At 38.7% G+C, this 45,080-nt stretch carries 35 protein-coding genes; 8 read left to right on the forward strand and 27 right to left on the reverse strand.

The window, feature by feature from the left end:
- Window positions 1-749, forward strand: a 749-nt coding sequence (locus tag ACDX78_RS19880; RefSeq protein ID WP_486030116.1) for a MucBP domain-containing protein, incomplete at its 5' end; no start/stop codon positions are given.
- 836 nt (window positions 750-1,585) lie between these two features.
- Here ACDX78_RS19880 and ACDX78_RS19885 read toward each other — a convergent pair.
- From ACDX78_RS19885 to ACDX78_RS19900, 4 genes are all read right to left on the reverse strand, one after another.
- Complete coding sequence (locus ACDX78_RS19885; protein WP_486030118.1) at window positions 1,586-2,170, reverse strand: class D sortase; 585 nt, start codon at window positions 2,168-2,170, stop codon at window positions 1,586-1,588.
- A 25-nt stretch (window positions 2,171-2,195) separates the two neighbouring features.
- Window positions 2,196-7,727: a SpaA isopeptide-forming pilin-related protein gene (locus ACDX78_RS19890; RefSeq protein ID WP_486030120.1), complete on the reverse strand. Its 5,532-nt coding sequence runs from the start codon at window positions 7,725-7,727 to the stop codon at window positions 2,196-2,198.
- Between the two features lie 1,014 nt (window positions 7,728-8,741).
- Window positions 8,742-13,076, reverse strand: a complete 4,335-nt coding sequence (locus ACDX78_RS19895; RefSeq protein WP_486030122.1) for a S8 family serine peptidase — start codon at window positions 13,074-13,076, stop codon at window positions 8,742-8,744.
- Window positions 13,077-13,531: 455 nt separating this feature from the next.
- Window positions 13,532-13,837: a hypothetical protein gene (locus ACDX78_RS19900; protein WP_486030124.1), complete on the reverse strand. Its 306-nt coding sequence runs from the start codon at window positions 13,835-13,837 to the stop codon at window positions 13,532-13,534.
- Window positions 13,838-13,943: 106 nt separating this feature from the next.
- On the opposite strand from ACDX78_RS19900, the gene ACDX78_RS19905 reads away from it, so the two are divergent.
- Together ACDX78_RS19905 and ACDX78_RS19910 are read left to right on the forward strand one after the other, a co-directional pair.
- On the forward strand, window positions 13,944-14,564 hold the full coding sequence (locus ACDX78_RS19905) for a DUF3298 and DUF4163 domain-containing protein (RefSeq protein ID WP_486030125.1): 621 nt from the start codon (window positions 13,944-13,946) through the stop codon (window positions 14,562-14,564).
- Between the two features lie 81 nt (window positions 14,565-14,645).
- Window positions 14,646-15,230, forward strand: coding sequence for a YybS family protein (locus tag ACDX78_RS19910; protein ID WP_486030127.1), 585 nt, complete (start codon window positions 14,646-14,648; stop codon window positions 15,228-15,230).
- A gap of 7 nt (window positions 15,231-15,237) precedes the next feature.
- On the opposite strand, the gene ACDX78_RS19915 is transcribed toward ACDX78_RS19910, so the two are convergent.
- From ACDX78_RS19915 to ACDX78_RS19980, 14 genes are all read right to left on the reverse strand, one after another.
- Complete coding sequence (locus tag ACDX78_RS19915; RefSeq protein WP_486030129.1) at window positions 15,238-16,647, reverse strand: PQQ-dependent sugar dehydrogenase; 1,410 nt, start codon at window positions 16,645-16,647, stop codon at window positions 15,238-15,240.
- A gap of 801 nt (window positions 16,648-17,448) precedes the next feature.
- Window positions 17,449-18,411, reverse strand: coding sequence for an ATP-grasp domain-containing protein (locus tag ACDX78_RS19920; RefSeq protein ID WP_486030131.1), 963 nt, complete (start codon window positions 18,409-18,411; stop codon window positions 17,449-17,451).
- Between the two features lie 41 nt (window positions 18,412-18,452).
- The gene (locus ACDX78_RS19925) at window positions 18,453-19,622 is read right to left on the reverse strand and encodes a M20 family metallopeptidase (protein WP_486030132.1); all 1,170 of its coding nucleotides are present in this window, start codon (window positions 19,620-19,622) and stop codon (window positions 18,453-18,455) included.
- Entirely contained in the window at window positions 19,610-20,602 is a 993-nt protein-coding gene (locus tag ACDX78_RS19930) for an ABC transporter ATP-binding protein (protein WP_486030134.1), read from the reverse strand. The genes ACDX78_RS19925 and ACDX78_RS19930 overlap by 13 nt, the downstream gene beginning before the upstream one ends.
- The gene (locus ACDX78_RS19935) at window positions 20,583-21,602 is read right to left on the reverse strand and encodes an ABC transporter ATP-binding protein (RefSeq protein ID WP_486030136.1); all 1,020 of its coding nucleotides are present in this window, start codon (window positions 21,600-21,602) and stop codon (window positions 20,583-20,585) included. The genes ACDX78_RS19930 and ACDX78_RS19935 overlap by 20 nt, the downstream gene beginning before the upstream one ends.
- 1 nt (window position 21,603) lies before the next feature.
- On the reverse strand, window positions 21,604-22,521 hold the full coding sequence (locus tag ACDX78_RS19940) for an ABC transporter permease (RefSeq protein WP_486030138.1): 918 nt from the start codon (window positions 22,519-22,521) through the stop codon (window positions 21,604-21,606).
- 10 nt (window positions 22,522-22,531) lie between these two features.
- Window positions 22,532-23,485, reverse strand: a complete 954-nt coding sequence (locus ACDX78_RS19945; protein WP_486030140.1) for an ABC transporter permease — start codon at window positions 23,483-23,485, stop codon at window positions 22,532-22,534.
- 27 nt (window positions 23,486-23,512) lie between these two features.
- A complete protein-coding gene (locus ACDX78_RS19950) occupies window positions 23,513-25,093 on the reverse strand; it encodes an ABC transporter substrate-binding protein (RefSeq protein ID WP_486030141.1) in 1,581 nt (526 codons plus the stop codon).
- A gap of 295 nt (window positions 25,094-25,388) precedes the next feature.
- Window positions 25,389-26,111: an amino acid ABC transporter ATP-binding protein gene (locus tag ACDX78_RS19955; protein ID WP_486030173.1), complete on the reverse strand. Its 723-nt coding sequence runs from the start codon at window positions 26,109-26,111 to the stop codon at window positions 25,389-25,391.
- Window positions 26,112-26,113: 2 nt separating this feature from the next.
- Window positions 26,114-26,767: an amino acid ABC transporter permease gene (locus tag ACDX78_RS19960; RefSeq protein WP_486030143.1), complete on the reverse strand. Its 654-nt coding sequence runs from the start codon at window positions 26,765-26,767 to the stop codon at window positions 26,114-26,116.
- A gap of 77 nt (window positions 26,768-26,844) precedes the next feature.
- Window positions 26,845-27,300 (reverse strand): type 2 periplasmic-binding domain-containing protein, encoded by a 456-nt coding sequence (locus ACDX78_RS19965; RefSeq protein ID WP_486030145.1) that lies wholly within the window; start codon window positions 27,298-27,300, stop codon window positions 26,845-26,847.
- 202 nt (window positions 27,301-27,502) lie between these two features.
- Window positions 27,503-27,970, reverse strand: a complete 468-nt coding sequence (locus tag ACDX78_RS19970; RefSeq protein ID WP_486030146.1) for a hypothetical protein — start codon at window positions 27,968-27,970, stop codon at window positions 27,503-27,505.
- Between the two features lie 257 nt (window positions 27,971-28,227).
- Complete coding sequence (locus ACDX78_RS19975) at window positions 28,228-28,443, reverse strand: hypothetical protein (protein ID WP_486030148.1); 216 nt, start codon at window positions 28,441-28,443, stop codon at window positions 28,228-28,230.
- Between the two features lie 59 nt (window positions 28,444-28,502).
- On the reverse strand, window positions 28,503-28,649 hold the full coding sequence (locus tag ACDX78_RS19980) for a hypothetical protein (RefSeq protein WP_486030150.1): 147 nt from the start codon (window positions 28,647-28,649) through the stop codon (window positions 28,503-28,505).
- Between the two features lie 287 nt (window positions 28,650-28,936).
- On the opposite strand from ACDX78_RS19980, the gene ACDX78_RS19985 reads away from it, so the two are divergent.
- A complete protein-coding gene (locus ACDX78_RS19985; RefSeq protein ID WP_486030152.1) occupies window positions 28,937-29,560 on the forward strand; it encodes a CGNR zinc finger domain-containing protein in 624 nt (207 codons plus the stop codon).
- A gap of 286 nt (window positions 29,561-29,846) precedes the next feature.
- Here the strand turns inward: ACDX78_RS19985 and ACDX78_RS19990 are convergent, their stop codons facing one another.
- Window positions 29,847-30,077: a multicopper oxidase domain-containing protein gene (locus ACDX78_RS19990; protein WP_486030175.1), complete on the reverse strand. Its 231-nt coding sequence runs from the start codon at window positions 30,075-30,077 to the stop codon at window positions 29,847-29,849.
- 67 nt (window positions 30,078-30,144) lie between these two features.
- Between ACDX78_RS19990 and ACDX78_RS19995 the strand changes: the two genes are divergently transcribed.
- Window positions 30,145-30,300 carry a hypothetical protein gene (locus ACDX78_RS19995; protein ID WP_486030153.1) on the forward strand — a complete coding sequence of 52 codons (156 nt, stop codon included), beginning with the start codon at window positions 30,145-30,147 and terminating at the stop codon, window positions 30,298-30,300.
- 30 nt (window positions 30,301-30,330) lie between these two features.
- Here the strand turns inward: ACDX78_RS19995 and ACDX78_RS20000 are convergent, their stop codons facing one another.
- The 3 genes from ACDX78_RS20000 to ACDX78_RS20010 form a co-directional block, all read right to left on the reverse strand.
- A complete protein-coding gene (locus tag ACDX78_RS20000; protein ID WP_486030155.1) occupies window positions 30,331-30,813 on the reverse strand; it encodes a nucleoside deaminase in 483 nt (160 codons plus the stop codon).
- Between the two features lie 147 nt (window positions 30,814-30,960).
- A complete protein-coding gene (locus ACDX78_RS20005; protein WP_486030157.1) occupies window positions 30,961-31,275 on the reverse strand; it encodes a hypothetical protein in 315 nt (104 codons plus the stop codon).
- A gap of 366 nt (window positions 31,276-31,641) precedes the next feature.
- Complete coding sequence (locus ACDX78_RS20010) at window positions 31,642-33,531, reverse strand: OmpA family protein (protein WP_486030159.1); 1,890 nt, start codon at window positions 33,529-33,531, stop codon at window positions 31,642-31,644.
- Window positions 33,532-34,573: 1,042 nt separating this feature from the next.
- Here ACDX78_RS20010 and ACDX78_RS20015 point away from each other — a divergent pair.
- The gene (locus ACDX78_RS20015; RefSeq protein WP_486030161.1) at window positions 34,574-35,602 is read left to right on the forward strand and encodes a hypothetical protein; all 1,029 of its coding nucleotides are present in this window, start codon (window positions 34,574-34,576) and stop codon (window positions 35,600-35,602) included.
- A gap of 63 nt (window positions 35,603-35,665) precedes the next feature.
- On the opposite strand, the gene ACDX78_RS20020 is transcribed toward ACDX78_RS20015, so the two are convergent.
- Both ACDX78_RS20020 and ACDX78_RS20025 read right to left on the reverse strand, forming a co-directional pair.
- Window positions 35,666-35,875 carry a hypothetical protein gene (locus ACDX78_RS20020; protein WP_486030163.1) on the reverse strand — a complete coding sequence of 70 codons (210 nt, stop codon included), beginning with the start codon at window positions 35,873-35,875 and terminating at the stop codon, window positions 35,666-35,668.
- A complete protein-coding gene (locus ACDX78_RS20025) occupies window positions 35,872-36,555 on the reverse strand; it encodes an AbiTii domain-containing protein (protein ID WP_486030165.1) in 684 nt (227 codons plus the stop codon). Before ACDX78_RS20025 ends, ACDX78_RS20020 begins: the two co-directional genes overlap by 4 nt.
- Window positions 36,556-36,782: 227 nt before the next feature.
- Between ACDX78_RS20025 and ACDX78_RS20030 the strand changes: the two genes are divergently transcribed.
- Complete coding sequence (locus ACDX78_RS20030; RefSeq protein WP_486030167.1) at window positions 36,783-36,935, forward strand: hypothetical protein; 153 nt, start codon at window positions 36,783-36,785, stop codon at window positions 36,933-36,935.
- A 108-nt stretch (window positions 36,936-37,043) separates the two neighbouring features.
- On the opposite strand, the gene ACDX78_RS20035 is transcribed toward ACDX78_RS20030, so the two are convergent.
- From ACDX78_RS20035 to ACDX78_RS20045, 3 genes are read right to left on the reverse strand one after another with little or no spacing between them, the layout of a single operon-like run.
- Window positions 37,044-38,927: a UvrD-helicase domain-containing protein gene (locus ACDX78_RS20035; protein ID WP_486030176.1), complete on the reverse strand. Its 1,884-nt coding sequence runs from the start codon at window positions 38,925-38,927 to the stop codon at window positions 37,044-37,046.
- Entirely contained in the window at window positions 38,908-40,941 is a 2,034-nt protein-coding gene (locus ACDX78_RS20040; protein WP_486030168.1) for an ATP-dependent nuclease, read from the reverse strand. Before ACDX78_RS20040 ends, ACDX78_RS20035 begins: the two co-directional genes overlap by 20 nt.
- A 40-nt stretch (window positions 40,942-40,981) precedes the next feature.
- Window positions 40,982-43,177 carry a hypothetical protein gene (locus tag ACDX78_RS20045; RefSeq protein WP_486030170.1) on the reverse strand — a complete coding sequence of 732 codons (2,196 nt, stop codon included), beginning with the start codon at window positions 43,175-43,177 and terminating at the stop codon, window positions 40,982-40,984.
- Window positions 43,178-43,724: 547 nt separating this feature from the next.
- Between ACDX78_RS20045 and ACDX78_RS20050 the strand changes: the two genes are divergently transcribed.
- Entirely contained in the window at window positions 43,725-44,726 is a 1,002-nt protein-coding gene (locus ACDX78_RS20050) for a replication-relaxation family protein (RefSeq protein ID WP_486030171.1), read from the forward strand.
- Window positions 44,727-45,080 lie beyond the last annotated feature (354 nt).

Raw genomic sequence — 45,080 nt, forward strand, 5'->3', positions numbered from 1 at the left:
CAGAACAGCTTACTGGAAACATTGGGGATCCTTATGAAGCTCAACCGAAAGATATTGACGGATATGAGCTAGTAGAAGTACCAAGCAATGAAACTGGTGAATTTGGTGAAGAACCACAAACCGTAACGTATGTATATACACCAGTTGTGGAGCCTACACCGGGGGCACCTGTAGATGTAGAATATGTAGATGAAAATGGAAATCCTATTGCAGACCCAGAACAGCTTACTGGAAACATTGGAGATCCATATGAAGCTCAACCGAAAGATATTGACGGATATGAGCTAGTAGAAGTACCAAGCAATGAAACTGGTGAATTTGGTGAAGACCCACAAACCGTAACTTATGTATATACACCAGTTGTGGAGCCGACACCAGGGGCACCAGTAGATGTAGAATATGTAGATGAAAATGGAAATCCTATTGAAGACCCAGAGCAGCTTACTGGAAACATTGGAGATCCATATGAAGCTCAACCGAAAGAAATTGATGGCTACAAATTAGTAGAAGTACCAGGTAATGAAACAGGTGAGTTCGGCGAAGAAGGTCAAACCGTAACGTATGTGTATGAAAAAATGGATACTGGTTCAGAAATAGTTAATCCAGGTACAGGAAATAGTGGAACAGATGCGGGACAAACACTTCCAGATACTTCAACTAACTTATATAACTTACTAGTAGTTGGTCTACTACTAATTGCTTTTGGAACTACTGTAAGTCTTGTTCAACGAAGACGAAAAATCTCATAATAGCGTTTAATTAAAAACATTTCTTCCTTTTCACATTAATAAGAGAGTATCAGTCAATATTAGGTCTGATACTCTCTTACTTTCATTACATTAATGACCGAGAAGATAATAACATTTTTAAAGTATATATTAGATCGTCTACCAAGAGTGCTGGTTGTTAACAGCATCTATTCAGAAATAAGGGGGAGCAAAGAAAATGGAAAAAACAAGTAAACAACTTCAAAGAGTTTCTTAGCCCCCAATACAAAAAAATAATGGCTGGGGCATCTGGTGGCGAATGTTGCGACCACATACCCTATCTGCTTCTTCACGGTCTTTGATTTTTTTCCATACAAAAAACCCTCCTTTTTGTTCTTTCATAAGTACAATCGAAAGAAAAGGAGGATGGATAGGAGTTTAGGTTGGATTACTTTTGATTTTAGGAACATGATTAAAGACAAGGAAAACGTTCTGAACAGGAAGTCAGCATAGCAATTCTTAATAAGTCTCCATCATGCTACTAATTAATATTTCCTGGGTTAAGAACTCTATTTCCATAGAACAACTAGTATAAATAGTCTTAAACACCATTTTTGGAAGAAAGTCCTTAAATAGATGCCAGTTCTACCCTGTTAAGAAAAAGGGTGGATTTTTAAAACTTAGAATCATGATAAGTTGAATTCCAATGTGGTAACCACCTGCCAAAAGTTTGAAAGCTGCCCAGGCTTAGCCAGTACTAATCCTGTAACTCCTGAGGTAGGGTGTCATAAACCTTCAGTGAATCCACAGTAACAATTAACTAGCTTTGGCTGTTCACCCAATGAGTCTCCTTAGATTTAATATTCAGTCGTTACATCTTAGAGGTTCTTATCTTTTAATTTACCTTTGACAGCAATCCGCTGCTGACCGTCTCTAGTACATGTTATTAATGTTATTTCTGTTAATGATGTGTGATCCTCAAGTATTTCTACATTCGTTGCTTCAATAATTTCAATAGAAGTTACTTCGTAAATATACTGCTCGCCTTCTGCATGAAGTATGACCTCAGCACCCTCTGGGACATCCGGGAGCTTCCGAAAATGCCGGTCTCCCCTATAGCCTCTGTGACCTGCAATTGTAAAGTTTCCTTCCCCTGGTTCTTGTCCACCCTTTATCTGTGTAAGACCCAGTTCTAAATTTTCCTCAGTTGTTTCTCCCAGAACAGGTTGCTTTAAATTAATGGAAGGAATCTCCAAGTGAAATACATCTTTTAACTCTTGTTTTGATAATGGCAAATCCTCATCAGAAGCTAGGTCTGCCATTTGCTCATCTTCAATTAACTTTAAAGCTTGCTCCAGTGCAGCAACTTCTTTGTTCTGTTCCCATTCATAATACAAAGGAATCAGGACGAGAATAAGCCCAATGAGAAGCAGGGACGTTCCTATCCATTTTCGTATACCCATTGGACTCATCCTCCCGATTCATTGTTTACTCCGCTCTTCTTCTCCAAAGAATAACCGTTGCACCTGCCCCCATGAAAAGTATACCAAGCATCATAAGATACAGGTACATTTCTTCACCGGTTTGCGGCAGTCGATCTTGTGATCCTGTATGAGGATCTGAAGGTTCACTTGGTGTTCCAGGTTTACTCAGTTCCTCCGGTAAACTTGGTTCTTCGGGATCTTCAGGTGTGAATGTTGGTTTCTCCATCTCTTCCTCTTGGTTATATGCTGTCAAACTCATTAACCCTGTCTGTCCTACTTCAATGACAAATTCAAGAGGAGTTTCATCCAAAATATAACCGGATGGTGCCTGGATTTCAACAAACTGGTAAGTTCCAGGACTGAGTCCTTCAACAAGGATCCTTCCATTTTCATCGGTAACCAATTCGGTTGCCACTACATTTCCTTCGTCATCAAGCAGATCAAAGAACGCACCTTCCAACCGTAGCGATTCATCGCTTTCATCCACTTTAATGAGCTCAACAGCACCCGGGGTGCGCTTATTTTCTTTCGTTAGTTCAATACGCTCCTGCTGGCCTAGTTCAATCTCAAATGGCAATGGCGTCTCGTCAAGTTCGTGCCCAAACGGTGCACTCGTTTCTACAAATTGATAGTTTCCAGGTGCCAATCCATCTACCACCAGCAAGCCGTCTTCATCTGTTGTTAAGCCGGATTGAAGTTCATTCCCCTCTGCATCTTGAAGCACAAATTCCGCGCCTTCCAAAGGTTCGTCTTCTTCACCAACTTTCAAGAGCTCCACACCGCCAGGAGTGCGCTCATTTTCTTTCGTTACTTTCACACGTTCCTGCTGGTCAAATTCAATTTCAAACGGAACAGGTGTCTCATCCAGGTCGTGGCCAAATGGTGCACTTGTTTCCACAAACTGATAGCTGCCTGGCAATAAGTCTTCTAAAATGAGAATACCGTCTTCACCGGTCGTTAATCCGGACTGAAGTTCGTTGCCTTCATCATCCTCAAGGGAAAACACAGCACCTTCCAGTGGTTCTCCTTCTTCACCTACCTTCAGCAATTCCACAGAACCCGGCGTTAAGTTGTTTGTAAAGGTCAATTCTGTGCTGGTTGTTTGTCCCATCCCAATTTCAAACGGGATAGGTGTCGGATCCAGCTCATATCCCGGGATGGTCTCTGTCTCCACCAGCTGATAAATTCCCGGAGGTAAATCTGAGATAGTGAGCAGCCCGTCTTCATCTGTTGTCAAGCCTGCTTCAAGTGCTTCCCCATCCGGATCTTGAAGTTCAAACTCAACACCCTCCAATAGGTTGCCATCTTCACCTTGTTTTGTTAGCTCTAAAGTACCTGGGATTAACGTATTTGCCTTCGTTACTTCCACACGATCCTGCTGGCCTAGTTCAATCTCAAACAAAAGTGGGGTCGGGTCCAGTTCATAGCCAAACGGCGCACTCGTTTCTACAAATTGATAGTTTCCAGGTGCCAATCCATCTACCATCAACAAGCCGTCTTCATCTGTTGTTAAGCCGGATTGAAGTTCATTCCCCTCTGCATCTTGAAGCACAAATTCCGCGCCTTCCAAAGGTTCGTCTTCTTCACCAACTTTCAAAAGCTCCACACCGCCTGGGGTGCGCTCATTTTCTTTCGTTACTTCCACACGATCCTGCTGGCCTAGTTCAATCTCAAATGGCAATGGCGTCTCGTCAAGTTCGTGCCCAAACGGTGCACTCGTTTCTACAAATTGATAGTTTCCAGGTGCCAATCCATCTACCACCAGCAAGCCGTCTTCATCTGTTGTTAAGCCGGATTGAAGTTCATTCCCCTCTGCATCTTGAAGCACAAATTCCGCGCCTTTCAAAGGTTCGTCTTCTTCACCAACTTTCAAGAGCTCCACACCGCCTGGGGTGCGCTCATTTTCTTTCGTTAATTCAACACGCTCTTGTTGAGCAAATTCAATCTCAAATGGAACAGGTGTCTCATCCAGTTCGTGGCCAAATGGCGCACTTGTTTCCACAAATTGATATTGACCCGGAAACAGATTTTCAATGACCAATCGGCCATCTTCATCCGTCGTTAAACCGCTAAAGAGTTCGTTGCCTTCATCATCCTCAAGGGAAAACACAGCACCTTCCAGTGGTTCTCCTTCTTCACCAACTTTAATAAGTTCTACCTCATTGTCCAGGCTCATGTAAACACCAACCCGTAACGGTTCAACCGGCTGACCTTGATCCGTAGCCACCGCAAACGAGTTCCATGCAGCCCGGCTTGCAGGATTTATATTTTCATCCAGTAACTCCTCCGATACATTTTCTGCGTCAGGGGCCACTAGGGAAAATGAAATGGTGATCTCTTCACCTTGAATCCATTCTGCCTCTTCCGTCAATACTATTTTAAAGGCGTGAATATCTTCCCAATTCTCCACTTCCTCCACCGTCAACCAGTTCGGTTCCTCAGCACCTTCTGGATTAGTGAGCGGCTCGGTCGTTTCTGGATATTCGGTATGCCTGGTCAAATCATCTCGCATTGGATTCATGGCAGTACTGTAGGTAACCTCCACCTGATCTTCCCACTCTTCAGGTACTTCAATTGCCCCGGTTAACAGCGGGGTGAACTGACTGCCGCGCTCAACATTATCAGTAATACCTAAGTCCCCAACCGATGGCAGCACATCCACAAAGGTCATCGTAGAAATGTCTTTACCGGTTGTATTCGTCATTTTTAATTGGTAATCAATAGCTCCACCCGGGATCGTTTCACCAAACCGGGAAAATGAGTCATCCAATTCCCCGCGAACGAGCTTTTCGGTTTGAATATCATAATTACCCCTGGTCGTGTAGCGATTACCAGATTTCAAACGTGGTTCATCGGTTACTCCGTTTTGATTTAAATCCTCTTCATCAGTCTGTAAAATCGTATCGGTAATTGCATCGCCGCCCGTACTTGGTACTTCCAGCTCCTCATCACCGGAAAATCCGTACACATCAAATAGAAGTGGGCTTGGCACAGTATCAGCGATCGTGACATCCAGTTCCGCAGCAACACTGTTTCCGACTCTCAGTACACGATCGTCCCATAAGATTTTTACCAACTGACGACCGCTGCCATTATAATTGTCACTAAGCACTTCATATTCACCGCCAATAGCGGAGTCTGCCTCGTCGGTTGACCGACCGTTCCCATCGGTAAATACAGGATTCGGATCACCCTGAAGAGTCACACCTGGTGGTAACAGCACTACTGTTTCCAACGGCCCTTGCATCGCGAGCGGTGAACTTTCGGTATTGTTTAAAGTCACATTCATACGGTTATCACCACTCACCAAAATACCGTCCCTGTGATCCTGCAATTCAACGTCTACAGTGGCAACCGGCGGCTGATCATCTGGACGTTCCACAATCTCAGCGTGACGCGGACCTGCCAGCGGGTCGTTATTGTACTGGTTAGCAAACGTTTCACCTGTACCGTTTACACCATACACGTCAAAAACATTTTCAACGGTACCAGTATAGCCAGGAGTTACTTCAAAGCTAAACGATGGAATACCAACATTAAGCATACCTGCCGGTGCATAACTAAAATCAAAGCCAATATCACTTACCTCATCGTCTGCTTCCAATCCAAGGTCTACCCTGGTGTAGGTCCTGTCAGTTGCGGCATTTTCGATTAACACAACCTCTTCTCCATTAACCGTAGCCTGAATATTGAAAACAGGATCTTCTGGTAAAGGAACACCACTCGGATAATTGGCATTCGGTCGATATATAAAACCTCCTGGTGTCTCCAATTCCATAAATATTAAATTTGGGTCGATTGTCAGAGCGGTCGTATATTGTTCAAAATCGCCATGTTGACCCTCCGGTAGCGGTGCAATACCGTGGGCAAAAGTCAACCATGCGTCATCATATACACTTGGTTGTGGATTTCTATTACTAGCATTTCCTCTATTACCTTGTCCATCAGATGGCCCAAAGTAATTAGGTACATACCATGTACCTACGATAGGACCATCTAATTCACCAGGATCATAAATACTGACCACATCGCTTCCAGTTACTTGACGAGTGTCACCGTTAATATAAGTGGTATCTAAAGTGGCCGTATTTTCCTGTGTGGTGTCCACCGTACCGTCTGCTGTAGTTAACCATACTTGCAGCGTGGTTGTGAACAGTTGGTCCTCCGCCTCTTCCTGTTCTTCTAAAGTCGGTGCATCGAAAGTCCAAACCAGCTCATCTTCAGACGCAGTCGGTTCCTCCCCATTCTCCATAGAATGGTAGGTCAGGCCAGAAGGGAGTATATCTGTAACTGTGATATTTGAATCCTCCTGCAGATACATCTGTCCAAGATTGTTTTTTGGCACCTCAACCATAATTTCCCATAACGTCCGATCGCCTTCATATGTAGGTCCACGATCTTCAGCGTTATTTTCCATGTAGCTTTTCGTCACGTTTGCCGAACTGGATGCTTCAATTACCACTGCAGCCTCATCGGTTAGTGGCGCTTGTTCATTTGCTGTAAACATTGCCTCAGCCGTCAATGCCGCACCGTCAGGGGAGATACCATTCAGTGTCTGAACCGAAAATGTTGTCCTATACGTTTGGCCAGACGCAAGCTCGTTAAACGTATAGGACAACTGGTGGTTGTCTACGTCATAAATTGGCACCTCGCCGGCTATAGCTAAATCATCCAAGTCTTGCTCAAAAATGCTAAAGTCAGTAATCGGCAAGTCAATCAGAATTTCCGCATCAGTATATGTAGTTTGTGACCCAGTGACTTTCACTTCCAAGTTATAGATTGCTGCCTGCCCAGATGTTACCATCTCGTGATGCGGAGAAATATCAATATCGATGTTCAAATCGCCGACTAATGGCTGAATAAGTCCATTGCTTTCATAGGATTCATTGGAGTTTCCTCCATCTACATTTTTTTCGTCGGATTCAACATTTTGTTCATCCTCTATACTTTCTTCTTGATCTATACTTTCTTCTTGATCTATGCTTTCTTCACTCTCCGTATTCTCTTTTTTCTCTGTATTTTGTTTACTATCAGTAATTTCATCTTTCTCTGTATCTTCTTCATTTAAATCAGTAGGCGATTCTGATTCTTCAACGGCTTCTTCAGAAATATGAATGGTGTATTCCTGAATCTCGGTATTCTCTCCATCTAAATTGCCTTGGAGATGCAGAACATATTCCCCGGCGCCTATATTTGTCAAGTACAAAATGGTCTCAGACTGTAATACACCGTCGTTACCTTCAATAACGACCTTGTGTTCCCCAGCCGCATATTCTATGTTCTTTTTTTCATCCAGTTCGGATATGGTTTGTTCTTCATTCCAATCTACGTCTTCGGGTAAGTATAATGCAACGCTCTCCATGGATTCATGAAGCGAAACGACTTGAAGACGCACTTCATCTTCAGCATTGCTTGGTTCCGCATTAATTTCAAAGTGATCTTCGGGACCCATCACTTCCATAGCCATTGCTGCATGGCTGAACTGCGGACTAATAATTAATAAAATCATAAACACATAAAAAACTTTTCGCATCATTTTATATCTTCCCCTTTCTCTTTCTTATTTTCAGTAGCCTCAATAACTCCTTTCTTTACAAAATGTTGTCGATATTACATTTATGTAACTGTATTCGACAAATATATTTTTACTTAATTACAAATTTATCATCAATTTAACTTTAAATCTATAGAAAAGGTAAAATAATGCAAAACAACCAATATTTCTGCATATTATTTCATTCAAAACTCCAGGTAACGCAAAGTATTTTTGATCCTTCTTCTAATCTAAATAAGTTCGACTAGATTAAAAATATTTTATTATTCATCGTTTCAATCTATTATACTACTGGATAACTGATCCAGCATCAGCCAATTTATGAACACATAATTCATTCCTCGTCTTGCTCCAATGCAGTTTACTATACCCCTGCATCTCCTGTTGTTGTTCCTCCTCTTACGCTATAAGATGTTTTTCTTTATACATTAAAAATACCACAGCGAAGAAACCGTGGTAGGGGATAAAATTATATGATTTTTTATAACATGTTAAAAAAATCAAACCTTTAGGCTAGTATCCCAGGATTGATGAAAACCCAGTGATTGGCCTTTTTTTCTGTAATTGATTTCTGTAAAATACTGATACCCTTGAAGGGATTGAATATGCGGCAACCTCATATCTGACATTTCGTTATAACAAAATACAAATGTCATTTAATAAGGATTAAAAAACACCTGCCCTCTTCCACCGAACCCCTTTATAACTAATGAAGTCCGATGATAACGAATGATGAATTTAAAACTTTACAACTGAAGTCATATTGTGTGCAGGTGTATTAAAAATGTTTAAGTTCGTTTACATAGCTTCTTACTTAAACCAATTCAATGATTTCAAGCAAATCAAACCTCCCTCATATGACGAGCAATGATACCATTTACACATTATCACCCGAAATCGTGTTTTTCACCATATCGACGACAATGAAAAACAATAAACAACCTCTCGTCCATGATGGAGCAAGAGGTTGTCTGTATCTGTTATCAATACATTTGTTTATTTTGGCCAGTTAAAAAACATGGAAGACAGTTCATCCTGGTTTTCTTCCTCTACATTAATAAATAATTTACCATTAGCCTGCTCCATTGCTTCATTTCCGTCTGAGTCAACGGCCCTCACTTCAATTTGTGCACCGGATACCATCATGCCTGCTGGTGCAGTCCAGTAACCGACATAATGACCATCAGTCGTTTCCATCATAGGTAATTCAATAGGACTGAAGGATTGCGCAATACCGCCAGTCAGCGGCAGGTAAATTCGGAATGATGACCGCAGACCCGGTTCACTGTCAAATGTTATTTGCACGCTTTCGCCGGTTTCAAGATACTGTTCTTCTGCCGGGGTAACATTATCAATCACCAGCTCTCCCTCATCCTCTGTTTCAACAAAAACTGTCACACTTTCCCCTGTCGTATTCTCTGCCGTATCATATGCAGTCACTTCAATTGTTTGCTCGCCGGTTTCCAGTGGTACTTCCGCGGTATATTTTCCACCTTCGTCTATATCAGCCTCTGTTCCTTCAACCTCAATCCTGTCAAGATGCTGATCATACGCTGTACCTTCTACCACTACAGATTTCTCAGCAATCTTTTCGCCATCCTCGGGACTATCAATACTGAGCTCAGGCGCCACGGTATCCAATACAACGGATACCAAATCGGATGCTGCCACAGGATCGTCATCAACCAGGGTAATGGCTTGCAGTGCGTTTTCTCCTTCTTCCAATGCAGCATCGATAGAAAACTCTCCACTTTCATCTGCGTTGCCTGTGCCCACTGTATTGCCATTGCTCTCAATATGAACGGTTGTATTCGGCGTTCCTGTTCCTTCCACAACAATCTCTTCCTCGTTCGTCACCAATCCAGCCTCGGGAACAGTAATTTCAGGATCTGCATATGCAGGTCCCTCTTCACCGTAATCCACATTTGCCCGGATCATATAGTTGCCCGTGCCTCCATCATCTTTTAACCATTGACCGCCTACATATTGCCAGCTCCGGTCGGCATAATTATTGGACTCACCATCCGTTACAAAACCGGGAATATACGGATAATCATTTGCCTGCAGATAGACAATATAAAAATCATCCTCCACAACAATACCCAAGTGGGACAAATCTACCTCCGTCCAGTTGTTTAAATCACGCACTGCTGTAGCCTCTATTGGACCTGCCAGTCTATTCCCCGGTGCCCCGTCTTCGCCATCAGCATCATAAACAGCCAGCATAATTTCGTTGCCGCCAGGATTCGGAATATGGTCTGCCCAAAACTGCAACTTCGCTCCGGTCAGCATGGCAGAAGATTCTCCATCCTCTAGAGACATCCTGACAGCAAATCCATTTCCTGCTTTGGAAAATGCCAAGTTCCGGCCATAGGACCCACTATCATAACTGATTTCCGAATCTCCTGTTTCATAATAAGGGTCCAGGGTGATGTCCAGCGGCATATCTTGCCCTTCTTCTACTGTAATCTCCTGCGTTTTACCGTAATAACCATCAACATATACTTTTAACGTATATGTTCCTTCTATCGCTTCAAGCTGATATGTTCCATCTTCATTTGATGTGGTTCGCTCACTATTTTCGTCTTCCAGCAAGAAGATTGTTGCACCTTCCAACTCATTGCCTGCAGTACTTTCAATGGTTCCGGAAATCGTTTGTCTTGGCAATGGAGTCAGATGAACTTCTGGCGAAATGATTTCTTTTCCTGAAAGAGAAACATTCACTGTCTCTGGTTCAAAACCATATGCATCAATGTCCAGCGTATACTCACCCGGCTCGTGATGGATGGCAAAGCCCCCATCCCTTAAATCCGTTTCTGTTTCCCAGCCGGTCTCCTCTACCGTAATCGTTGACTCTACGGGCACAGCACCTTCATTAAATGTTTCATTTTCTGCATTCCTGCCGGCATCCGACATAGAATCGAGTTGTAGTAGAGAATCAACTGAACTTTCATCCATATTCAATTCCGCATGTTTATCGTACACCGTATTGGTAACATCTGTTTTCATGCTATCACTGACGATCTGTACATCATCAATATACCAGCCGTCATTTTGATTGTCTCCAGTCTCCAGATTAAATGCGATATACACTTTTTCGCCTGCATAATCCGATAAATCCAAACCAACTTCATGCCAGCGCGTATTTTCCTGTCTGGCTTGATACAGAGGATCCCATGTATCACCATCTGTTGAAACATAAACCGTTCCAGTATCCTGACCAAGCAGCGTTAATGTATACCAATTCTTAAACCGGAGAACGGTATCTTCCTCAACAAACACAGGTGGCATCATCAAGGTCATGTCTGCATTACTATCATAAAGGCCTTTCAAATTGGTCCCTACCGCCTTTTCACCCGAAGCTGCACTGTCCGGCCCATGTGCCGGAGCACCCCATTCCCAGCTGTTGTTTCTGCCAAAGGAATACCAGCCATCGGGATAGCCTTCAAAATTCTCAGCATACCCTTCACTTACACCTTCTTCAATCTGGACATTATAGACATCAGTTTGTGTTTCATTTCCATTAAAATCGGTAATCGTCCAAGTATACGCCAGGGAATCACCTGTTATTTCTTCTGCTGGAACGACGGATTCATATGTTCCATCCAAATGGTCTCCCTCTATGTTCCCTGCTGTAAATGTTTTTTCCGTGCCGTTATCCAGCATAAGTGTTAACGTTACATCATTTACACTTACATTGTCACTTGCCTTGATCAAAAATTCCTCATCTTTATTTTTATACAGATATTCCCGTGCATCATGTTCATAAGAAGGGGCTTCCTCATCTGTTCCAGGACCTGTTACCTGCCCATTTATCGTGCCAATGCCATTTTGTACTGCTTCCACCGCTGCTGCTGCATCAAGCATTCCGAATCCATACCCGTTATTTGGATATTCCGGATACGCTTCATCAGTCTTCTCACCAGCTGTTTGTTTCAATACATCTTCTATCTGTTCAATGGTCAAATCCGAATCTGCTTCCAGCATAAGCGATGCAGTAGCTGCAACATGCGGAGCAGCCATGGATGTCCCATTGTTTTCGCTATAGGAATCACCTATATATGCTGAGCGAATTCCCACACCCGGAGCAACCAAATCCGGCTTAAGAACACCCGTCTCAGACGGTCCTCTCAAGGAGAATTCCGCCAGCATATCCTCTTCATCCGTTGCGCCAACTGCAATGGATTCTTTATAATTACCAGGTGCCGAAGCCGAACCAGGACCAGCATCCTCAAATAATCCAGTATTTCCAACAGAGAATACGGGAACTATTCCGGCTGCGCGCCAAGCTTTTACCATCGGCCGAAACCAGTCATTGTTAACTGTTCTGCCTCCCCACGAATTATTCACAATATCGGGAGCCATTTCAGGATGAGGAACACCATTGTCATCTGTTGGAGCAATCACCCATTCCGCTGCTTGCAAAATGTGATCATCATACCCAGTGTCCCCAAAAAATGCACGGACTGCAATCCATTCAGCACCTGGTGCAACACCAACCTGATTATCCCCGTTCTCTTCCTGGCCAACCATGGTTCCCATCGTATGCGTGCCATGTCCATCAGAGTCCATCGGTGATCCAATTCCCAATACAGGATCATACCAGTTGAACTCATGCGTAGGGTTTTCGGGATCGTCCGGATTGAAACCGCGGTACTGTCTTTTTAATGCCGGATGCTCCCATAACACGCCGCTGTCGATGTTGGCAATAACCACTCCTTCGCCGGTTACTCCGTTATCCCATGCCTCCGGGGCACCAACGCGGTCAATATTCCATTCCGCATCATTGTTGTCAAGCGGACTTTTCTCAAGTTTAGGCATTTTTTGTTCTCTATTCAAAACAACCGACTTTACTTCCGGCAGATTCGCAATTTCCTGTGCTGCTTCTTTTGTGCCGGTCACCTCCAAAGCATTCACGATGAAAAAACTTTTGTATTTCTTGATATCGCTATGGTTGTCCAAATAGGATATAATGCCTTTTTGCGTTGTTTCGGCTTTATCCTGTAGTTCAGATACAACTGCCTGTTGTATTTGCGCCTCTGCTTCTTCTGATGAAAGCGACTGTTTTTGAGCACGCAAGTTTGCTTGCTGTGCAACTGCTTTCGTATCGGTCTGTTCATTAAGCGTTACGATAAACGAGACGTGCGCTTCCTCTTCAAAAGCTTCCAGCAATGCTGCATCCATTTCCGGGTCAGACTCCTGCTGCCCGTTTTTACCTGTTGTTGAAGCACCGGCAATTGTACTTGCCGGAACAAGTAATGACAGGCACATTAAAAAAACAAGAAAAACGGATAAATTCTTTACCAATCTTTTTTTATGTCTATGTTTCACTTGTAATTTTCTCCCTTCTGATAAATTTCGCCGTTAATGCCTGCTCATAATTCTGACTTCCTTTCCCGCATTAAATTTTGTAAGCGTTAATCAACGTGTACATTAACAGGAAGTAATGATGAATTCCATCGAATCATGTCGAAATTATCTTTATTTTTATAAAATAATAGAATGGTACTATAAAAATCTTCTTTCTGATGGAACCAAATTACTACATTCCTTTGAACTATAGGAGAAAAGCAGGGTGCGCATGATATACAAAAATATTATGTAATTGGCTTATTTTACCCATTCCTTTTATTGCTGCCACTGTATGAAGTGAATGATTGGAAAACACTAGTTCAGCAAACCTGCCGACGACGTCGTAAAAATATTTATTTACCGAATCTTAATAATACAGGGGAGTAAACAAAATGAAACGCAGTTTAGAAGAACGACTTAAAGAAGAGACACTCTCAGTTTTGAGCGTGTGCTTTGAATGTCACCGCTCCTCCCATAAAACAAGCATAAGAGGAAGAAGTAAAAAAAGTTATTGTTTTTTCAAAGTGTCCTTCACATGGGGCCCACTTTACATAGTGAGAGAGAGTATCGATTTTTTTAATACCAGTGTATACTTTGACCAATATTTCGATTGTCTGATCATCGGTTTCCAGTGTTATTTCTCTGGAGTATTGTCCATTTTCATCTAATTCTACTTCCATTCCTTCCACTTCAGCGCTGTGGAGATGATGATCACATACTGTCCCTTCAATCGCATACATTTTTATGTAAATGTTTCACCAACCCTTGAGTGCTCAATAGGGCTCTAACGTTATTCACAACTCCCACCAACCCAACATAAAATGAACTTAAAAAAGGATGAGAAAAATGCCTATATCCCTACCCGTAGAAATACAAACACTCCAGATTGGAGATGGCGCAAATAAAACGGTATATTACCCCCAAGTTTCCCTGAAAGATAATCAAAACCTACAGCATACAATCAACCAGGACATTATCCTGAAAACCCAGCAGTTAATTGACCTGCAAACAGACGATGCACCGTCAAGACTTGTAGAAATGCTTGGGTATTACGAGGTTAAAAACAACCAGCGAGATGTGCTTAGCTTTACGTTTTCCAACTACGCCTATCATTACCATGCTGCCCACGGCATGACCTATATCAATTCTTTAACATACGATCTGCAAAAACAAAAAGCTTGTACACTAGCGGATTTATTTAAACCAAACAGCAATTATGTGGAAAGGCTCTCTCAATTAATCCAGGAACAAATAAATCAGCGCGACATCCCAGTAATTAGTGAGTTTACGGAGATCGAGCCGAATCAGGACTACTACATTGCAGATAGGACACTTGTCATTTATTTTCAGCTATATGAACTGGCCCCGTATGCCTTTGGTTTTCCAATGTTCCCTATTTCCGTTTATGCTATTCAGGATATCATTGATGAAGAAGGTCCACTTGGCAGGCTCGCAGCGAATAATTGAGGATTCGATCTATCCATATGAAGTTCCACCTCCAATTCAAATCAATATAATAATAATGATCCTTATATTGGAGGTGGCGAGTTGTATTTTTTTAAACCTATTTCTGATAATGTTCGTTTCTTTCAACCCATTTTTAGCAGCTATAAATACACAATGAAGCTCATGTTAGTAGCTATGTTTGCCTGTTTTGCTTCCATTCTTCAAGCTGCTGGTGGTTTTTTACCGGGAATAGGATTTTTTATAAGCCCATTTGCCACTGCGCCTATTCTATTAGGTGCCATGTTATCTCTTTCCTTTGGCGGAATGGCTTATCTGCTGACAATAATGCTGTTATTTATTTTGGAGCCAACGGAACTTATTATATTTCCTTTTACAACAGGGTTGTTGGGACTTGGTATCGGAGCTTCATTTCACTTTTTCAGAAAGAGAATAAGTGTTGTTGCTGCCGGATCGGTTCTTTTGACCTTAGGAATTATGAGTGTCCTGTTTATTTTACGATTTCCCATTTTAGGTCCCGTCTCCGCTGACTCCTTTTCATTGCTGGCAACGGCAAGTATTTTATTATTTACTTTCCTTTATAGCTGGTTGTGGCTTGAAATTGCTTTACACATTTTTAATAGAATAAAAGGGATTATGCAAGGGGGTTTAGACAACCAAGATCGATGAGGTGTATTCATGGTATGATTTCATAAACGGCACCTTGATGAAAATCAGTCACATTCATGGAGCCATGAACGCCTAAATATAATTTAGTCTGATTCAGATTCGTTCCCAAACTAACATAATAGGTCGACTGAGCTCCAAAATCATAATCGACTTGGATTTCACTAAAATCATTCTGTCTCCCGTCCGCTCTCACGAAAGTATATGCCAAAGCACCTCTCTCAGGTTGAGATCCTGTCTTGAAAAAGTCAGTAAACACAACACTCCCAGTTAACCCCGGGATGTCGTTCCCCATATAAGCCTGAACGCCGGTAAGTGCATTACCTGCAAACTTATCGGATCTCACGTCATCATGATAATAACTCGTTAATGGCCGAAGACGAATATCTGAAAGTGCTACTGCTTCATTATAAAAAGCAATGGTTTTCTCATTTTTTGTAGCATTATTCGCACAGTCTCTTAAAATCGGCGTAGGAAAATCACCTTCCCATGCTCGCCATCCAAAGTTGATCAATCCCTCTTGGTTACCTTTACAATTCATCGAAGCAGCTTGGGTAAGCTTTGTAACCGGAACTCGCTCATAATTTACGAAGGCATAAATCGACTCTACTAATTCCTGCCCAACATTTCCCGCATATTTCATATACTGATGATTAAACCTTTGAAATGAAACACCTGGCATATTGCGAACCCCTTTAGCGATAACTGTGAGGATTTCCTGAATAGTCGGAGGAAGCTCGTTAGATCGTGTGACAACGGGAGGATCAATAAAGTATGTATTTTTACTTACATCCATTTCTATGATTTTTCCGGCAATCTCCATATCATCCTGACTTAGGTTAAATGGGTCATAACCCGAGCCTCCATCACCATTGGTAAAAATGAGTTTTCCAGTTTCCGGGGAAAAGTTTAAGCTGTTGACCCCATTATGATTGGCAAATGGTCTTCTTAAATTCAGTAATGTCCGACGCCTTCCGGGCTCGCCATTCGTTAGTAAAGTCCATTCTTCCACCGTATCAATATGATCATATTCGGTTTCTCTATTTTTCCATCTTAAATTTAGTGTATAGGGATCACACGGGTTAGGCTCAAATGACGCATGAGGAGCACCCGGCCCCTGTGTTCCAGCTACAGAATAATGAAGATAAAACAGCCCGTTATCATAAAATTGGGGATGAAATGCCAGCCCCAATAACCCCCGTTCATCATATCCGCCATTGGAAGTACCCAATTCAATTACTGATGAGCGAATATCCAGAAAGGTTCTTATCTCCCCATCTCCAATGTAAAAGATCTCCCCAATCTGGGTTGCAATAAATAATCTCTCCATTGTGTCACCTGGAAGTATCGTTGTTTTTAACACGGTAGGCAAATTTAAATTGCTTACCAAAGGCCGCAATCTGACTTTAACTTTATCCACGGAACAGACCTCCTTCTTATTGTTTTCTTTTATAAGAATATGAATGAATCTGTTCTATCAGTACTGAATTTGTCAGCGGAGGTTCTGATACAAAGTCCCATTCCGATAAAATCCAACTTTATCAGCAAAAGAAAGGTGCTTCTTTTCATAACGAGTAGATGAAGACAATAAAAAATTGGTGAGGTAAAAGAAAATATATAAGAAATAGGCTTTAGGCAATGAATTTAACCTGTAATATGTATAGGAGCATTGTCTCTTTAATGACTGAAGAAATTAAAATTAATACTGAATTAATCCAAATTACCTCAAAGGTCAGTTGGAGAAGTTTTGGCAAATATTGAAAACAGCCATTTCGCCGAAACTATGCGTTCAGTAAATAATATTACAGAAAAGACAGCTACTTATTTTGCTTCTATTAGGGAGAATTAAGACCAATTACAATAACTGTACCATTGATATTATAGCTGAATTATCAGAAATAAAAACTGTTTTAACGGTTTAGGTAGAGAACGTTTTTTAAGGCAAATGTACCCTCCGAAATTATCCCGAGGAGGCTCACCACTCCCCACGGAAAGCTTAGTATATTGCCGGAGCGAGTATAGACGCTAAATATTATTGTTCGGATTTTCATTGATAAGAATACTTTGTCCCAGCCCGTTGCTATTTTTTAATTCCCATAAGAAAAGCAGTTCAATTAATCGTACAAATTTAGCTTTTGTACTCCAAAACTGAACTGCTTACCTTAATACTTTTGCTTTTTAATCATCCAATATCAACGGCCGCTGATTTTACGCCGTATTTTTATATCAATTCTTTTTTCGCTGTCTCCGCTTCCAATTCGCTTCCAAGAAACTTTGCAAGCTCCAGCATCCCATATTTATTAGCTTTAGCTTCAGCATCTGAATTATAATTCGTATTTGTATTTACATCATAAGTGTATACTACACCATTTACATCTCGAATAAACTCAATACCAGCCACATCGATACCACTATCTTTCAAAAATGATTCATAACGGCTAATTTGTTCTTGGTTTACTTCATTTTCGTCTAGAACCTCAAACATTGGCGCTTCTTCAGCTTCTTCACCGACAGGGCAATATAGATCATCGATACGGCAAGCATCTGCAGGACATAATTCAAAACCTTCAGAGGTGTCTACCTTCACCGCATAGACAAACTTCCCGCCAACGAATTCAGCTCTGGTGATAAAAGGTTCCGGAGCCTGAATATACTGCTGAATGAGCGTAATTCCATCAACCGGTTCTTCAAAATCCGGACCATTTACATATTCTTCAAGTCCTTCGATCGAATAGAATAAATTAACTCCCAAGCCTTTTCCAGCCCGATTATGCTTTGTAATAAATGGTGTTTCGCCTAATTTTTTTGCAGCTTCTACAATATTTTCCTGGCTTATTGCTCCAATCGTTTTCGGTGTTTTAACCCCATTTTTCTCCAGGGCAGTGTATTGCTTTATTTTGCTGATTTCTAGATTCAATGCACTTGAGCCATTAAATACCTTCCGACCGTGCAGTTCAAGCCAGGATAAGACACTTCCAGCTAATTCTGGTGCAAAACGATGATTTCTCGTATGGGAGGAAGCACTCATCCGGTTATAAAATATTCCCTCCGGCGGTTCTGTTGTTAAATCTACAATGCCTTGATCCAAATGCCAGGCTTCATAAGGAAGTTCCAATTCATCCAAACGCTTCGTTAAGTGATCTGTCCATTCATCATTCTCATGTAAAATATAGATTTTCGACATCGTTATCGCTCCTTTATTTAATAGACTATGAAAAAATCAGTCTACGCTTCCGCTAATTTTTTAATTACATTTGCTAATAACAGCGTTCGCTCCGTTAAGGAAGGAATATAAAGATATTCAGATTCAGCATGGGCTCCTCCTCCCATTGGCCCCAAACCGTCGACAGTTGGTATACCAACATATCCAGTAATGTTTCCGTCTGAGCCGCCGCCACTTTTTTCATGTTTTAAAGAAAGTCCCAGTTTTTCTCCTTCTTCCGTTATCTTCTGAATAAGTGCTTCCGATGCTTCTGTTAATTCCCAGGCAGGTCTCGTAATACTACCTGTTAATTCTAATTTCGTTCCGGCTACATCAGAAGTACTGGTTACTTCCTTAATCGCTTGATTGATTTCAATTCCTTGTTTTTCTGTATCAATCCTAACGTCAATTGCTGCTTCTGCGGAAGGGGCAATGGTGTTTATAGAAGTGCCCCCTTTAATGACTCCCACATTCATATACAACCCTTCCTCTGGTCTTGCGAGCTGATGAAGCTTGAGTATTTTTCCAGCGAGCTCTTCAATTGCGCTGATTCCGATATCCGGATTCATCCCTGCATGCGCAGCTTTTCCGTTTACTTTTAAGAAGTATTTTCCACCGCCTTTTCTCCGGCTTACGAGATTCCCATTTTGTGCTGGCTCTAAAATCAAAGCGTATTTTTTGTCTTTCGCCACATCTTCAATTAATGGACGAGAGCCGACGGACCCAATTTCCTCATCACTATTTAAAATTAATACAATATCTTTATACGCCTCATCTCCACTTTCCATGAGTGCTTTTAGCGCATAAAAGGTCGTCACATGACTTCCTTTCATATCAATTACACCGGGGCCATATGCATAATCCCCATCTATTTTAAAAGGACGCTTGCTGACTGTACCTTCAGGGAAAACCGTATCCATATGTGCAATCATCACGATACGCGGATTCTTTGCTTCTGGATGTTTGATTACGATATTATTGCCGAGGTTTTCCTGTTTGTAAGTGACAGCTTCAAAACCAATTGCTTCATAAACTTCACGCAGCACCTTGCCCACCTGGTCGACGCCGTGTTTTACATATGTGCCGCTATCGATATTTACTAATTGATCCAGCAGCTTGAGCATATGCTGTTCATTTTTTTCTATAAAATCTTTCATGCCTTCCACCCTTTCCTCTAACGTTATGTCTGCCATTCAAATACTTCATTTTCCTCATACAGATGACACTGTACTTGATGCTTTTCATTGATTTTGTAAATTGGCGGCTTTACATTTTTGCATATATCCATTGCGAAAGGACAGCGTGTATGGAACACACAACCTGCAGGTGCATCAAGGGGTGATGGGACTTCCCCCTTTAACTCAATGCGTTCCCTTTTTACTTTCGGATTAGGAACCGGAATTGCTGATAATAAAGATTGCGTATAAGGGTGCAGCGGATTTTCAAATAACTCATCTGTTGGTGCCTGTTCTGCTATTTCACCTAAATACATAACACCAATACGGTCTGCAATATAACGAACCACGCTTAAATCATGACCAATAAATAAATAGGATAACTTCAATTCATCCTGCAGTTCTCTTAATAGGTTTAAGATCTGTGATTGAATAGAAACATCAAGTGCGGATACAGGCTCATCACAGACGATAAATTTCGGATTTAAAACGAGTGCACGTGCAATCCCTATCCGCTGCCTTTGTCCTCCTGAAAATTCGTGCGGAAAACGGTGATAATGCTCCTCACTGAATCCGACGCGTTTCAGCATCCGCAGTACAGTTTCTTTCCGCTCTTTTTTAGACCCTTTTCCCTGGATAATAAAAGGCTCTTCCAGGCTGTAGCCAATTCGTTTCTTTGGATCAAGGGAAGCAAGCGGATCCTGAAATATCATTTGTAAATCCTCACGCAGACCGCGGAAGTCCTTTTCCTTCAATGAAAATATATCCTCCCCCTTATAAAATACTGCACCACCTGTTGGTTTGGTTAATCTTAGCAAAGTCCGCCCGGTTGTACTTTTTCCACAGCCCGATTCCCCTACAATGCCAAATGTTTCCCCTTCATAAACGTCAAAGGATACCTCGTTTACCGCTTTTACTTCTTTATTTTTAAACCAGCTTGACGTATCTTCAGAGAATGACTTCTTTACATTTCTTACTTTAAGAAGAGGTTCTGTCATAGGTGATTTCTCCCCCTTCTTTTATTTCTTTATAATTCCAGCAGCGGATTTTATGGGAATCGGATGCATTTTCTAATACAGGTTCTTCAAGAAAACATTGCTCCGTTGCAAAGGGACAGCGATTAGCAAACCTGCAGCCTGCTGGGATATTTTCCAGTGAAGGCACCGTCCCCTCAATTTCGAACAACATCTCATCCCGGGCACTTTCTAGACTGGGCATGGATCTCAAAAGGCTTTTTGTATATGGATGTAATGGGTTTTCAAAAATATGTTCCACGGATGCTTCCTCAATCACCTGTCCGAGATACATCACAACAACACGGTCACAGGTTTCAGCAACAACAGCTAAATCATGGGTAATCATCATAATCCCCATATCTGTTTTCTCCTGCAGTTCAGAAAGCACATCAAGAATTTGAGCCTGAGTGGTCACATCAAGTGCTGTTGTCGGCTCGTCAGCAATCAAGAGTTCCGGTTCACAGCAAATGGCGAGTGCAATCATGACACGTTGACGCATACCTCCGGAGAGCTCATGCGGATATTCATCAATTCGCATTTCCGGAGAAGGAATTCCTGTTAAGCGTAAATATTCAATGGCAAGCTCTCTTGCTTTCTTTTTTGAAACCTTTCGGTGGAGCATGAGAGACTCGATCAATTGATTACCGATTGTATAAACCGGGTTTAAAGAGCTCATCGGATCCTGGAAAATCATAGAGATCGCGTTGCCCCGAATTTTTCTTAATGCACTTTCGGATTCACTTAAAATATTTTTATTTTTAAAGATGATTTCCCCGCCGTAATCGGTTAATTGGTCATCGTGTAATTGAAGAATGGATTCTGCTGTTACACTCTTCCCGCAGCCTGATTCACCAACCACACCAACTGATTCCCCTTTTTGGATAGAGAAGGTAGCATCATCTATTGCTGTTAATGGACCATCTTCCGTCCAGAAGGAAACATTTAAATGTTTGATATCCATGAGATTCTTCTCGCTAGTCATGCTATTTTTTTCCTCCAAGCTTCAGAGATCTTTTTTTGCTTTTTCTTTTAGCGTGGACTATTTTAGGATCTAAGGTATCTCTTAACCCGTCACCAACCGTATTCAGACCAAGTACAAGCAAAATAATCGTGATGCCCGGAAACACCGTCATCCACCACGCATTATGGATGACATTTTTCCCATCAAATAAAATGTTTCCAAGACTCGGGTCTGGAGCTGGAATACCTGCTCCAAGAAAACTGAGCCCGGCTTCTGTTATAATCGCAATGGCAAAAACAAAAGTAACTTGAATAATAAGCGGGGACATTATATTAGGTATCGTATGGATCACTAACACCCGCCATTTATTTGCACCCTGTGCAATTAAAGCTTCCACAAAAGTCTGTTCTTTTACGACAAGCGCAGCTGAACGGACGACGCGGGAAATCGATGGGATATAAACGATAATTAATGCCATAAGCACATTACTTACATTTGGACCACGTACGGCAACAATTGCCAGAGCCAATAAAATCGATGGAAAGGCATAAATACCATCGACGATTCGCATGAGAATATGGTCTAATATACGAAAATAGGCAGATAAGAGACCGATGATTAACCCTATCATTCCGGCAACAAAAGCAACGGCGATTCCAATAAAGAAAGAAATCCTCGTACCATAAACCACCCTGCTGAATACATCCCTTCCCACGTCATCCGTACCAAAAATATGCGCCAAACTGGGAGACTGCAGACGATTCATCGGGTCAATTTCATAAGGATTATACGGTGCAATGAGAGGCGCAAACAGGGAAATAATCGCCATGATGGCTAAAATGACCAGACCAGAAAACAGCATGCGATTTTGTAAAGCTTTTCTGAAGTTTGATTTCTTTTTTGCTGCCTTAGGTGGTTTTATTTTTATTTCTGATTCCATAAAACAGGCCTCACTTCTTCTTATTTAGACGTATTCTGGGATCCACCGCACCATAAAGTAAATCCACGATTAAATTGATTAATACATATGTAACTGTGATTAATAAAACAGTCCCTTGAATCACTGTAAAATCTCTTCTTTCTATTGAATTTACAATAAGCTGCCCGATTCCCGGAATATTAAATACGGTTTCTACTACAGCAGCACCCGTAATTAACGTACCAAATGATTCACCGATAACAGTTAAAATAGGAATAAAAGCATTTCTTAAAGCATGTTTATAAGTGATTTTATTTTCACGTAATCCTTTTGACTTTGCCGTTTTAATATAGTTGGTTTTCATCACATCAAGCATGGAAGATCTGGTCATTCTCGTAATCAGACCTGCCTGCATCATTCCAAGTGCAATCGCAGGCAATGTTAAATACCTTATATGCTCAAGTAACCCTTCACTTAATGGCTGATACCCTGCAACAGGGAACCATTGTAATTGTACGGCGAAAAGTAAAATCAGAAATAGTCCCACTAAAAAGCTGGGTACAGAAATACCAAGCAAGGAAAAACCTGTCACTGCCTGATCGGCAACAGTCCCTCTTCTTCTCGCAGCAATGACCCCGAATAAAAGGGAAAGAACAATCGCAATGAATTGGGCATATATAGCCAGAGAGATGGTCGGTCCTAAATAATTAAAAAAGACCTCTGTCACGGGTTGATTAAGAAAAAATGATTCCCCTAAATCTCCCCTGAAAACATCAGAGATCCATTGGGTAAACTGTGTATATAAAGGAAGGTCAAAGCCAAGTTCATGTCGTAACTCAGCTTTTGCTTCCGCTGAAGCTTCATCCCCCAGTAATACCGTCACTGGATCTCCCGGTGTCAGATGAGCAAGGAAAAACACAACAACTGCCACGACGAAGAAGATAGGGATTAATTGTAATAAACGCTGAATGGTATATTTAAGCAACTTCTATCATCCTTACTCTAAAAGGCATCATTCACTTTTAGACACATTCCATAGGATCGGGCCAATTAAATCAGAGTACCCATCAACATCGCTGCTGACGGCAACAAGTTCTTGCTGATTACCTATTTTTGTAACAGGTAAGTAATTCCAAACTTCTTGCTGTAACTCTTCCACATATGGATATGCCTCTTCAAATGAACTTTGTCTCGTTATATCTTCTAGCAGCTGGTCAATCTCCTCGCTATCCGACCAGCCTGGGTAGGCAGCTTTTGAATCAAGGAAAGGCAACTGGTGCAATGTCGGACGTACAGCAAACGTCATCGGAAAAATATCAAAGTTTTCAGGCTCTGTCCGTATTTCTTGAACGGTTGGCCAGTCATAAATATCAAGTGTGGTATTTACACCAATCGTTTCAAGCACTTCCTGTGCAACAATCGATAAACTATAGTGATCTGGGTAATCTCTCGTGGAAAGAATCGTAATTTCTTCCCCGTTATAGTCAGATTCCTCCACGAGCTGTGTTGCAGCTTCTATATCGCCCTGATTATACTGTTCCTCTCCTGCTGTGCTATGCCAATTCACCTGGTCCGGTAAAGCCAACCCTGGGTCAAGCTCGAAAAAGTTATCGTTACTGTATGCAGCCGTCATCGCTTCTTCCGCATTAAAGGCTGTATTAAATGCTTCTCTCAATTTAATATCGGAAAATGGCCCAGACTGATTATTATAAACAAACGCCGAAATACCGCCATCACTGTAAAAAGCATTCACATCATCTGCAGATTCTACCTGATCGGCATTATCAAGTGGAATATCAACGGCTATATCATATTCCCCAGTAGTAACACCTGCTACTCTTGTAGATGCATCCGGGACAATATTAAAATAAATATCTTTTACCAGTGCTTCTTTCTTTCCGGCCAATCCACTTGCATCATCATCTGTAGATTCATAGTCTTCAAATCTTGTTAAATGAATGTGCTGATCTGCTGTCCATTCTTCTAATTGAAAGGGACCAGTACCAATATATTCTTCTAGACCTGTATCACCGGCTGATTCAACACTTTCTTTTGGAACGATGGCCGGAAAAGGTGCAGTATCAGCCAGTACATATGGAATAATTAATGAAGCTTCGTCAATATGCAGCTCCACTGTATATGTATCTACTTCTATAAATTCAGCACCAGCTAAGTTTGCCATCCCTTGTGTCGATGTTTCCATCCATTTCTCCATAGAAGCTACAACATCTTCAGCTTGCATTTCTTCTCCATTATGAAACAGAACACCTTCACGCAAATCGAATGTATACGTTAAGCCATCCTCACTAACTTCATAGGATTCTGCTAATGATGGAACCACTTCATACTGCTCATTCAGCGTTAAAAGCTGCTCATAAATCTGTCTGGAGACATCTCTTGTTGACTGATTTGTTGTCAGATGCGGATCCATTGTTTGTAAATTTGTAGGATATGCAACATTTAAAGTTGCATCTGTATTGGCCTCGTCCGTAGCGGTTTCTGCTCCATCGGAATTTGAATCTTCATTTCCGCCACAAGCGGCCAGCACAGTTAATATCAGAAATAATAGTGCTGTTAATAAAACTTTCTTCATACTTCCAACCCCCAACATTTTAAGTAATATCATAGTACTTGAAACAGCATTTAATTACAACTAATCCAACTTGTTTAGTATGCTTTTGTTTTAAATACTGCCTTTGCGGTACTCCCCGCCGAAATAAAAAGAGGCCTCCCAGTGCGCTAAAGTGTTAACGTAATCGAGAGACCCCTAAACCAAATACTGATATAACTTTTGCTAAAATAATTTACGACAAATTCAACAAAATCCGGGGAGTGACAATGCATTTCGGTGGGACGAGCATTTAGCGCAGTCCCAGGCACCAAACCCATTACAACACTTTCGACAAGAAGCTTTTAGTTCTTTCATTTTGCGGATTATCAAAAAGTTCTTCTGGTGTACCTTGTTCAACGATAAAGCCTTCGTCCATAAAAATCACCCGGTCAGCAACTTCTTTGGCGAAGCCCATTTCATGTGACACGATGGTCATCGTCATTCCTTCTTCAGCCAAATCTTTCATGACCTGAAGGACTTCTCCGACCATTTCCGGGTCTAAGGCCGAGGTAGGTTCGTCAAACAACATGATGCGTGGTTCCATGGCTAAAGCACGAGCCATAGCTACTCGTTGTTTTTGTCCACCGGATAATTTATCCGGATATACATCTGCCTTATCGACTAACCCAACTTTCTCTAGCAGCCCTTTTCCTAATTCATTTACTTCTTCTTTTGATTTACCTTTTAATCGTTTTGGACCCAGCGTAATATTCTCCATTACCGTCATATGAGGAAATAGATTAAATTGCTGGAATACCATTCCCAGCCGTTGGCGCAGTTCATTAATATTTGTTTTGGCCTCGGTAAGATTATCTCCTTCAATAAAAACATCTCCGCCGGTCGGTTCCTCCAATAGATTCATACAACGTAAAAGTGTACTTTTTCCTGAACCTGAAGGGCCTATGACACAAACTACTTCTTGTTCGTTGACTTCCATATTGATATCTTTCAACACTTCTAGTTTGCCAAATGATTTTTTTAGATTATTGATTTCAATCATCTTCATGCTACATCCAATCTCCTTTCAAGCCAGCGTGAGGGTAGGGTTAATGAATAGATAATAATAAAATACAGCACGCCTACAGCAAATAATATTTCAAAAGCACGGAAATTGGCTGCGTAAATCGACTGGCCTGCCAGTGTTAACTCGGCTACGCCAATCGCAGAAAGGAGTGACGTATCTTTAATGCTCACAATAAATTGATTAACGAAAGCGGGAATCATGCGACGTATGGCTTGGGGCAAAATAATTAAACGCATCGTTTGGCTATAAGAAAAACCAATGGTTCTTCCTGCTTCCATTTGCCCTTTATCAATCGAGTTGATTCCAGCACGGAAAATTTCGACTAAATAGGCTGCAGCATTCACCGTAATCGCAATTACTCCTGCAGCAAATGCTGTGAGACTAATGTCAATGACACTTGGCAAACCGAAATAAATAAATAATATTTGAACAAGTAAGGGTGTACCACGAATGACATCCACAAAGATCGTTGAAATTGCGCGTAATATTTTAACCTTCGTGATACTGAATACACCGAGCACCAGTCCAATCACCATTGCTAAATTAAGTGATATAACAGTTACCTCTATTGTTACTCCCATCCCTCTTAATAGAGTGGGTAATGCATCAAGAATTATATTTACTGTCTCCATTATGCTAACTCACTTTCTTTTGGGAAAGAAGCGACAAAATATGCAGCACCTTTTGATTTGATGACTTTCCATGCTAGTTATTCTTCTGAAAAATAGCTGTTATAAATTTCTTCAAACTCACCACTATCTCTTAATTCCCCGAGCCCGGTATTCATTTTTTCCACCAGTCCTTCACTACCTCTGGAAATGGCAATGCCGTAGTCTTCACTTGGGTACATATCGCCAACTATGCGAAGCTCGGAATCTTCACCATCCTGGTTGATTTTATAGGCAACACTAGGATAATCATTGATGACAGCATCAGCATTATCTTTTTCTAATTCCATATACATCGTAGGGTCGTCCTGAAGTGTCGTAATCTCCATGTTATATGTTTCAGCAAGTTCTTCAGCTAGTTCTAAGCTGGATGTACCTTGTTTAGCAACAACCGGAATAATGCTAGTTTGAGATGATATATTGATATATTTTAGTTTCTTCTCATTAACGTAAGGGGTATTGTAAAAATACTCATAGAAAGTTAGATATACTATCATATCCTCAAATATTGGTAGCGTTTAAGAGAAAGCACAGAAGAACCATCTTCGGTTCACCAGTAAGCAGGATATAAGAAAAAGAGACAGGTTTCCCTGTCCAAGTAGTAGTAAAAAATATTAACTTTACGAGCCATTCCTTATTAATCACAATTTCTACTCTTTGTTTTACCACTATTTTGTGGTATGGCTTTATGTCCCAAAGCTACACCTTGACTACTTTTAACATTTGTCGAATGGCTCCAAGATGATATGCTGAATGAGCCAAAGAGGGTATCACTACATTAGCCAGCAATTCATTCCCTTCAATAGCGTCAATAGATTCTAAAAGCATTAAGTATTCATTTCGCAATCCTTCCTGAATTCGGTTCCATTGCTGTTCATCTACTGAATGAAGACCCCAACTTTTTCCCCAATCCATTTCCGGTTGTTTTCCTGTTTCTAAGATTTCATTGGTTCCCCACATGTGATAGCGGACATGATCAGTATGTGCAGCCAATGTTGTTCCATGAACTGACATTGAAGCTTCGTCGTAAGTCACTTTCTCTATTACACCGAAGATTCCTGAATTCGGTTCAACAGTTGTGAACCAAGTTCCTTTCACAGGAACTGGGGGGCCTTCGAACGTTTCCTTTACCATAGACTTAACTGAGTTTCTTAATGTTTCACTCATGTTTTAACGCCTCCAATAAATTTTTGTTATTCATACACACACAGCCAAATGAAAAACAACCGGGTTTGGGTCCAATAAAAATCGATTCGTACCACCTCCTCCAAGTTCCTTCCGCTCTTCCGTTTCTTCCAACAACCATGTTGGGACTGTTCTTTTTTTAAAATGGCTCAAATTCTTGTATGTTCAGACCTATTTTTTGAGGGAATTAGAACTCATTTCTATAAGTCATTTTGCTCGCAAAATTAAGTAGGTGATGGTCAAAAGCTTTGCTCACCATAATCCCCTCTTTTTCCTTTAGTTTGAGGTTCAAGTCTGTTTTCAAACTTTTTTATGGAAAAAAGTTTTGTGAATAAAGTTTTGTAAAAAGGCTTCTTATATTTATATGATGACACGTATTTCCAACCCTCATGATTAATAAATTCACGTTTTTGTTTAACATCTGCCATTCGAGATCGATAATAACCATCATTCATGAAAAACCCTCCTCGGTATATACTATTTTGCCAGAACATGGGAGTCGGTCTTCACAATTTCATAAAGCGGTTCCATGTTTTTTAAAACCTTCATTTCTTACTCGCCAGGACATACACCAACACCCTTCACAGGCTCCATGTTTATTAAACAATTGCTCCACATCATACCAAAGCTCTGACGTCAACGGATGAATGTCAAACTTCATTTTCAGCCGCTCCCTTCGAAAATTTCATAATAATTGTTTTGCCCGTAGTGAGCGATATACTTTACGTACTGACTTCAAAGACTATTTTATGGATCTTTGCAAAACGACTTTCGAATGAAATCTGTACATTCCTCTCACATGTATATAACCCTCTATAATAATTTTGGTGGTTATATTGTAAAACGGTTGATTCTAACTGTCAATACATTTTATAATGGTTATAAGAAAAAATCGAAGTTATATTAACCGGAAGTCAAAATACTTACGGTAAGGCAAGGAGAAATCACATGTCTGATATAAATAAAGATGTACACAAGCATGATTTACTCGGCGGACGTTTGTGTTTGGATTTTGCCAATACAGTGAGCTGGCACGATAGCAGTGAGAAATCACAGGAGTTGCTTACGAGTTACGAAAGATTGGTAAACTGGAGTTTGGATGCCAATATTCTTAAGAAACAACAATCGCTTTCACTACTAAAAAAAGCAGAAAGTCAACCTTCTAAGGCGAAAGAGGTCCTCCAACAAGCTATTGAGCTGCGGGAATCGATTTTTCACATATTTAGTTTAGTATCTAACAATGAAACACCGGCGTCTAAGGATCTTGCTATTTTGAATGAAGCCTTAGGCAATGCTTACGGAATGATGCGAGTAGTGCCTGATAACAATAAATTTTCATTGGAATTTTTTAATGGGGAAGAAACATTGGACGGAATGTTTCCACCGATTGTTCAATCTGCAATAGACATTCTTATTTCTGAAAAAGAACTAAGCAGGGTGAAAAAGTGTGAAGGGAAGCCGTGTGGTTGGCTGTTTTTGGATACTAGCCGCAATCGCAGCAGACGTTGGTGTTCGATGGCAGACTGTGGGAACCGTGCAAAAGCAAAGCGATTTTATCATAATAAAAAGTAATAGTCCTAATACGGAGTTATTTTGCTTTTGATAATCCAATATTACGTTAACGAGTGCAGCAGTGTTGAAGTTCAAAAGCCTAATTCCTCGCTAAAGAGAATAAGGAATTAGGCTTTTTTATCATTTTCACCTCATTTATACAAGTGGCGGCAATAAGTGTTAAGTCATGTGAAATTCACTAGGAGTCTGGGACATATCTAAATCCACTCTAAATACAAACAATGAACTGAGCTAGCGGAGGAAACATACGTATCATCTCCGGACAGTTCCGTTGGTACTTCTGATCCTATACAAGGTTCGGTTCTACAAGCAGGAATTGACCCATCATTCTATCATCTTCGTGCTTTAATAAATGACAGTGGTACATAAGCGGATACGGGGTGTCGGTATGATTCGCAAATTCCACAACTACTCTAACAGTTGCCCCGCGGGGGGACAGACACGGTATCCTTCCCCGCTTATATTCCTTTGGCTCATTCCCATTTACGTCCAATACACAAAAGGCTACAGCGTGAATATGGAAATTATGTAATGGATGGACTTATGGAAATAGCATGATCACCGGACGAGGAAAACTTGGGAACATGGGGAGAGGAATTTCAAAAGGCAGTATTCTGATCAGCGGTACTGCTTACGGCAGTGATGGAAGGGGCAAAAAAACAGCATTGGCTGGAATGCTGTTTTTGTTATTACTATTATCAGTAAAAGTAAATTACCCAGTAATTATCCTATTTGTATAACTTATGCCAAATTTCAGGAATGGGATGTGTTCAGCGTCCTTTGGCGTGCAGCCGCTGATGGAGCTGGCGAACTTGCTCTGCCAGTTCAGGGACAGGACCATCTACGCTGGCATCCCGAATAACGTCTTGAATAGGAAGGTTCCGAACCGGGGATGGAGGGATCTCCATTTCACGCAGCCATTGTACCAGCTGTTCAGAAGAACTTGCATACACAATCCGCCCTAAACCAACCCATCCATGGGCCGCTGCACACATAGGGCAATGTTCACCTGAAGTATAAACTGTCGCCTTGCTTCTTTCTTCAGGCGTTATGTTCTCGGCTGCCCATCTCGCCAAAGCAAATTCCGGGTGCTGGGTATGATCACCGCCTGCAACATGGTTATGATCTTCAGCAAGCACTTCTCCGTCTGCTGAGACAAGGACGGAACCAAATGGCTCATCGCCTTTCTCAAGCGCAATTGTTGCCAGTTCAACACAACGTTGCAGATGCTTGAAATCTACATCACTTATCATGATACACCCTCCTGGTTCTTTATATTTTTGCTTTACTATGATCCGTTTGCAGTTTAAACAGTTCCAATACAAGGCTACTATAAGAAAAAGAATAAATAAAGCCAGCCCCACGCTTAATTAGCTTTAGAGACTGGCTTTTAAACTTGCCTAGGCAGAAATATTACTACCAGATTTATTATCTGGCTGTGCAGCATTAATCATTAGGAAAATCGCTGATAGGATATGCATTATCATACCAACAAACGGAATCCATCCTATACAAGAAGTAACAATGCCAAGTATACTCCCCGTTGTAGGTCCTCCGTCTTTTTTGGTAAGAATTAATGTTATAATATGTAATACCAACATAATTCCTAAAGGAATCCACCAAAGACCTACAATAATTGCAGCACCCAAGAACGGAACACCTAAAATTGCTTCCATTGCCCCCGTTACCCATTTTAAAACTCTCGATGGTGACAATATAACCCCCCCTTAATAAAAAATTTTATGAAATTATAAGTACATAAATTGTATTCTAGCATAACATTCATACTTTGTCCCTATTAATTATATTTATTTGAGTATATATTCCTATAAAATAGAAAAATGCTTAAATCTTCTATACTACCTAATTTATCTATAACCTTAACATGCGTGCTATCGTATCAATAGTTGTAGCACAAAAACAGCCGCTGAAATACTACCATTTCAACAGCTGTTTAACTTAACTATTAATCGACAATATGCAAAAAAATCCGGGAAGTGACAATTCTTTTCGATGGGACGAGCATTTAGCGCAGTCCAAATCTTTACGGCGGAACTAACATAGAGCCAGTCCCAGGCACTTCATCGATCATCACGCTCAATCGGCACATCTGTAATCCTCCATGGCTGCACGCTTTTCACCTCTTGATCGATATCACCAATGGTCAGGCTAATTCCGGGCAACCCTAACTCTACAGCAACTTCCTCTGCATCAACTGCCGGCCAGACAACGATCGCATCATAATACGCATCTTCCCCGGGGTTCATTGTGGACGGTGACCCTGGTAAATCCAGCTCTGAAAGCGGCACAATGAGTTTCAAATCTTCGTCATCACTTCTTTCCATTTCTCGTGCACCCGCACTGCCTTCTAAAGGTGTTAAGAAATAGTCGAGAGGAAAGTAACGTTTGTCACCATGAAGGATCGTAATATGATATAAAGTGGAACCAGTAGCCCCTACTGAATCATGATTGCTCCAACCTCTTGCTCCTGTTAGTGAAGTGGCATGATCACCATATGTTCGTAACGCTTTTTGATCAAGTTCATCATTTGCTGCATGAACCCTAATATTTCCAACCAACATATTATCGATTTGTTGAAGGGAAAGCATTTCTACTTCTCCATGCTGAACCGTGACGGCTTCTGGAAAGGTTGCAACTTCCCCGTAGGCTTCAGGAGGCTCCATATCAGCTACTTCCACCTCTACGAATTCAGTAGGAGGGGTAAACTGAATTTCCACTCTTCTATTTTCTCTTCGGCCTTCTTCAGTTTCATTATCCGCAATCGGCTCCCTGTAGGACTCCCCACTTACAGAGACTGCATCAAAATGTCCCAGGTTCGTTAATCCTTCTAATCGGTCATGAACGGATTGTGCCCGGTCTTCCGATAACGTTTGATTATAATCTTCAGATGCCACATTATCGGTATGCCCAACAATTTCCAGCTCTCCACCTTCAACCCCGACTAACTCTTGGATGGCAGCTTCAAGTTCATGATCGGCCTCTTCATGTAAATCTGCTGAATCCGTCGCAAATAAAACATCACTCGATAATAATAACGTGGAATGATTAATTTCATTAATTCGACTGACCGACGTATCCATGCTCTCTTGATAACTTTCTAAGGGAACTGTTCTTCCCTCAATTTGCGAGTAATAATTATCATCCAGCTCTTCAAAATTACTCCTCGTCAGTTGTGATTCGATAATATCTATTATATCAGGCATACCAATTTCTTCTTCATTGGTCGTGTCATTTTCATTATTTTCATTACTCATCTCCGTCACGCCCACTTTTTCTTTATCAACCACGGGAACATTTGCAGCTACACCTAATTTGGGTAAAAAAACGTGCACATGGTCTGATTCCGGTGCAGCAAATACAGTAGCATACTTTACCGTGTCCTGCTCCCCGTTTAATATAGCGCGGTCATTTTTACTACCTTCTCCCAGGAACGTCTCCAAAAAGGTATTACGAGAATCCTTATCAACATAATCATCATAGCTAATCATGGCCATCTGGGAAACAGTCATATTCTCTGAATCGATGAGACGAACATCAGAATGACTACTTCCGTCCTCTGAATTAAACGAACTGCGTATAATCGTACGATGAACAGGGAGGTCTTCCTCGCTTGTCGTACTAAATGACAATGGTAAAATAGCGAGATCCGCTTCTAGTAAAATCGGACCAACTTCGACTCGTATATCAAATTCAGACGCCGTTTCAAATTGCCATAAATCTTTTTCAATAACAACGGGATCTGGATGTTCACTTTCTTCTTCAAGTGATTCAGAAGACTCGGTTTCCCCTGAAGCTTCAGAAGTCGGTTCCTCCATTTCCTCCATCTCGTTTTCATTTTCTTCCGTTTCTTCTACAGGTTCTGCATCAGCAGTTTCTTCTTCAATTTCATCATTGGAATTACAGCTCACTAAAAATATCGATGAAAATAACATGATAAGGAAAATTTTCATATGAGGTAACCTCCTTTATGTAATTTTGAAGATAATAGCTTAATTTCTTCACTTAAGTATACACTAAAATACCGCATAAATTAATATGCAATCACGATGCATCTTCCTTACTCTGTACAAGAAGACATAGGATTATTTGGCGTTAGAATAATCGATGGATGGGCGTTTTCCAGCCCAACGCATAATCCTAACTATGTTATAAAAAATAACAACCCTGTTTCTCTTAACAGATGTATTTACCCCTTTTTAGTACAATTCCGCAATTGCCTTTAGTATCATCCAAACTGTCTCATTTTCCAGTCTAACATCTATCTTTTTATTCCCATTCTCTGTTTAGATAGAATAATATACTATTTTCACTTTGCATTGTCATAACTCCCTTTTTATAGAATTTCACTTACTCATCATCTAAACCTTCTAGTATGTACTATTATGCCATTTAATCAATTGTTAACATAATAAAAAGGGAACGTTCATTCTTATCTAAATACAAATTTCATTTTAATATAAAAGAACCCTTCAAGCTTGTTCAAGGGTTCTAAGGGGCTGTATTTTATTATTTAATTTGTTCTAATACAGTTTTACTTCATTCTATTTCTGCCCTTTGTTGTACCACTATTTGTGATACGGTTCAGCGTGATGGTTTAAGAGGCAAAAAGCAGGCATTGGTGAAGTACCAATGCCTGTAATATTAATCCCAAAAAGTTTTTCTATAAACCAATCCAGCACCCCATCTTGTATAACTTACTCAAATTATCTATCTGCGAATATAAAATAACCATCCCTACTTAATTTTATCTATAATTCCGCCAGTTATTTTTATGTTTAAATTCCATACATATTCACTAGTTCCTTTATAATTTGAATACTTATACCTTGAAACAACTCTACAAATGATTTTTCTAATGTATAATTACTAGGTTCTCTATCATTCTCAAATTTATCAATAAAATACTATTTTTACATTAAGATACTATTAAAAAAATTAAATTCTAGTAATGGTATAATTTAACTATCTAGTGAACACATAGGAGTTGAGAAAGTGAAATTTAGAATTTTTACAATTCAAGAATATATTTATAAATGGCTTTCCTCTATCATTGTATTACTTTTCACAGTTGGTAGCATTGTTCTTTTTTTATATTCTAAGAATATTAATACCGACACTAACGTTAATACTGCGGAAAAATTATCTTTGTTAAATACAGACTTACTAACTTTTTTGATCAGTATTGGTTATGCATTGCTTCTTTTTTTAGTAAATATCTATATTACTAGTATTTCAACCACAACTCAAAACATGTTTTATAGAAGAAAAGAGCAATACGTTAATTTAAAAGAATTGGCTAGTGTATATAAAGAAAAGGATAGAAGCGATAGGAGTTTGTTTTCATTCATTTTCATGACTCAAGGTTTGACTGGAAGAACCGGTGAAAAGGAACTAAAACCAATAATTAAACTCGAAGGCTTTCATTTCACTAACAAATATGAGAGTCTTGAGAACTCATTCATAGATCAGCAAAGTGAATTGAAATCAGAATGGGATGATCGTGTTAGAAACTATATACAATCTAGAAAATTAAAAACCAAATTTATGAATGTACACATCTTTGATTTAGCAGAATTTCTGAACGATATAGATAGTTGGACTAGCAAAAATCTTGAACTCAATCTAGACCAATCAAAACAATTTAATAACTTTATCAGTAAACTTAAAAGAGAATACAAAAAGAATTTTAAGAAATATGAAAAAACAAAAAGAAAATTGAACAGTGAAATAACAAAAATACATAATAGAGCAAATTCTCAGGTCCAGAGGTTAGAAAGGGTCTATGGGGAAAGGCTTTCCGATAGTATCAATTCAGAGTACAACTTGGTTAACAATCTCCAAGTATTGGAACGATTAATCCAAGAACTAGATGGTAAAATGATCACCTATGAGGATTATCAAGAATTTTCTAGTGAAAGTAATGAAGTAATAGAAGAGTATTTAAGAAATATGGATTTACGATTACGAGTGATTTCTGAAAATGTCGAGGGGCTACTTACACATGATGATGATTTTTGTTGATTTATAGTGGCTCATTAGGTTAATCGAATAAAGGGAGAACTGCAATAGTTCTCCCTTAATTTCTTAATTTAAGAACCCTTCTACCCATTTTATCACTCTATCCCAAAAAGAGAAAAGTAAAATAAAGCCAACTAGAAGTGAAACTATGAAGGAAATAAAAATAGGATGTCTTTCTGCGAAATTTTTTTTAGTTGATAATTGATCTTTTAAACCAAAGTGATGTCCAATTGAGGAATTCTTAATTTTATTTTTATCTCCAATGGTTATTTTCAACTCTTCTTACCCCCAAATAAGTGACCAAGTTTTGACTTACTAAATTTATTTTTATCTCCCACCTTAATCGAGCCGTCATAAATAATTTTTTCTATATTTAGGACAACTTGTTCTTTCTTTGAATAGTCTTCTTCAACTTGTGATTTTATATCCATTTCGTCCAAGTTATCAAATTGTTTCTCCAGTTCCATTACAATATCAACTAGTTTAGACTTCACTTTGGAAACTATCCCATCAAGATGGTTTGAGGCAACAATTGATCTCATACCAGCAATTTGGAATTCATCAGTCGATATATGATGGCATAGTGCAGTAGGTACAATTTTGCCGTAATTATCTTTATTTTTGTCATTCAGAACGTTTAGTAGTGCTGTTATGCTATCAGTTATAGTTATTGTTTTAAGTTGATTAACTCTCTCTTCGTCCAATACATGTTCAACTGGAACAGGAGCATTGGTGTATTTAAATTGATAGTTTAAAAGATACGTTCCCATAAGTTCCCCTTTTAGAACTCTGTAACTAGGAACTTCCTCTTTTGTATAGCCTTGTAACTCTCCGTCTATCCAATTTATTATTAATTCATTATCTAGATCAGAGAGGATTACCTTCAACCTCAGTAGTATATTCTCAATGCTATCTCTTCCACCAACTAAATCCTTTACCAATTGACTTCTGGCCATTTAATCAACCCTTTTCCGAATTATCTTAATCCTATTGTACAACAATTATTTTAATATTTCTCAAAAAAGGTTTTCTATAAAATTAGCAAATATAATTAAGAAAGGAGGCGATAAATATCTATGATTGTAAATGAAGATTTGGACTTAATAAAAAGAAGCCTATGAGATCATGTTTGAAATTGAGAACGGACTCAGGTCATTCGCAGCTCATAAGGTGGAGAAAGACTTTGGTCAAAATACCGGGAGTCGATGTCGTACCGACACTCCATAATGAACACAATCTTGACTTAACACCAATAGATGCTATTAGCGTAGAGTTAAGAGGAAAGGAAGGCACTGATAAAGCAAATATTATCAATGCCTTCTTTTATAACTTATAGTTATTTAGAAATCAATTGTTAATTTAAATCAGTGATCACTTTTATGATTACTTAAAATACTACCTTACAAAAAATCGTTGAAGATTACAATATAAGTAACTACATTATTTAAGTCCAGTTAATTTGTTTAACTTCTGCATTCTCCAACATTTCATAAATGTCTTTTATCTTAGCTTTTTCTTGTCCATAAAAGCGGTTTTTACAAAAAGTAAAAATCATTCGATTTTTTGCTCTTGACATTGCAACAAAAAATGTAAATGTTTCATCATCTGGAGAGTCCTCAAAATTCCAAAAGGCTCCATCTTCTAGTCCCAATAGAATCACAGATTCAAACTCAAGACCTTTACTTTTATGAATTGACATAATGGGGATTGAATAAATTCCCAAAAAATCATCTAATGCTTTATTCCAGACTTTATGTTTTTCATATGAATAACATAGAAAATCTGCAGTCTGTTTTACTTTTCTTTCTAAATATTTTCCCTTTCTATACTCAGGATAACTACTTTTTATTAAATCTAAACCTATTAAATTTAAAATTTTGTATAACCATTTCTCTATTACTTTCTCGGTCACATTAATTGACTCATCTTTAAGGTCCTTTTTAAATTCAACTATAAAACTATTAATTTCTTTTTCTACTTGATAAGATTCTGTTTCATCATGTCCATGTAAACTTAAGACATTTGAAATTAAACTAGACCAAGCTTTTGGGTCGCGCTCTGTTGTAGCTAAAGAAAAAACATCGATTAAATATTTCATGAAATTTTCCGTTAGTAAATCTTGCCATTGGTCCTCTATTCTAGAGTGTATCCCTAAATTACTTAATTCATCTATTAGCATGGAACAATACATATCTGCTCGTTGCCTAACTAAAATACCTATATCTCTTCGTTCAAGTTCTTCTTGATCAATCCAAGTTTTAATTTCTAATGCTAATCTTTTTGCTTCTTCAGAAACATTGATGAAGTTCCAAATTTCGCATATTCCCTCATCTTCACTTTTCCATTTGTCAGATGGCGTTATTACTGTTGAACCACCCAGCATATCGTTTATTATAGAAGTTTGAATTCGGACTAAATTAGGAGCAGATCTATGATTTAAAACCATCTCAAATTCTTTAGCATAAAAATCTTGCTTAAATTGTTTAAATACACCCTCCATCGCGCCTGCCCAACCCATAATCTTTTGTTTAAGGTCACCCACAGCAGTCACTGAAGCATTTGAATTCATAAAAATAGTTCTAACTAAATCGTACTGGATTAATGTTGTATCTTGAAACTCATCTAAAAAAACATGACTATATGTAGCTCTGATGGCTCTTAATAACTTTGGATTTGACCTAAATAAATATTCAACAATTCTTGAAATCATGGGGAAGGTTAATCTTGAATTTCCTTTCCCATTAATATAGGTTTTCCAAAGTTGAAACTTATACCAAGATTCCATTGAATTTATTTTTTCCATTTGTAACGGTAATCTTTCATTTGCATATGTCTTGGCAAAAAGATCATAATCAAAGTAGTAATTCCACCCATTTTCCTCACTAGGTTCTTCTGCTTGTTCTCTAAGGGTAGGTATATCTCTTCTATTAAAATTAACTATTTCATACTCCATTGATGGTCTATAAAATTCAGGTATAGCTAAACGATATCTATCCAATAATTGCTTAGCAAATGAGTCATATGTTAAGGACACAAACCTATTTGCAAATTCTTTACCAGATCGTTTTTCAACTCGTTCTTTTAAATTCTTTGCTGCATCTCTTTTAAAACTTATAGCTAGTATTCTAGCAGGATATGCACTTGTATTTGTTTCTAACAAATAACAAGCTTTTTGAGCCAACAATTCCGTTTTTCCTGCTCCCGGACCAGCTAACACATAGGCGTTTTTCTCATACTTCACTACTTCTTGCGCAGCTCTTTCTAAAACAACATCGTCTTTTGGATTCCATGATTCTTTTTTCACATAGTTACTCAGATAAATCACCATCAATAACTGATTTTATTCCCTTCATTAGTTTTTTTAGAGGAATTGGTAACTTTTCATTTAATAACTTTGTATCTATATTTTCTAATGACATAATATGAGTGCTGGGCTTACCTCTTCCTAAGAAAAAGTAATCATACCAAATCATTAATTGTTTCTGTTCTTCCGAATAGGCGATTCCTGAACCGCCCTCAGTTTTTAAGGTTGCTCTTATACCTTTTTCCAAACGATCCATATATTCAATAGAATCTTTCTCTTTATCTACACCTTTTGGACCGCCAAGTTTCGGAACTGTCTTTTTATATGCATCTAAGAAACTTTCAATCATCACAAAATCAATATCTAGCGGAGCCGAAAAGTAAACTCCATATTCTTCTAAAAACTCAACCCATAAATAGAGATTTTCCCTTTCATCTACCTCTTCTATAGACCAAGTATGCATACTAGAGAATTGATCATCACTTAGTACCCCATTTTGTACAGATAGTAACTTACTTTTATCGTAACCTATTTGTATTAACTGCTGTAATACATATTTTACTCGACCCCATCCACCGCCATTTCGTTCTAAATCTAAATCCAATAGTGTTAAATAAGGGATATTCAATTGGTGTAGTAATTTCCAAAAATGATTTACGTGTCTTCCACCCAATGGAACGATAGAAATATTGCTTTGATCTAAATCAGTATCCAGAAGGTTAATTATCTTTGGAAGTATAATCTCTTCACTATCACCTTCTCCTAAAACAACTAATTGTGAAAAATACAGTTCTGGATATGCCATAATAGCAGCTTTTATATATTTATATTCTTCTTCTTTATCTTTGTCAGGAAGAATTATTGAATTTACGATAGTTCTTATTTCTTTTTGATCAATTTTAAAATGAAGAATTGATTGTGGATCGACTCTTTTAATCATCGAAGGGGAGTGGGTAGCAACTAAAACTTGTGCATTATCATTTTCAGAGACGTCAGTTAAAGCTTTCATTATTCGACCAAGTAAATGAGGGGAAATATGATTTTCTGGTTCCTCAACTGCTAACAAGGTCAACACTGGTGGTTGAAGATTATATATTTTTTTATCTTCCTCAGCTTTATCTTGTAAAGCCTCATTCTCAATATCTAAAAACGAATTTACTAGAGTCAAGTAAAAAATTGAGCGTAATCCATCGCCTAATTGATCCACTTTATATTTGCTTCCTGTTTCAGTTGGTTCAAAATAAACCTCTACTTTTTTTAGAATTGAGTCTAAGTCTGCATGGCTGAAAGCAACCATAGTTGAGCCATAGCGAAAATCATTATGGTATTTCCTCCATTGACTATTAAGTATTTCTCTTAACCGTTTAACACCATTTACTTCGTCAAAAATTCCATCAACTTGCTTCATTTTTTCTTGTATGTCACTATTAATTTCTTTTGGCCAGTTAATTCCTTTTAAAATCCTCCCTAAAATAGTTCCTGATGCATTTTTTAATTGTACGGCCGGGTCTCTTGTTGCAGGTATATAAATCATTTGAATTTGAGAACGCTCACTGGCTTTAACCGGCTGTAGATCTTCATCTTCTGTTTTGGTTCCAATTGGAGATAAGACATAATATAACCCTTGCTCAATATTTCCTTCAAATGTATTTCCTTCTGATAACTCGGCTTTTAGCCTTATACGCACATAAGGACTTCCACCAACTTTACCCGCAACCATATGATTAAAATGTGGCGGGATAGTAGTTCTTGCCTCTTCAGTATCATTTTCAAGTTCATTAAAATCAATTATAACTTCTATATAAAGTGAAGATTCACCATGATCTATTGGATTTTCATTAGCAGGTATATGGAAATCAGATCTTTCCAACAAGCGCTCTTTCTGATAAGGACTAAAAAGTTTTAATAAAGCTTGTATTGCAGAAGTTTTACCACTACTATTCGCTCCAACTAAAACTGACAAGTCTTCTAAATCTAGATTAGTATCAGTTGGTCCAAAGGATCTAAAGTTATTAATAACTAATTTCTTTATTCTCAATTAGTTCAACTCCTCTTCAGTGTTATTAAGTGCAATAATTCTATTCAAATTCTTTGATATTTCGTGATTTACTTACCTTCTCTCTAGTAGTTTTAAGTTGTTTATATGCTGACTCCGGTAATGCTTGAAACTGCTCCGGACCTATAATATTCGTGATCACTTTTTTAAACTCTTTATTATTATTGATTCCAACTAATACGCAGTAGGTTGGTTCATCTTCATATACAACTCTCTCCATTAGAAACCTCTTGCGTTGAACCACATCTTTAAATACTTTATTTGATGCATGAAGTAGGAATATTGATATAATAGGTAACTCACGGATCCTATCTTCTTTTTTATAGTTAAGCGCCATATATGGAGTTAATATTGCTTTACGTCTTCTAAAATCTAAAAGTTTCTTACTTCTAGATGAAAGAAACTCGCAAAGGTTATCTCTCGTATTTGAGTCTAATAAAAGAAGGTACCTAGCAGCTCTGATACATAAATAATCTCTTGTACCATCTAATAAATCGATGAGTTGTTCCAACATGAACTCGATCTCTTGTTTGGGTTTTGGTGCAGGCCCTATTAATAAATCAAGGAAACTTTCCCCTTCTTCGTCCTCAAGATCAGAATTGATTTTTCTTGCCATGTAGTCATCAATTTCGTCTCTATGACTAGCAATATATATTTCACCTATGTCGTCTTCTTCATTAACTATCTCTCTAATACGCGTAGAATAATCATTATAAGCAAAATACATCCCCAGATGGTCCAATTCATCATTAAGCTTTATATAAGGATTCCTAATAGCATGACTTCTTTGATATAAATAATTTAAGAACAAACTTGGGGAATCAAATAGTTCAGGATACACTCTTAAATCGTTAATGGAGATACACCATACAGGCAGATCGCTATTTTGAATAAACTCTGTTTTTTCTATTTGGGATGCTATCTCGTTGAAATCATCCAAAGTAACACAACATGCTTGGATAAATTCACTATTTTCAATAGCAGTAATAAGTTTATAGCGCTTTTTACTCTCTTTCTGATAAATTTCTATCTTTCCTGCCCTCATATATTCTTCATAAAGCCGTACAGATTGTTCGTAGGGGTTTTTTGCCAAATCATTCAGTGACTTTTTGTAGGCTTCTTCATCTGAAAAAGGTGAAACCGGTGATAATGCCCCACCCTTCACTTCTATAATTATCATTACATCATCAAAAAGAATAATACCGTCACATTCACACCATTCATTCTTTCCATTTGCACCGACTGGTGCTTTATAAAAAATGTTTTGAAACATAATAGCTTTAGGCAAAATAGTTTTAAATAATTTAAAAGGTAAATCCTCTGATAAGTCTTTTTGAATGTCATTTATCTTATTAGAAACACTCTCTTTTTTCCTCCGCACAGCTCTTAAAACTGTTCTGTAAAAGTTATCTATTAAATTATCAACAGAAAAACAATAGTACTTGTCTCCTATACCAATGATGGGTTTATATTTTATGGGGGCCTCCTTTATCATTACTTGTACATCGTCTTCATAAAAGTCATTGCATTCGCCTTGTTGAAGCGAGAGTTCCTTAATAAACTCTACAGGCCAACCTGTAATGCTTTCAACATTAAAATATTCAGCTAAATTTAAAAATACTTCTTCTGACATCTCATCTTCAGGTGAAGCACCACTATCTAACAAAGCTTCCATAAATCCCATAGTACGTAATCGTCTGCTGATTGCTAAAAGACCATCTACTAGATCGACGCTTGTAATTCCAAAGATCTCATTAAAAAGATCTGTATATGGAGACAGCATATCTGTAAAATGAGCTTTTTCAAAATAGGGATACATTGTTCCAGAAACATTCATTTGCATCCCTTGTGAATACTTAATTAAATCATCCTTCGGTGCAATGTTTACATAAATAGTGGCAGCATTATATAAACTATTTAGTTCTTCCATATATTCATTTATTTCATTTTTATCTAAGTATCCAGTTCCTGTGTTGATGTCACTACTTACAATAAGACTTTGTGTAATATCAATCATTTTGTTCTCAAAAGGCCTTATATCTCCGTGAACTGAAGCCTCAATATCCCCAAAATGGTTTAAAAACTTTAGAACATGCAACTGAACCATAGTTATAAGCGGATCGGCTTTAGAAATTGAGCTTCTAATTTTTATGAGGCTATTTTCTATTTTCTTCTCCAATTCTTTTAAATCCATATATGGCAGAACATCTTCATACACCTCATCATCCCCCATTCTTCACTTTGTTCAGTTCGCTCTTACTTAAAAAACAACTAAAATCTATTACTAGATAACCAAAAAAATCAGTCATTTCCAAAAAGTTTACATACTAACCTCTTTACTAGAAATGACTGACCTATGATGTACTTATAATCTACATTGATCTAAACTCTCTTTGCTGAAAAGCATATTATTCCCTTAACTATATTTTACCATTCATTATTTAATAGTAAAATGTAACAATTTATAAGATAAATAGCAGAACTCCATAAGTGGAAAGACTATTTATGCATTTCATTGATTTTTTATTTTATGTCTTAGAATTTATTATCTTAGACGATATACTATTTTTGAACCTTGTAAGTAACACACTTAGAACCATTCAATTGGGTATGTTTAAGTTGATTACTTGGAAAAGTTAATTACTTATGAATTTGCTAACCCTAAGTGATACTTTTTGTACTCTGACAATAAAAGAGAGAAATGGAGGAACTTCGAGTAGACAAACAAGATTACAAAATTCACTACAATACTAGGAGGAAAATAAATGAAAGAGGAAATTATTCTTAGAAAAAGTGCAAGGCAAAGGCTAGAGGTAAAAGCCTCGGATCTCGAATACCTTGCCTTTTTGGAACAGCAACGATTGCTTTCCGTTCAACAATTTTATCAAGCATATTCAGCTTTGTTAAATAATCGACTCAAAGATTACAGTTTCAAAAATCGCGTACGAAAATTCGAAGAATACAATCTTATTCGAAGTAATTTTTATAGCAATGGTTTCGAGGGGGAGCGTTTTAAATATGTGACAGTCGGTAGCAAAAGTATTGAATTGTTAATTGAAAATGAATTTCTTGATGGCTCATACAATAAGTCAAAAATATACAAATTCAATCAAAAGAAAAATGTTCTTCACTATCTTGCAACACAAAAAGCCGTTATTAATATTTTGGCAAAACTAAACGAAAGTCTAATTACTGAATTAAATTCTAAACAGGTTAAATACGGATTGTTTTATAATGAAAATCTCTTCTCTATTTCACCAGCACACCTTCGTTATGAAGAATGGATTCCAGAATTCAGAAATTTACACCGTCAAAATAAAGGTGCTTTCCATTCGAAAGTTGCTAAATATATGACCCAAAGTAATACTAGTAATCTACAATCAGGAAAAACCATGACAATTGTAAAGCCCGATTGGATTATCAAAGTTGAACCGTGGAGGAAAAGAAAACCAGTTTACCTGAATATTGAACTAGACCTTAGCACAGAGCCAATAGAAACACTAACTGAAAAAGATTTTAAATATGCTATAGTTGCAGAAAACAACCTTGAAGAACAACATCACTTGTGTATTGTAATTGCTGATAATAGTTTTTCAAACCGTTCACAATTCGGTACGGGGATTAAAAGAACCCAAAATATTATTAAACGATTTAAAGAAGATAAAGCTGTAATGCAGCGAATAAAAGAATCAAGTCTTATTGTATTGGTCCATCCATTATCGAGAATAGAAGAGAAAATTCACCAAAATTTATGTAAATACTCATGAATATGATCTTGAGGTTTTCAACTGAGAAAAAACTTTTTCTAATTAGTCATTCATTTTTGAATGGCTACCTTACATAATCATCTATTCTAATGATAGTTACCATTATTAGATACCATTGTTCCAGCTTTTCAAATCAGCTATCTTCACACTGTAACCTAAAGAATATCAATTAAAATTCACATTAATAGTTACCTCTTATAGTAACCTCAAACAAAGTCTAGAAGAATGTAAGCGTAAAATAGTCCACACCTGTTTTTCAGATGTGGACTACTGTTATAATTTATTTAGATTTATTAGGAACGCGGCATTCATCAGGGAGTGTAGCGGACCACGGCAGAAGTCGAGTCAACTGCA

The organism is Virgibacillus oceani, assembly GCF_041521345.1.
Taxonomy (GTDB): domain Bacteria; phylum Bacillota; class Bacilli; order Bacillales; family Amphibacillaceae; genus Virgibacillus_N; species Virgibacillus_N oceani_A.

Bases quoted from the DNA above. Each gene is read 5' to 3' on its own strand.
- ACDX78_RS19885 (WP_486030118.1), bottom strand. From the start codon at position 2,170: ATGGGTATACGAAAATGGATAGGAACGTCCCTGCTTCTCATTGGGCTT.
- ACDX78_RS19890 (WP_486030120.1), bottom strand. From the start codon at position 7,727: ATGATGCGAAAAGTTTTTTATGTGTTTATGATTTTATTAATTATTAGT.
- ACDX78_RS19900 (WP_486030124.1), bottom strand. From the start codon at position 13,837: ATGTATGCGATTGAAGGGACAGTATGTGATCATCATCTCCACAGCGCT.
- ACDX78_RS19905 (WP_486030125.1), top strand. From the start codon at position 13,944: ATGCCTATATCCCTACCCGTAGAAATACAAACACTCCAGATTGGAGAT.
- ACDX78_RS19920 (WP_486030131.1), bottom strand. From the start codon at position 18,411: ATGTCGAAAATCTATATTTTACATGAGAATGATGAATGGACAGATCAC.
- ACDX78_RS19925 (WP_486030132.1), bottom strand. From the start codon at position 19,622: ATGGCAGACATAACGTTAGAGGAAAGGGTGGAAGGCATGAAAGATTTT.
- ACDX78_RS19930 (WP_486030134.1), bottom strand. From the start codon at position 20,602: ATGACAGAACCTCTTCTTAAAGTAAGAAATGTAAAGAAGTCATTCTCT.
- ACDX78_RS19935 (WP_486030136.1), bottom strand. From the start codon at position 21,602: ATGACTAGCGAGAAGAATCTCATGGATATCAAACATTTAAATGTTTCC.
- ACDX78_RS19940 (WP_486030138.1), bottom strand. From the start codon at position 22,521: ATGGAATCAGAAATAAAAATAAAACCACCTAAGGCAGCAAAAAAGAAA.
- ACDX78_RS19950 (WP_486030141.1), bottom strand. From the start codon at position 25,093: ATGAAGAAAGTTTTATTAACAGCACTATTATTTCTGATATTAACTGTG.
- ACDX78_RS19955 (WP_486030173.1), bottom strand. From the start codon at position 26,111: ATGATTGAAATCAATAATCTAAAAAAATCATTTGGCAAACTAGAAGTG.
- ACDX78_RS19960 (WP_486030143.1), bottom strand. From the start codon at position 26,767: ATGGAGACAGTAAATATAATTCTTGATGCATTACCCACTCTATTAAGA.
- ACDX78_RS19965 (WP_486030145.1), bottom strand. From the start codon at position 27,300: ATGATAGTATATCTAACTTTCTATGAGTATTTTTACAATACCCCTTAC.
- ACDX78_RS19970 (WP_486030146.1), bottom strand. From the start codon at position 27,970: ATGAGTGAAACATTAAGAAACTCAGTTAAGTCTATGGTAAAGGAAACG.
- ACDX78_RS19975 (WP_486030148.1), bottom strand. From the start codon at position 28,443: ATGAATGATGGTTATTATCGATCTCGAATGGCAGATGTTAAACAAAAA.
- ACDX78_RS19980 (WP_486030150.1), bottom strand. From the start codon at position 28,649: ATGAAGTTTGACATTCATCCGTTGACGTCAGAGCTTTGGTATGATGTG.
- ACDX78_RS19985 (WP_486030152.1), top strand. From the start codon at position 28,937: ATGTCTGATATAAATAAAGATGTACACAAGCATGATTTACTCGGCGGA.
- ACDX78_RS19995 (WP_486030153.1), top strand. From the start codon at position 30,145: ATGGGGAGAGGAATTTCAAAAGGCAGTATTCTGATCAGCGGTACTGCT.
- ACDX78_RS20000 (WP_486030155.1), bottom strand. From the start codon at position 30,813: ATGATAAGTGATGTAGATTTCAAGCATCTGCAACGTTGTGTTGAACTG.
- ACDX78_RS20010 (WP_486030159.1), bottom strand. From the start codon at position 33,531: ATGAAAATTTTCCTTATCATGTTATTTTCATCGATATTTTTAGTGAGC.
- ACDX78_RS20025 (WP_486030165.1), bottom strand. From the start codon at position 36,555: ATGGCCAGAAGTCAATTGGTAAAGGATTTAGTTGGTGGAAGAGATAGC.
- ACDX78_RS20035 (WP_486030176.1), bottom strand. From the start codon at position 38,927: ATGGTGATTTATCTGAGTAACTATGTGAAAAAAGAATCATGGAATCCA.
- ACDX78_RS20050 (WP_486030171.1), top strand. From the start codon at position 43,725: ATGAAAGAGGAAATTATTCTTAGAAAAAGTGCAAGGCAAAGGCTAGAG.